Origin of the sequence: Bradyrhizobium sp. th-b2 (assembly GCF_000426785.1) — a bacterium.
GTDB lineage: Bacteria > Pseudomonadota > Alphaproteobacteria > Rhizobiales > Xanthobacteraceae > Bradyrhizobium > Bradyrhizobium septentrionale.
The window spans coordinates 1-53,905 of sequence record NZ_AUGA01000051.1 but is presented as its reverse complement, the minus strand read 5'-3'; the positions used below and the strand labels follow the sequence as shown (position 1 = coordinate 53,905).

Genomic DNA, 53,905 nt, shown 5'->3' with positions numbered 1-53,905 from the left:
CGGCTAAGCATTGGTTGCCGCTCGGTTAATTCAAAACAGGCCACTCCGAAAATCAAACTAGGCCACTAGGGGATAAAACAGGCCAGCACCCGACTCTCGAAAAGAACATATTGCGAACATAGAACAAACGTGGTACGAGGTTCCAACAACAACGCATTCCACCCGCTCTCCGCCGCCCGTTTTTCCCGCTAGCGAATCCCCGCCATAAGGAGCACATCCCAAATGTCCGCTACTGCACTGCGTATCGTCGAAGGATCCTCCATGGACAAGTCCAAGGCCCTCTCAGCCGCGCTCTCCCAGATCGAGCGTCAGTTCGGCAAGGGCTCGGTGATGAAGCTCGGCAAGAACGACCGCTCTATGGATGTTGAGACGGTGTCCTCGGGATCGCTCGGGCTCGATATCGCGCTCGGCGTCGGCGGTCTGCCGAAAGGGCGCGTGGTCGAGATCTACGGGCCGGAATCCTCGGGCAAGACCACGCTGGCGCTGCACACGGTGGCGGAAGGCCAGAAGAAGGGCGGCATCTGCGCCTTCATCGACGCCGAACACGCGCTCGACCCGGTCTATGCGCGCAAGCTCGGTGTCAACATCGACGAGCTGCTGATCTCGCAGCCCGACACCGGCGAGCAGGCGCTGGAGATCTGCGACACGCTGGTGCGCTCCGGCGCGGTCGACGTGCTGGTGATCGATTCGGTTGCGGCGCTGGTGCCGAAGGCGGAACTTGAGGGCGAGATGGGTGATGCGCTGCCGGGCCTGCAGGCACGCCTGATGAGCCAGGCGCTGCGCAAGCTCACCGCCTCGATCAACAAATCCCACACCATGGTGATCTTCATCAACCAGATCCGCATGAAGATCGGCGTGATGTACGGCTCACCGGAGACCACCACCGGCGGCAACGCGCTGAAGTTCTATGCCTCGGTCCGCCTCGACATCCGCCGCATCGGCGCGATCAAGGAGCGCGACGAGGTCGTCGGCAACACCACCCGCGTCAAGGTTGTGAAGAACAAGCTGGCGCCGCCCTTCAAGCAGGTCGAGTTCGACATCATGTATGGCGAGGGCGTCTCCAAGATGGGCGAAATTCTCGACCTCGGCGTCAAGGCCGGCATCGTCGAGAAGTCGGGCGCCTGGTTCTCCTATGACAGCCAGCGGCTCGGCCAGGGACGCGAGAATTCCAAGGCCTTCCTGAAGGCGAACCCCGACATCACCGCCAAGATCGAGGCCGCAATCCGGCAGAACTCCGGCCTGATCTCCGAGCAGATCCTCGCCGGCACGCCCGAGCGCGACGCCGAGGGCGAGGAGCCGACCGAGGAGTAAGCCGGCTCACTTCAAGACTTCGCTGCAAGCGGGCGCTGAGGACGTTGAGTTGCCGACGTCTTCGGCGCCTGTTTCGTTTTGTGCCGGCGTCGACAGAGTTGTGCCGATGAAGCGCCTGATCCTGACCAGTCCGTCCGGCCTCAGCCTTACACGTTCGGGGCTCGCCGAGATCGCTATTACATCCGGCTTTCGATTTGTTGGCGGACCGCTGCCGGCGCAAAGAGAGCTTGAGGCTTACTTCGGATTACGGTCGGACCAGGATCCGGTCGGACATTGGTCGCACTGGAGCACGCGGAGCCAGTGGCCTCAGGATGCCAAGGCGCGCAGGGCTCTCGCGCTGATCGAATTCTGCGAACCTTTCGAGATTATCGAGCTTTGGTTCGATCCGGACCCAAATGATCAATTGCAGCTGATTTGGTTGCTCGACCATTTCCGGGCCTATCCGGCGATGGCGGCCAAGTTAAAATTACGCCTGGTCGCTTTTGGTCTGTCGACGATGCACGAGACATGGAGCGGATGGAAAGAAGTGCCGCTTATCAACATACGGCCTGCCGACCTCGAGACCGCAAGCATCTGCTGGCAGGCCTATCGCGCGGCGACGCCCGAAGCCTGTTTCGATGCGCTGCATCGAGACCTCAGCGGCTTTCCCTTGCTGAGGCCGGCCCTGCTTGACCTGCTCCAGGAGCTTCCGTGGAGCAGATCGGGACTTGGCGCGACCGAACTGCGACTGCTCGAACTGATTGCGGCGGGCTTTATGGGTACGAACGGGTTGTTCTACCTTCGCGGCTTCGGTCAACGCGCCGTATTCACCGACATGGAAATCGGGACGCTGCTTCAAGGGCTCGCGCACGGGCCGCAGCCCGCGATCGCCGGACTCGATGACGAGTTACGCGTCATCGCCCCTGAGAATTTGCGAGCGCGCATGGAGGCCTATCGGCGAAGCCGGCTGTCGCTGACTGAATTTGGCGAAGCTGTCCTCGCCCATAAGGAGGACTTCAGTCGTCACAATCCGATCGATCGCTGGTGGGGCGGCACGCATCTCACCAACGACAATCTCTGGCGCTGGGCCCCAACCCTGGTGAAGCACTAGCGCCCAGTGGCCGTTGTGACTCAATCCGCGCAACACGGATTGGCAATCCGCTTAGCCCTGCGCCAGCGCCTTTTCCCGGCGCGCGATCAGCCCCCGCAAGTCTTCGGTCACGGCGACCGATTGGTGCGTCTTCTGATCGGTGGCGACCCAGATGATCTCGCCGGTGGCGCGAAGGTCGTCGGAGCCCTTGGCGAAGATCGCAAGCGCAAGCACGATCGAGGAGCGGCCGATCCGCGCGACCCGCACGCAGACCTCGATGTCCTCGTCGAACCGGATCGGCGCCTTGTATTCGACGACCGACTTCACGGTATGAAAGTCGACGCCGGTCCGCGCCACCTCGCCGAGATAGTCGTAGCCCATCGCGCGAAAATATTCGGTGATCGCCGTGTCGAAATAGGTCAGATAGTGGGCGTTGAACACCACGGCCTGCGCGTCGACCTCGGAATAGCGGACGCGAAACGGGAAATGAAACCAGAATTCCTGGCGCATGAATCCTCCTGCCGCGGCATTGCTCGCCGTCGTTCTTCGGACCTTATGATCACCGGACCGCAGGATGGGTAGAGCGAAGCGAAACCCATCACGGCTCATCACGCTCGACGAATGATGGGTTTCGCTTCGCTCTACCCATCCTAAAATAGCGCTACTCCGCCGCCTGCGCGTAATCCTCCACCGGCGGGCACGAGCACACCAGATTGCGATCGCCATAGACGTTGTCGACGCGCCCGACCGGGCTCCAGTATTTGTCGGACCGTGACACGCCCGCGGGGAAGCAGCCCTCGGCGCGGCTGTAGGCCCGGTTCCAGGCATCGTCGGCGATGTCGTGGACGGTGTGCGGCGCGTGGCGCAGCGGCGAGGCCTCGACCTTCCAGCGGCCCTTCTCGATCTCCGCGATCTCGTTGCGGATCGCGATCATGGCGTCGCAGAAGCGGTCGATCTCGAACTTCGATTCCGATTCCGTCGGCTCGATCATCAGCGTGCCCGCCACCGGGAAGCTCATGGTCGGCGCGTGGAAGCCGTAGTCGATCAGCCGCTTGGCGATGTCGTCCACGGTAACGCCGCTGGTCGTCTTCAGCGCCCGCGGATCGACGATGCACTCATGCGCGACGCGGCCGCGGACGTTGCGATACAGCACCGGGAAATGCGGCTGCAGCCGTGCCGCGATGTAATTCGCATTGAGGATCGCGATCTCGGTCGCGCGCGTCAGCCCTTCGCCGCCCATCATCAGGATGTAGATGTAGGAGATGGTCAGGATCGACGCCGAACCGAACGGCGCGGCCGACACCGGGCCGATGGCGTGCGCAACCGTGCCGTCGGTTGCGGGATGGCCGGGAAGATAGGGCGCAAGATGCGCCTTGACGCCGATCGGGCCCATGCCGGGGCCGCCGCCGCCATGCGGGATGCAGAAGGTCTTGTGCAGGTTGAGATGGCTGACATCGGCGCCGTAATCGCCGGGCCGGGACAGCCCGACCTGCGCATTCATGTTGGCGCCGTCGAGATAGACCTGTCCGCCATGCGCATGCACGACGTCGCAGATCTCGCTGATATGCTCCTCGAACACGCCGTGGGTCGACGGATAGGTGATCATCACAGCGGCGAGATTGGCCGAATGCTTCTGCGCCTTGGCGCGCAGGTCCTCGACATCGACGTCGCCGCGCGCGTCACAGGCCACCACCACGACGTCCATGCCGACCATCGCGGCCGAGGCCGGATTGGTGCCATGCGCGGAGGAGGGGATCAGGCACACCTTGCGATGCGGCTCGCCGCGCGCGAGATGATAGCCGCGGATCGCGAGAAGCCCGGCATATTCGCCCTGCGCGCCGGAGTTCGGCTGCAGCGAGACCGCGTCATAGCCGGTGATGTCGCACAGCCACGCCTCCAGCCGCTGGAACAGCGCGTGATAGCCCTTGGCCTGATCCGCCGGCGCGAACGGATGCAGATTGCCGAACGCCGGCCAGGTCAGCGGGATCATCTCGGTGGTGGCGTTCAGCTTCATGGTGCAGGAGCCGAGCGGGATCATCGCGCGGTCGAGCGCCAGGTCACGATCGCTGAGCTTGCGCATGTAGCGCAGCAGTTCGGTCTCCGAGCGGTGCGTGTTGAACACCGGATGGGTGAGGAAGGCGCTGGTGCGCCGCAGCTCCTTCGGCAGCGCCTCGCGTGCGGCCGCCTCAATCTCGGCATAGCTGAGCTTGCCGCCGAACACGCGCCACACCGCCTCGACGGTCTCCGGCGTCGTGGTCTCGTCGAGCGCGATGCCGAGCGTGGTTGCGCCGATGCGCAGATTGATGCGCTCCGCCAGCGCGCGGGAGACAATCTCGATCTGCTTTGCGCCAGCCTCGACGGTCACGGTGTCGAAGAACGCTTCGCTCACAGGCGCAAAGCCGAGCTTGCGCAGGCCTGCGGCAAGCACGGTGGCGCGGCGATGCACGCTGCGTGCGATATGGGTCAGGCCCTCGGGGCCGTGATAGACCGCATACATCGAGGCGATCACGGCGAGCAGCACCTGCGCGGTGCAGATGTTCGAGGTCGCCTTCTCGCGGCGGATGTGCTGTTCGCGGGTCTGCAGCGCCAGGCGATAGGCCGGCGCGCCGCGCGAATCCACGGAGAGGCCGACGATGCGGCCGGGCAGCGAGCGCTTCAGCGTGTCGCGCACCGCCATGTAGGCGGCGTGCGGTCCGCCATAACCCATCGGCACGCCGAACCGCTGCGCCGAGCCGATTGCGATGTCGGCACCGAGCTCGCCGGGCGAGGTGAGCAGCGTCAGCGACAGCAGGTCCGCCGCCACGATCGCAAGCGCGCCCTTGGCGCGCAGCGATGCGATCGCGGGCTTAAGGTCGCGCACCGCGCCCGAGGTGCCTGGATATTGCAGCAGCGCGCCGAGCACGTCGGCCTTGTCGAGCTCGGTCAGGGGATCGCCGACGACCAGCGCCCAGCCGAGCGGAGCGGCACGCGTGCGCATCACCGCCAGCGTCTGCGGATGCACCTCCTTGTCGACGAAGAAGACCTTCGCCTTGACCTGCGAGTGGCGCTCGGCGAGTGCCATCGCTTCCGCCGCCGCGGTCGCCTCGTCGAGTAGCGAGGCGTTGGCGACGTCGAGCCCGGTGAGGTCGCAGACCATGCTCTGGAAGTTGAACAGGGCTTCGAGCCGGCCCTGGCTGATCTCCGGCTGGTACGGCGTATAGGCGGTGTACCAGGCCGGGTTCTCCAGGATGTTGCGCTGGATCACCGCGGGCAGGATGGTGCCGGAGTAGCCCTGGCCGATCAGCGAGGTGAACACCTGGTTCTGTGCGGCGAGCTCGCTCATATGCGAAAGCGCCTCGGTCTCGCTCAGCGCGCGGCCGAGATCGAGCGGCGCCTTCTGGCGGATCGACGCCGGCAGCGTCTCGTTCATCAGTGCTTGCAGGCTCGCAGCGCCGACGGTCTCCAGCATCGCGTTGATGTCGCGCGGCGACGGTCCGATGTGGCGGCGGACGAAATCAGTGGCGGCTTCGTTGATCGGCTTGAAGGGCGCGTTCATGGCTTGATCCTTGGGCTGATCCTTAGGCGGTGTGCGCGGCGTAGGCGGCCTCATCCATCAGGCCGCCGAGCTCGCTCTTGTCTGATATCTTCAGCTTGAAGAACCAGGCTTTGCCGCCGGCATCCGAATTGACCAGCGCGGGCTCGGCCGCGAGTTCTTCGTTGACCTCGATCACCTCGCCGGTGATCGGCGCGTAGACATCGGAGGCGGCCTTGACGGATTCGACGACGGCGGCGGCCTCGGCCTTCTTCAGGCTGCGGCCGACCTTGGGCAATTCGACGAACACGACGTCGCCGAGCTGCGATTGCGCGTAGTCGGTGATCCCGATCGTGGCGACGTCGCCCTCGATGCGGAGCCATTCGTGGTCGGACGTGTACAGCGTCGTCATGGGGATCGATCCTTTGGCGTCTAGCGTTTGTAGGTATTGGGAACGAACGGCGTGGCGGCGACTTTCAGCGGCAGCCGCTGGCCGCGCACTTCGGCGAAAACGGTGGTGTCGAGCGCGGAAAGCGAGGTCGGCAGATAGCCCATCGCAACCGGCGCATTGAGGCTCGGGCCGAAGCCGCCCGACGTCACCTTGCCGATTGGCTCGGTCGAGGTCGGATCGGCAAACAGGGCTGCACCTTCGCGCACCGGTGCGCGGCCGTCAGGCTTCAAGCCGACACGGCGGCGGGAGGCACCTTGCGCGAATTGGGCGAGGATCTTGTCGGCGCCCGGAAAACCGCCGGCACGGGCGCCGCCGCTGCGGCGCACCTTCTGCACCGACCATTCCAGCGCGCCTTCGACTGGCGTCGTCGTGGTGTCGATATCGTGGCCATAGAGGCAGAGCCCGGCTTCGAGCCGCAGGCTGTCGCGCGCGCCGAGCCCGATCGGCAGCACGTCGGGATTGTCCAGCAACGCCGTGACCAGGGCTTCGGCCTTGTCCGCCGGCACCGAAATCTCAAAACCGTCCTCGCCGGTATAGCCGGAGCGCGAGACGAAGCAGTCGATGTCGGCGACGCGGCGCGGGCCGGCGTCCATGAATTTCATCGAACTGACATCTGCACAAAGTTTCGCCAGCGCCGATTCGGCTTTCGGTCCCTGCAGCGCAATCAGCGCGCGGTCGGCCAGCGACACGATTTCGCAGGCGTCGGAGAGATGCGCGCGCAGATGCGCCTCGTCCTCGGCCTTGCAGGCGGCGTTGACCACCAGGAACAAATGATCGCCGAAATTCGCGACCATCAAATCGTCGAGCAGCCCGCCGTCGTCGTTGGTGAATTGCGCGTAGCGCTGCCGTCCCGGCGCGATGCCAACAATGTCCTGCGGCACCAGCTTCTCCAGCGCGAGCGCCGCATCGGTGACCTTGCCGGATTTGGCCTTCAGGACAAGCTGGCCCATGTGCGACACGTCGAACAGGCCGGCTTCCTTGCGGGTGTGCAGGTGCTCCTTGAGCACGCCGGCGGTGTATTGCACCGGCATGTCATAGCCGGCGAACGGCACCATCTTGGCGCCGCGCGCCAGGTGCAACGCGTGCAGCGGGGTCTGTTTCAGCGGGGAAGTTTCGCGCGCAAGCATCACAGGGCCCTCGCGGTTCCCGCAGGGGACCTATTTCCCCTTGAGAAACCTGCAGAAAGCCCCATCTGTCGCTGTGCCTGAGAGTATTATCCCGTCGGCGGACGCATCGGGGATAACCCCAGCGCCTCTTTCCAGATGTCAGACGTCACGCGGTCCTTTTGCCTGAGAGTTTCCGGGGCGGTTGCTCCTTCGGCGCCGGCGCAAGGCCGGTCTCTCCCGACGTGACTTAAGTACAGGTAGGTAGAAAACACGGCGCCACCAAGACTGTCAACGCAGCTGCAGCAACTATCCAATGGGCTTTGTGCTGCCGCGGCAAGCCCATGATCCGCCTGCACAGTTTCTGGACACCGCAGCTGGCAATGTCTAAAAGCGTTCGGCCGGAAAATGACGCCTTTTTGCGGCTGGCCGGCCCCTTTTTCCGATTGGATGAACATGAGCAGCGTCAACGACATCAGGTCGACATTTCTGAACTTCTTCAAGGAGAACGGCCACGAGATCGTGGCGTCGTCGCCGCTGGTTCCGCGCAACGACCCGACCTTGATGTTCACCAATGCCGGCATGGTGCAGTTCAAGAACGTCTTCACCGGTGTCGAAAAGCGCGCCTATCAGCGCGCCACGACGTCGCAGAAGTGCGTGCGCGCCGGCGGCAAGCATAACGACCTCGACAATGTCGGCTACACCGCGCGCCATCTCACCTTCTTCGAGATGCTGGGCAATTTCTCGTTCGGCGACTACTTCAAAGAGCGCGCGATCGAGCTCGCCTGGAATCTGATCACCAAGGATTTCGGGCTGAAGAAGGACAAGCTGCTCGTCACCGTCTACCACACCGACGACGAGGCGGCCGGCTATTGGAAGAAGATCGCGGGCTTCTCGGAGGACCGCATCATCCGCATCCCGACCTCGGACAATTTCTGGGCGATGGGCGATACCGGCCCGTGCGGGCCGTGCTCCGAGATCTTCATCGACCGCGGCGAGCACATCTGGGGCGGACCTCCGGGCAGCCCGGAGGAGGATGGCGATCGCTTCCTCGAATTCTGGAACCTGGTGTTCATGCAGTACGAGCAGGTGACGAAGGAGGAGCGCGTGGCGCTGCCGCGTCCCTCGATCGACACCGGCATGGGGCTGGAACGCATGGCGGCCATCCTGCAGGGCGTCGAGAGCGTGTTCGAGACCGATCTGTTCCGCCATTTGATCGATGCGGCCGCGTCGGCGCTCGGCCATGGGCCGAACGCGCAGAACGTCGCGTCGTACCGGGTGATCGCGGACCATCTGCGCTCGTCGGCGTTCCTGATTGCCGATGGCGTGCTGCCGTCGAACGAGGGCCGCGGCTACGTGCTGCGCCGGATCATGCGCCGCGCGATGCGCCACGCGCAGCTTCTGGGTGCCAGCGAGCCGCTGATGCATCGCCTGGTCTGGGCGCTGGTCCGCGAGATGGGCCAGGCCTATCCGGACCTGGTGCGCGCCGAGAAGCTGATCGAGGAGACGCTGCGGCTGGAAGAGACGCGCTTCCGCAAGACGCTGGTGCGTGGCCTGTCGATCCTCGACGAGAAGAGCGCCGGCCTCAAGAAGGGCGACATGTTCGACGGCGACACTGCGTTCACGCTGTACGACACCTACGGCTTCCCGCTGGACCTGACGCAGGACGCGCTGAAGTCGCGCGGCATCAGCGTCGATCAGGCCTCATTCACCGACGCGATGAACCGTCAGCGCGAGAAGGCGCGTGCGTCCTGGGTCGGTTCGGGCGAGGCGGCGACCGAAAACATCTGGTTCCCGCTGCGCGAGAAACTCGGTGCGACCGAATTCCTCGGGTATGAGACCGAGAGCGCGGAAGGCGTAGTGACGGCGCTGGTCAAGGACGGTGCCGAGGTCGACGGCCTCAAGGCCGGCGAGAGCGCCGCGATCGTGCTGAACCAGACGCCGTTCTATGCCGAGTCAGGTGGTCAGGTCGGCGACGTCGGCATCCTCACCGGCGAAGGCGTCAAATTCCGCGTCACCGACATGCAGAAGAAGGCCGGCGATCTGTTCGTGCATGTCGGCACGGTGGAGCAGGGTACGCTCAACGTCGGCACCGCGCTGCAGCTCGAGGTCGACCACGCCAGGCGTTCGTCGATCCGAGCGAACCATTCGGCGACGCATCTGTTGCATGAGGCGCTGCGCCAGGTGCTCGGCGATCACATCGCCCAGCGCGGCTCGCTGGTCGCGCCCGATCGCCTGCGCTTCGATTTCGTGCATCCGAAGCCGATCACGCCGGAAGAACTCTCCCGGGTCGAGGACATCGCCAACGACGTGGTGCTGGAAAATGACGAGGTGACGACCCGCGTCATGGGTGTCGACGACGCCCGCGAGGCGGGTGCGCGCGCACTGTTCGGCGAGAAATACGGTGACGAGGTCCGTGTCGTCTCGATGGGCAAGAGTGCCCGCGAGCACGGCCAGAATGCGCTCGGCTGGTCGGTCGAGCTCTGCGGCGGCACCCATGTCCGCCGCACCGGCGACATCGGCCTGATTTCGGTGACCAGCGAGAGCGCGGTGGCCTCAGGCGTTCGCCGCATCGAGGCGCTGACTGGACACCACGCGCGCAAGCACGCCAACGACACCATGGCGCTGGCCAAGACCGCGGCGGCCGAGCTGCGCACCACGATCGAGGATGTGCCGGCGCGCATCGCAGCCCTGATGGAGGAGCGCAAGAAGCTCGAGCGCGACCTGTCGGATGCCCGCAAGAAGCTCGCGATGGGCGGCGGCGGCGCGTCGTCGAACGGCGCGGCCTCGGGCGTGCGCGAGGTCGGCAATGTCAAGCTGCTCGCCCGCGCGGTCGAGGGCGTCGAGACCAAGGACCTCAAGAGCCTGGTCGACGACGGCAAGAAGCAGATCGGCTCCGGCGTGGTCGCCATCGTCGGCGTCACCGAGGACGGCAAGGCCGGCATCGTGGTCGGCGTCACCGCCGACCTGACCTCGCGCTTCAACGCGGTTGAGCTGGTGCGCAAGGGCTCCGAGGTGCTCGGCGGCAAGGGCGGCGGCGGCCGGCCCGACATGGCGCAGGCGGGCGGTCCCGACGGCGCCAAGGCGGACGCCGCGCTGTCGGCGATCGAGCAGGCGATGGCGAGCGCCTGACGGAGAGGCTGATCGTGGCGACGGCTCCGGGCAAGCCCACGATCAGCGATCCCGGGCTGCGCGACCGTCTCTACGAGCTGCTCGAGCAGGACCACCTGCCGCATTCGGTCGGCTCGCGCTTTGTCCGGCTCGTCATCGCGATCATCACCGTCGATGTGCTGGCGGCGATCCTGGCATCGGTGCCCGAGTTCGACGCCCAGCTGTGGTGGCTGTTCACGGCGATCGAGATCGCCGCCGTCATTGCGTTTGCGCTGGAATATGCCGCGCGGCTCTGGAGCGTGGTCGGCCGCTCGCTGCGAGACATGACGCCGTTGCAGGCGCGGCTCGAATACGCCTTCTCGGCGCTCGGCGTGATCGATCTGCTCGCCTTCCTGCCGTCGGCCATCGCGCTGGTCATCAACGACAAGACCGCGTTGGTGCTGTTCGGCATGCTGCCGTTCCTGAAGCTGGTGCGCTATTCGACCGCGATGCGCTCGCTGCTGGCGGCGCTGCACGCCGAACGGCGCACGCTGTTCGGCTGCGTCGTGATCCTGACCGGCGCGGTGCTGCTGTTCGCCTCGCTGCTCTATGCCATCGAGCACAAAGTGCAGCCGGACAAGTTCGGCACCATGCCGCAGGCGATGTGGTGGGCGATCGTGACGCTCGGCACGGTCGGTTACGGCGACGTCGTCCCGGTGACGCCGCTCGGGCGGATCGTGACCGTGGTTGCGATCGTGGTCGGCTTCGCGATGATCGCCCTGCCGGTCGCGATCGTCTCGACCGCGTTCGCCGACGAGGTCCGGCGCCGCGATTTCGTCGTGACCTGGGGCATGCTGGCGCGGGTGCCGCTGTTCTCGCATCTCAACGCGGCCGATATCGCCGACATCATGCGCCTGCTGCGCTCGCAGACCATCGAGGCCGGCGAGGTGCTGGTGCGGCGCGGCGATGCGGCGTCGTCGATGTATTTCATCACCGCGGGCGAGGTCGAGATCGACCTGCCGAGCCAGCTTGTGAAGCTTGCCGACGGCGCGTTCTTCGGCGAGATCGCGCTGCTCCGGCGGACCAACCGCTCCGGCACCGTGACGGCGAGGCGCAAGACCAAGCTGTTGGTGCTCGACGCGCAGGACTTCCATGCCCTGATCGAGCGCATGCCGGCGCTCGCCGCCCATGTCCGGGAAACGGCGGAGGCGCGGCTCGCCGATCCGCTTACGGCCGGTGGCGACCTGGCCGTCAGCGAAATCGCGCAGGCGCCGGGCGAGACCGACGGCGGTATCCGCGACTAGAGCCTCATTCCGATTGAATCGGAACGAGGCTCTAGATTCTTCTTTTGACGCGTTTTCTTCACGCGAACCGGTGTCCACTTCGCTCGAAAACGCTCTAGTCGCGGCGCAGGAACACGTAATCTGCCGAATAGGGGACGCTCTGCAACGCGCCGACCTTGTCGCAGGCGCCGTCGAGCTGCCCGCCAGATGTGTTGATCCGCTGCACAGTGGCGACGCTGGTCAGCACGCCGTTGCCGCGGTGGGCGATCACCTCGAGTTTCAGCCAGGGAATGTCGGCGGCAGTTGCGCCCGGTGCGCTGCCGGCGGTGCGGGCGGTCACGGCGCTGCCGTCGACATGCTCCCAGTTCGGGCCGGCATAGTGCCGGCCGACCGTGCGGCCGCCGGCGATCAGGGTGGCGATGGGTTCGCGGAACGACCAGGCGAGCTTGCCGTCGGTGACCGGCTTGCACTCATAAACCTGGGCGCCCTCGGCATGGACGGCGAGGACCGCGGTCTCGTCCGGCGCCGCAACGGGGGCGGGCAGGGGATCGGCAGCGAGCGCCGCCGATCCGGTCAGCAACAAGGATGCGAGCGTCACCCGGCCGAGTAGGGTCATGGTCACGCTCACTGCAACGTTCGGCAACAGGCGGCCTTAGGCCGCCATCGCCTTGCCGAGGTTGTCGGCAACCTTGTCGAGGAAGCCGGTGGTCGAGAGCCAGCGCTGGTCGGCGCCGACCAGGAGCGCGAGGTCCTTGGTCATGTAGCCCTCTTCGACGGTCGCGACGCAGACCTTCTCCAGGGTCGTGGCGAACTTCGCCAGTTCCGGATTGTTGTCGAGCTTGGCGCGGTGGGCGAGGCCACGGGTCCAGGCGAAGATCGACGCGATCGAGTTGGTCGAGGTCTCCTTGCCCTTCTGGTGCTCGCGGTAGTGGCGGGTCACGGTGCCGTGGGCGGCTTCAGCCTCGACGGTCTTGCCGTCCGGAGTGAGCAGCACCGAGGTCATCAGGCCGAGCGAGCCGTAGCCCTGGGCCACGGTGTCGGACTGCACGTCGCCGTCATAGTTCTTGCAGGCCCAGACATAGCCGCCGGACCATTTCAGCGCCGAGGCCACCATGTCGTCGATCAGGCGGTGCTCGTAGGTCAGGCCCTTCGCCTCGAATTCCTTCTTGAACTCGCGGTCGTAGATGTCCTGGAAGATGTCCTTGAAGCGGCCGTCATAGACCTTGAGGATGGTGTTCTTGGTCGAGAGATAGACCGGGTAGTTGCGCAGCAGGCCGTAGTTGAGGGAGGCGCGGGCGAAATCGATGATGGAATCGTCGAGATTGTACATCTCCATCGCGACGCCGGCGCCGGGCGCCTTGAACACTTCGCGCTCGATCACGGTGCCGTCCTCGCCGACGAATTTCATCGACAGCGTGCCCTTGCCGGGGAACTTGATGTCGGTGGCGCGGTACTGGTCGCCATAGGCGTGGCGGCCGATGATGATCGGCTTGGTCCAGCCCGGAACCAGGCGCGGCACGTTCTTGCAGATGATCGGTTCGCGGAAGATCACGCCGCCGAGGATGTTGCGGATGGTGCCGTTCGGCGACTTCCACATCTGCTTCAGGCCGAACTCCTTCACCCGGGCCTCGTCGGGGGTGATGGTGGCGCATTTGACGCCGACGCCGACCTTCTTGATGGCTTCGGCGGCATCAATGGTCACCTGGTCGTTGGTCTCATCGCGGTATTCCATGCCGAGATCGAAATAGAGCAGTTCGACATCCAGGAACGGGTTGATCAGCTTGTCCTTGATGTACTGCCAGATGATCCGGGTCATCTCGTCGCCATCGAGCTCGACGACGGGATTGGATACCTTGATTTTTGCCATGACGGAGGGGCCCTCTTGGGAACAGCGCGCTTTTGACCGCGGGTTGGAATACGCCTGCGCTATAGCACCGCCCGGGGGCGGGCGGAAGCGGACCGGTTATGCACTTTAAGCCCATCTTTTCAGCTAAAATGGGACCTGCGTGGCGGTCCCGGCCACGATGTACCAGGTCACGAACAGGCCTGCGATCAGGGCCCCCGGCAGGCTCGATCCGGTCCGCCGCCAGGTGAAGGTCGCGATCACGGCGACGATCGCCAGGAGCGGCACGAACTGGATCGCGACGATGGTCGAGAGCGGAACGAAACTGGGGTCCGGGATCGGATTGAACAGTTTTCCGGTCAGCCACAGCGTGCCGTATTGCAGGACCAGCAACACGATGAAACCGAACGTCAGCGCCAGGATGTTGGTCAGATAGAGCGCCCCGCGCGGGGCATCCATGGTCGAGAAATTCCGGTGCAGCACGTGCAGCGCCACGACGAAAAACGTCGTGAACGGAATCAGATAGATCAGGAAGATGAGGAATTGCTTCGCGCTCATCAACTTAAGTGCGACGATCCAGAACCTGAAGTCGATCTTGAACGCGAGGTCGGCGAGCCAGAGCGCGGCATAGCCGACCGCAACCGAAATCACCGCGATCACGACGGATTGACCGACGAGGCCGGCCCGGCTGGCGCGCTTCGGCGCGAACCGCATCAGGGCGAGCGTGATGAGGCCGTTGATGATGACCCAGACCAGGATCTGGTTGGTGATGCCCTGCGGCAGGAACGTGCTCGGGGTCACGAAGGTGCCGCCCAGCGCAAAGGCCGGATAATAGGTCAGCGCCGGAATGAAGGCCGAGAGGATGAACGCTGTGGTCCAGCGCCGTCCGCTCGCGGCCTCATGCGGCGGCATGGTGCCGTCGGCGACCGCCGGCAGCCGCAGGCGGGAGAACATCGGTGCCTCCAGCAGCCCGTCGAACGTCCCGATCACCAGCGCGACGAAGCCGATCAGCGCGATCAGGGTGCCGATCTCCTTGCGGAACCAGATCTGGTCGTCTGCTGGCCGCGCCGTGCCGCCCCTCAGCGTTTTGGCGAACCAGTCGAGGCTGTAGCCGATCGCCTCATGCGAGATGTGCTCGGCCGGATGGGTCATCGCCGGCGTGTAGAGCATGCGGGCGGTGCCATTGGCCGGATCGCCATAGACCTTGCCGGGCTCGACCGCGCCCTGAGTGCCGAACAGCGCCCAGAGCTTTGGGCTCGTGGCGACGTCGCGGGCAAGGTCGACGCCCCACATCAGGGTGGAGAATTCCTCGTACTGGGCGAACACCAAAGCGGTGTTGCGCGGCCAGCTCGCGGCGCCCTCGGCGGCGAACGGCTTGCCGGTGGACGAGCCCTCCAGCACCATCGACTTGTAGTCGTTGGGCATCGCCGCGGCGGCGGCCAGCACGGTCCAGCCGCCCATCGAATGGCCCTCGAGGCCGATGTTCTCCTTGTCGAAGGCCCACAATCGCCAGCGTCCATCTGCCCCGCATCGTCGTGCCCCCAAGGTGCCCCGCCGTTCAACCGGCGTCTCAAACGTGCCTTTACAGCTTCGCTTTGGTTGTGGTTGATAGCCTATCCGAAGGCGAAGCGCGCGCAAGCGGGAGCCTTCGTTGCGCGCGACCTGGACTCCGATTGAGGATTCGCAATCGCCGCTAACCCTGTTATCTCCTTGGAGAAAATGGTCCCGCGCAAAACCGGTGCACAGCTGGTCGATGCTGCTCTTGGGCCGCCTGCATGAGACTTTGAATCTGGCTCTTCGGAAGCTGATTCAAAACCTTCAGACGTTGAATCAGAAAGTGAAGTGAGATGTCCGGCACCGACAAGACCAAGGCAGGGCACGACCTTGCCGGTCCCGTCGTCATCCTGGTCGAGCCGCAGCTTGGCGAGAACATCGGCATGGCCGCGCGCGCGATGGGCAACTTTGCGTTGACCCGGATGCGCATCGTCAATCCGCGTGACGGCTGGCCGAATGTCGCCGCGCAACGCGCCGCCGCCGGCGCCGACCACATCATCGGTTCGGTCGAGCTGTTCGACACCGTCGAGCAGGCGATCGCCGACCTGACGCTGGTGTTTGCGACCACCGCCCGTGCCCACGACCAGGCCAAGCCGGTGGTCGGGCCGGAAGGCGCGGCCGGCGAGATCGTCGGCCATGTCGCCTCCGGCGGCGGCGCCGGCATCCTGTTCGGGCGGGAGCGCTCCGGCCTGACCAACGAGGAGGTCGCGCTCGCCAACCGCATCATCACCTTCCCGGTCAACCCGGGCTTCGCCTCGCTCAATCTGGCGCAGGCGGTGCTGTTGATGGGCTATGAGTGGTTCAAGCTGTCGACCGCGGGCGCGCTGCCGTTCGCGATGCCTGAGCGGTCCGAGCCGGCCTCCCAGCACCAGATGCAGGCGTTCTTCGACAACCTCGTCGCCGAGCTCGACAAGGTCGAGTTCCTGCGCCCGGCGGAGAAGCGCGACACCATGCTGGTGAACCTGCGCAACATCTTCACCCGGATGGACCCGACCAAGCAGGACATGCACACGCTGCACGGGGTGGTGATGGCGATCGCCGAGGGACGCAAGGGCCCGGCCAAGGGCGGGGTGCTCGACGGCGCCCAGGCCACTCGGCTGCGGGCGCTGCTCGCCGAGCAGGGTGGGGGCGGCGCCGTCGCCGACAACTCCAGCACGGTGCGCGGCCTCGCCCGGCTGCTCCGCCGCAACCCGACCGATGCCGAACGGATCCTGTGGCAGGCGCTGACGCGGGACCGCCGCTTCGCCGGCCAGTTCAAGCGCCAGACCCCGGTCGGCCGCCACATCCCCGACTTCGTCTCCTTCGTGCACCGGATCGCGATCGAGCTAGTCAATCCGAACGAGAGCGAGGCCATCGGCGCCGACCGCGCCAAGCGCCGCGCCTGGCTCGAGGCGCGCGACTATCGGGTGGTCGACATGCACGTGGCCGACGTCGAGCGCGATCTCGACGGCGAGCTGGCGCGGCTGGAGGGGAGTTTGCGGGGGCGGTAGCTCACGCTGTCGTTCTGTCCGTGCGGCACGCGTGAATTTGGGCGAATAGCTCCTTCCACGCGTCGTCCCGGCGAAGGCCGGGAGCCATAACCACAGGATTGGGTTGGTAAGGAAGGCTGTGGCCCCAGCGTCGCGCAACAATCACCTTCGGTGGTTATGGGTCCCGGCCTGCGCCGGGACGACACTGAGTGTGTGGTGCCGCTTGTGAGTCACACATTCGCATTCTCGCGACGTGAATTGCCTGAGCCTTGCAGGACCTTCAAGGCGAGGGGGCAGGTGCCCTTCAGCGCGCAATAGGCAGGGCTCCCGCATCGTCACCCTTCGGCGCCTGCGCACGCGTTCGGTCTCGATCGAACATGGGCGGCGTACCGGGCTGGCTTTCGACGCGTCTGGGCAGGCGATCTTGAGCCGTTTCGGACGATCCAATCTTTCGCTATAATTCCACGCTGGCCGTGAAAACCTCGGGAAGCGTGGGGGGCGTTAATGCAGCCGGACACGCGGTACGCCAAGAGCGGCGACGTTCACATCGCCTATCAGACCTTCGGCGAAGGCCCCGTCAACGTCGTTTTCGTGCCCCCTGGCTTCACCAATGTCGAGCAGTGGTGGGAGGAGCCGGACGTTACACGTTGGCTGCTCCGCTTGGGCAGCTACGCCAGGGTCGCCATGTTCGACAAGCGTGGCACCGGCCTGTCGGATCGCGTGACCGACTTCCCCGGTCTCGACCAGCGCATGGACGATCTGCGGGCGGTGACGGATGCTGCGGGCATGGAGCAGGCGGCGCTCCTCGGCAACTCCGAGGGGGGCACGATGTCGGCGTTGTTCGCCGCGACCTATCCCGATCGCTGCCGCGCACTGGTGCTCTGCAACGCCTATCCCGCATCAACATTCGCGCAGGTGAGGTTGGAGCAAAGCCTCGAATATATCCGGCGCGCCTGGGGAAGCGGCCTCAGCCTGACGAGGTATGCGCCCTCCCGCGCGCATGATCCGGCAGTCAGTCGCTGGTGGGCCAGGAACGAACGAATGTCGAATAGCCCGGCCGGTGCCGCGTCGTTCGCCCGCATGAACCACCTGATCGACGTCAGCGACATCGTCTCCACAATTCGGGTTCCTACCCTTGTCATCCATCGGACCGACGACAGGGTCGTCAGCGTCGAGGGGGGCCGGTTTCTCGCGAAGCATATTCCAGGTGCGCGCTATCTGGAGTTCCCGGGGGAAGACCATCTCCCTTTCTTCGGTGAGAATGCCGGTGACATTTCCGATGCAATCGAGGAGTTTCTGACCGGCTCACGGCCACCCGTTGCGGTCGATCGCGTGCTTTCCACGGTGCTCTTTACCGACATCGTCGGTTCGACCGAGAAAGCCGCCACGCTCGGCGACCATCGATGGCGCGACCTGCTTGATCATCATCATGCCGTGATCCGGCGCAGCCTCTCCAGATTCCGCGGCCGCGAAGTCAAGATGACCGGCGACGGCGTGCTCGCCACCTTCGACGGACCGGCCCGCGGCGTGCGGTGCGCGTGCGCAATTGCCGACGAGGTCAGGGGCCTGGGCATCGACGTACAGGCGAATGCGAAGTGATGGGCGATGATGTCGGCGGAATTGCTGTTCACATCGGTGCTCGCGTCGCGGCCCTTGCCGGTGCAAGCGAAGTGCTGGTGTCGGGTACGGTCAAGGATCTGGTGGCGGGGTCCGGCCTGCGCTTTGGTGACCGAGGCAGTCATTCGCTCAAAGGTGTTCCAGGCGAATGGCGCATTTTCGCTGTCGAAAGGTGAATGCATGAACACGTAGCGCCGCGGGACGCCGGCGCCCCCCGCGCTCGAGTTTGCCGGGGCCGAATTGTCGCACCCCATGTGCGTCAAGTTGTCATTTCTACAGAAGGTTGGAAGTGCCATCATCGGGTAGCGCGAAGGTCCATTCGCGTTCGCGTTGTGATCGTTCGTGCTCATTTTCCTCGGGTGCGCCGCACAGTCGGCCTACCTGTGCATCGAGCCGTCGCCTTTGCGCGCATCGGCAGCAATCTCTCTACACTGACGACAATCGGTCTGGCGCAGCGGCAGAGCCGGTTCGCTAGACATCTCTCCATTCTAACGCAACCACGCCGCAACACAGCGTGGTCGGTCAGCTGGAGAGAACCATGAACCTACACAACACCTCACACCTCGGTCGGCCGGGGCCCGAAGAGCTGGTTCCGTCGCGTTACGCGCTGCGGATCGGAGAGATTGACGTGCTGGTGGTCAGCGATGGGGTGCTGCCGCTCCCAACCGCGATGTTGGGACACAACGCCGACAAGGCCGACCGGACGGCCTGGCTGAACGACATGTTCCTACCGCCCGACGCGTTCGATTGGGCGCTGAACGTCGTCGTGGTGCGGAGCGGCGGGCAGACCATCCTGATTGACGCCGGGCTGGGGCTCGACCCGGACCTGCACTTGCCGCGGGCCGGGCAGTTGATCAAGCGGCTGGAGGCCGCCGGCATCGATCTTGGGTCCGTGACCGACGTGGTGTTGACCCACATGCACATGGACCACGTTGGCGGGCTGCTCGTCGACGGGGTGAAGGAGCGGCTGCGTCCGGACCTGCGGATCCACGTGGCGGCCGCCGAGGTCAAGTTCTGGGAGGCGCCTGATTTTTCCCACGTCTCGATGCCGCCGGGATTCCCGGACGCGCTGCGGGCGACCGCCAAGCGGTTCAGGAAAGAGTACCAGAGCCAGCTTCGCACGTTCGAGGACAAGCATGAGATCGCGCCAGGGGTGGTCGTCCATCGCACCGGCGGCCACACCCCCGGACACAGCGTGGTTCGCCTCGCGTCCGGCGGCGACAGCCTGACCTTCGCAGGCGACGCCGTGTTCGCGGTCGGGTTCGAGCACCCAGACTGGTTCAACGGCTTCGAACACGACCCCGAGGAGGCCGCCCGCGTTCGTATCCGTCTCTTGCGCGAGCTGGCCGAGACCGGTGGGCTGCTGGTGGCCACGCACCTGCCGTTCCCGTCCGTCGGCCATGTCGCGGTCGATGGCGACGCCTTCCGCTGGGTGCCGGTGTTCTGGGACTACTGACCGCTTGTCAGGTTAGGCCGAACCAGGGCGCGTGCTCATCGCGTTGATGAGATCACGCCCTGGGCGTGCGCTGCGATCAGGCCTTCGAGATGCCGCCGTCGATCAACGGTCCCATCGGCTCGTAGCGTTCGCCGCTGAAGCGCACCAGTTGCAACTGCTCGAGCGGATAATAGTCGGATGGCGAGGTGTTGATCTTGATGCCGGGCAGTAGCATGTCGGATTCGAAATCCTTCAGGTTTGCCGCCTGCTTGATGATGCTGTCGGACGAGACGTCGTCGCCGCACTGCTTCAGCACCTGAACCAGGATCTGGCTGGTGAGATAGCCGGTGACGGCGTAGATGTCGTTCTTGGCGGCGGCCGGATCGTATTTGTCGAGAAAGGCCCGCCATTTCTGGATCGCGGGATCGCTGTCCCAGGCGGCGTCGACCGGATCCTTCAAATAGGCGCTGGAGATAATCCCCTTGGACACGTCGTACCCTGCGGCCTTCAGCGTCGAGCCCGCGGACGAGGCGTTGTTGCCGATGTAATGCGCCGGCTGCCAGCCGAGCTCGGCGATCTTCTTGATGCCTTGGGCTGCGAATTTCGGCGTGGTCATGCTCATGAACACGTTGGCGCCGGCGGATTTGCAGCGCACCACCTGGCTGTCGATGGTTGGATCAGCGGTTTCGTAGGACAGCTCCGCCACGATTGCGGATCCCTTGGCGCCGAGCCCGTCCTTAAAACCTTTCAACACGTCGCGGCCGAAATCGTCGTTCTGGTAGACGATGCCGATCTTGGCGTCGGCCTGGGTCGACAGCACATGCTGCGCGAACGCCCGGCCCTCGATCTGGTAGCAGGGCTGGAAGCCCATCGTGTAGGGGAAGTTCCTGTAGTCGCCGAACTTGGTGGCGCCCGAGGCGATGAAGAGGTGCGGGACCTTCTTCTGGTTCATGTACTTCATGATCGCCGCATTGGTCGGCGCACCGAGCGGGGCAAACAGCACGTCGATCTCGTCGCCTTCGACCAGCTTGCGCGCCTGTTCCACCGTCTTGGCCGGGCTGTAGGCGTCGTCATAGGTGATGTACCGGATCATGCGGCCGTTGATGCCGCCTTGCTCGTTGATCATCTTGAAATAGCCGCCCGGCGTGCGGCCGATCGACGAATAGACCGCAGCCGGTCCCGAATAGGCGTCGATGTTGCCGATCACGATCTCGGTCTTGCCTTTGGCGATCGCGGGCTTGCCGAGCAGCAGCGCGGCTGACGTCGCAGCTGCGCCCTTGATGAGATGACGGCGGGTTGGCTGGATTGAACGGGTTGTTGTCATTGGAGTCCTCCGCTTCTTGTTGTTGGCCGTTTTGGCATTGTTGGCCGTTTGGCAGCCTCTGACGGGCATGCCGGCTTCAAGCACTGTACAGCGCTCAAGCCGGATCGAACCAGTCTATGAGCGCTGCACGGCGGAACTTGTGCGCAGTCGCTACCATCAGGAATATTGCTGCGGTGTCAGGGTCCGGCGCGGCAGATCAAATGATCCACCGCGCCGAGCACTGGCGCCGGTCAGGCCGGCAGGGCCCGGCTTGCCGTGCGGGCATGCGCGCCGCGCCGGCGCAGCGGAAAGACGCGATCGTAAGCGATGTTGAATGCGAACGCGTAGACCAGATAGAACGCGACGATGGAGATATCCATCATCAGCGCGGCCCACAGCGAGATGCCGAGATACCACGCGACGAACGGGATCAGCAGCACGATCAGACCGGCCTCGAACAGCATCGCGTGCGCGAGGCGGATCGGCACCGTCTTGGCGACACGGCCGGTGAAGCGGACCAGTGCGTGGTCGAAGCCGAGATTGAACATGAAGTTCCAGGCCTCGCCACCGTCGCCGAGACGACGCCGATGACGCCCATATGGGCGATCGGCTGATTGAACAGCCAGGCGGCCGCCGGCGTGAAGATCGCGATACCGATCAGCTCGAACAGGACTGCGTGCCTGACCCGGTCGGAGAAGGAACGCATGGACATGGTGAAACCCTTTCTTGTCGTTGTGACCGGGTTTCTATCTGATATTGTGCGATTCTAAAGTTGGATAGTATCTGGAAAAGAGATAGATGGCCGTTTCCATGGACCAGCTCGAATCCTTCGTGGCGGCGGCCGAGCAGGGCTCGTTCTCCGGTGCGGCGCGGCTTCTGAAGAAAGCGCAATCGGCCGTCAGCACCCACGTCGCCAACCTGGAAGCAGACCTCGGCATTGCGCTGTTCGACCGGGCCGGTCGCATCCCGGTGCTGACCGAGGCGGGGGCGCGACTATTGCCGGAAGCAAAATTGATCCTCGATCGCCGCGAGCACCTGATCGGCGTTGCGAGCAGCTTCGAGGCGCATGTCGAGAAGCGGTTGGTGGTGGCGATCGACGAGCTCTATCCGGAGAGCGCGGTCGGGGAGCTGTTTGCGGAATTCGCTGGGCGTTTTCCCCATGTCGAACTGGAGCTGTTGTTTCCGATCATGGAGGACGTCAGCCGTCTCGTGCTCGACGGCAAGGCCGATGTCGGCGTGATGTGGCGGCAGGAGCATCTGCCGCCTGAACTCGGCTTCAAGACCATCGGCTGGGTGCCGCTGCAGCTGGTTTGCGGCGAGAACCATCCGCTGGCGCATGGGCGGGTGGACTGGGAGGAGCTGAAGCGGCATCGCCAGATCATGGTCACGGTGCGCAATGAAGGCACCGAGCGGCACAGGCTTCGTGTCGCAGCGGAGGTGTGGTGGGTCGAGAGCCATTGGGTCATCCTGCAAATCCTCAAGCAAGGCGTCGGCTGGGCGCTGATCCCGGCCCACATCATGGCGAGTTCGTCGGTTGCCGAAGAACTGGCAATTCCCGAACTGGAATTCGACGAGGGCGCGCATCCGGTCGCGCTCGAAGTGGTCTGACACAAGCAGCGGCCGGCGGGGCCGGCGGCAAAATGGCTGCGTCGCCGTTTCGCCACGCGACCGCCGATGCTCCGCATGTGACAGGACATGCGCGTCAGACAACGTGGGGGTGCTGACATCGCGACCGCGATGTGTTGCCATGCGCGCCGCACTGACCTGACAGGGTGGAGACGATGGCGAAGCAATTGGAAGGCAAGGTGGCGGCCGTGACCGGGGCGGCGTCGGGCATCGGGCTGGCGAGCAGCGAGGCGATGCTGGCCGCAGGCGTACGCGTGGTGATGGTCGACCGCGACGCCGCGGCGCTGCAGGCGCTCGCGACGAAGCACGGCGATGCCGTGATCCCGCTGGTGATCGACCTGCTCGATGCGAAGGATTGCGCGACGCTGCTACCGAAAGTGCTGGAGAAGGCCGGCCGGCTCGACATCCTGCACGCCAATGCCGGCAGCTATGTCGGCGGCGACCTCGTCGATGCCGACACATCAGCGATCGACCGCATGCTGAATCTCAACGTCAACGTCGTGATGAAGAACGTGCACGACGTGCTGCCGCACATGATCGCGCGCGGTAGCGGCGACATCATCGTCACCAGTTCGCTCGCAGCGCATTTCCCGACGCCGTGGGAGCCGGTCTATGCGTCGTCGAAATGGGCGGTCAACTGCTTCGTGCAGACGGTGCGGCGCCAGGTGTTCAAGCACGGCATCCGCGTCGGCTCGATCTCCCCCGGGCCCGTGATCAGCGCGCTGCTCGCCGACTGGCCGGCGGAGAAGCTGCAGGAGGCCAAGGCGGCGGGCAGCCTGCTCGAGGCGAGCGAAGTCGCCGAGGTCGTGATCTTCATGCTGACCCGGCCGCGCGGCATGACGATCCGCGACGTCGTGATGATGCCGACGAATTTCGATCTGTAGGATCGTGGCATCAAGCAATACCGTCGCAGGCTCGCCTATTGCGGCATCAAGCAACGAAAGGTTGTGTTGCGGGCGCAAGCTTTGCTAAGAATCCCCCGGTGGGCGCGGGGGACGACGTGACGAAAGCAGTGAAATGTGGATTCGCCGCCAAGGCGTTCACGATCTTGCTTGGTGTGTGGCTGGCGCCGATTCCGACGGTCCGTGCACAACCATCCTTGGCGGCCAAGTGCAACGCGACTGCCAATATCAGCGCGGATGATCGCATCGCGGGTTGCACGGCGGTGATCGAAGCGATGCCGGCCAATCTGCAAGGGACGATCTTTGCGTACTTTCGGCGGGCCACCTTCCTTCTTGAGAAGGGCGAGGTAGATCGAGCAATCGCGGACTACAATCATGTCATCGAACATGATCCGAACAATCAGATCGCCTTTCTCCGCAGAGCATGGGCCTACAAGCTGAAGGCGGCGGTCGACGAGGCACTTGCCGACTACGGTAGGGGCATAGAACTCAATCCAAAAGATGCTTACGCCTACCTCGGGCGGGCTGGCGCCTACATGATGAAGCAAGATGTCGATCGTGCGATCGCCGACTACGGTCAGGTGCTTCTCGTTCATCCGGACAATGTCGCCGCTTATCTCGGCCGCGCGGGCGCCTACGACTTCAAGGGTGAACCGGACCGTGCCATTGCGGACTGCAATCGCGCGATCGAGATCAGCCCGGAACGCGGCGCCGGTGCTGGCCGCACTTGCCGCGGCCGCGCTCATACCTCCAAGGGCGATCTTGAGCTTGCTTCGGCCGACTTCAATCAGGCCATCCAGTTCAATCCGAAAGATCCCCGACCGTATCAAGGCCGAGCCAGCATCCTTCTCGCTCGTGGCGATCTCGAACAAGCGCTATCCAGTATCAAGCAGGCAATCGAACTGGCCCCGAACGATCCCTATTTCCATCGGTGGGCCGGGATCGCCTATATCCAGGATAACCGCTTGTCGGAGGCGCGCGACGATCTCGTTCGCGCGGGCGAACTCGATCGGAAAAATCCATATACACAGCTATGGCTCGACCTCCTGCGTCGGAAGATGGGTCAACCGAGCGAGCTTGAGGAGGCCTCCAGGCAGCTTGACATGTCACAATGGCCGGGGCCGATCATTCGCTTGTTCCTCGGCGCAACAACTTTGGAGGCGGTCATGAAAGCCGCCGACGCCGCCGATCCGGTCGGATGAGAGGGCAGCTCTGCGAAGCCCATTTCTATGGCGGCGAGCTGGCGCTCGTAAAGGGGGCGACGGACGAGGGCGTGCGGCTGCTTCACCTCGCCGCGGACGCTTGCCCGAAGACCTTCATCGAATCGGCGCCGGCCAATGCGGAACTGCGCAGGCTCGACACAAAGCACTGACGCCGTTCGCTGTCGCTAGACGGCGACCAGTTGCTCCGCGGCGCGCTTCGGCCTCTTCACCTTGGCCGGGGCGAACAGATTGCCCGCGGCGAGGCCGGCGGTGTCGGCGACAGCAGGATCACACGACACCATGGCGGCGACGATGGCGCCGTCGATCAACAGCGCGAGCTGGTGCGCGAGCACGGCCGGCTCGGCCGCGCCCATCTCGGCGGCGAGTTTTTCGATATGCGCCAGCACCACCTTCTTGTGCTTCAGCGCGATGTTGCGGAACTGCTTGGCGTCCTTGTCGTGCTCGGCGACCGCGTTGATGAACGGGCAGCCGTAGAACCGCTCCTCGGCGAACCAGACCTTCAGCGCAGGGAAGATCCGCGACAGCTTGGTCTGCGGATCGCCGCCGCCGGCCTCGATCGCGCCGATGAACCATTCGCGCCACTGCTTGCCTTCGCTCTCCAGCACCGCGTGCACGAGGTTGGTCTTCGAGCCGAACAATTTGTAGAGCGTGGTCTTCGCGGTGCCGGCCTCGTCGATGATCGCATCGATGCCGGTGGCGTTGATGCCGTTCTTGCAGAACAGATGCGTCGCCGCGTTGAGCAGGCGTCCGCGCGCGGATTCGTCGTCGCCGGCGGCGAACGCCGCAGCAGGTTTTTTCTTCGTGAGCGATTTGGCCATGCGCGGCAGTAAATCGGAGCGCGGCAAAATCATCAAGCCGCATCTTCACGGGGGCGGTCATCTCCGGCGTCCTGCGCTGAAAATAATCGCGGCAGCGCGGCAGATGCACCGCGATTGAGCAGACCGGCGCTGGTCAATCCGCAGGCAGCCAGAGCTAAGCGCCTGCGCGATTTCAGCTTTTGATTTGGCGGTGGACTGGCACGCTTCGTGCAGGAAACAGACCGTTCGGTATCCTGAATTTCAATCGCTCCCAGGGAGAAAACTGATGACCGCTGTCGCTCAAAAAACCGCACTGACCGGCTGCCTCGCGCCGATCGACAGAGGCGGGCTCGAGCAGCTGATTGCCAACGGCAAGGCCAACCCGAAGGTGATCAAGACCTTGAAGTGCAAGACGGTGGCCGAGGGCAAGTTCCGCCACGCCAACTACATCCGCAACCTCGCGCCCTACATCGTCGACGAGCCGCCGGGGCTGCTCGGTGACGACACCGCGCCCAATCCCTCCGAGGCCTCGCTCGCCGCGCTCGGCTCCTGCCTTGCGGTCGGCCTGCACGCCAACGCCGTGCATCGCGGCTGGATCGTCAACAAGCTCGAGCTCGAGCTCGAGGGCGACCTCAACATCACCGCGGTGTGGGGCACCGGCGACGTCAGCGAGAAGCCGGTCGGCTTCACCGACGTCCGCGTCAAGGTCGACATGGAATGTGAGGGCGTCCCGCGGGTCGAGATCGACGCGCTGGTGGCGCATGTGAAGAAGTGGTCGCCGGTCGCCAACACCTTCACCCGTCCCGTCAATCTCGAGGTCAGTGCGTAGCGCTCGACCGGCAATTTTAAGGTGCGGAGACCATCCATGGGTTCACTGGCTTTATCGCGGGTCGCAGCTCAAGATCCCGCACCGACCATCACGGACGAGGTCGCGCGCCTCGCCCGTCAGGAGCTGGCACCGCTCGCGTCCGCGATCGATGCCGGCTCGGTCTATCCCGGCGAGTTCCTGCGCCGGCTCGGCAAGGTCGGCGCGTGGAGCAGCCACGTGCCGCAGGAGGGCCCCGCCGATTTGCGCTGGGCGATCCAGTCGATGGCCGCGCTCGGCGAGGTCTGCGGCGCCACCGCCTTCATGGCCTGGTGCCAGAACACGCTGGTCTGGTACGTCGCCAATTCCACCAACATGAAGCTCGCCGCGCGCTTCGGCAACTGCTTCTCCAGCGGGCGCGCGCTCGGCGGCACCGGGCTGTCCAACCCGATGAAGAGCTTCTTCGGCATCGAGCGGCTGAAGCTGAAGGGCCGCAAGGTCGAAGGCGGCTACATCGTGCGCGGCGCGCTGCCCTGGGTGTCCAATCTCGGCCCCGACCATTACTTCGGCACGATCTTCGAGCGCGAGGACGAGGAGGGCACCACGGTCATGTTCCTCGCCGACTGCTCCGATCCCGCGATCACGCTGACGCCGTGCAAGCCGTTCCTGGCGATGGACGGCACCGGCACCTATGGCGTCCAGTTTCGTGACGTGTTCGTGCCTGACGATCTGATCCTGGCCGAGCCGGCCGCGCCGTTCGTCAAGAAGATCCGCGCCGGATTCATCCTGCTGCAGGCCGGCATGGGCCTCGGCCTGATGAAGGACTGCATCAACATCATGGACGAGGTCCATGCGCCGCTCGGTCACGTCAACCGCTATCTGCCGCAGCAGCCGGTGCAATTCCGCGAGCTCTATGCCGAGTTCGAGAAGGAGGCGATGGCGCTGGCGCACGATCCCTACAATGCCGACGACAGCTACTGGCGCCGTGTCGTTGCGCTGCGCTTGCGGATCGGCGATGCCAGCGTCGCGGTCGCGCATGCCGCGATGCTCCATTGCGGCGCGCGCGGCTACCTGATGAGCCACCGCGCCCAGCGCAGGCTGCGCGAAGCCTATTTCGTCGCCATCGTCACGCCTGCCACCAAGCAGCTGCGCAAGATGCTGGCGGACGGGTGAAGGAGAGTTCGGGACCACCACAACTGCAACCACGCAACAGGAGAGGCTGCCATGACGGACGTTCTGATCACCGCCGGCGAACTTGCCGGGCTCATCACCAAAGAGCCGTGTGTCATCATCGACACGCGGAATCCGGATGCCTTTGCGGCGGGGCATCTGCCCAATGCCGTCAATGTGCATGACATCTTCACGTTCCTTGCGACCTCGACGCCGGAAGGCATCCACGAGCTGAAGACGAAGTTCGCCGACGCGTTCGGCGCCGCCGGCCTCTCCGGCAAGGAGACCGCGGTGATCTACGAGCAGTCGATGAACTCCGGTTTCGGGCAGTCCTGCCGCGGCTATTATCTGCTGACGATGCTCGGCTATCCCAAGATCAAGGTGCTGCATGGCGGCTTCGATGCCTGGAAGGCCGCCGACCTGTCGGTTACCACCGACGTGACGGTACCGGTGAAGGCTGCCTTCGCGATCGTGCCCGAGGCCGGCGACATCATGATCGATGCCAAGGCGATGCTGGCGGCGCTCGACAAGCCCGGGATCGCGATCCTCGACGTGCGCGATGTCGCGATCCTCGACGTGCGCGATGTCGACGAGTGGATCGGCGACAGCTCTTCGCCCTACGGCAAGGATTTCTGCCCGCGCAAGGGCCGCATCCCCGGCGCCGTCTGGCTGGAATGGTACCGCATGATGAAGCCGACCGGCGAGGGCCCGCGCTTCAAGTCGAAGGACGAGATCCTTGCGGAATGCGCCACCGTCGGCATCTCGCAGACCACGCCGGTCTATCTCTATTGCTTCAAGGGCGCGCGCGCCTCGAACACCTTCCTGGCGCTGAAGAACGCCGGCGTGAAGGACGTGCGGATGTACTTCGGCTCCTGGAACGAGTGGTCGCGCGACCCGTCGCTGCCGATCGACGAAGGCCTGCCGACCGCTGCCGTCGTAACAGGCAAGGCGGCATAGAACCTGCATGTTTGTTGGCGTCCGGCGGCGCAAAACGCGGCCGGACGCCAATCAATGAACCGGATCGCGGAGTTCTCCGTGGTTCGGTGCGACAATGGGGCGCAGCATGTCCACGTCAGATGATCCTTTCGACGCCGACCGCGCGCTCGCGCGATCGCCTTGCGCCTGCGGGCTGCATCGCACCGCGGCCGAGCACGCCGCGCGTACGCTGCGCTGCGAGCCGGTGGCGGACGTCAGCGAAGAGAAGCGTTACGAAGGCATCGTCGCGTCGGCAGTGATGCGGGCGGTGTTTCCGCAGGATATCGCGCGCCGCGCCTTCCTGAAATCGGTCGGCGCCGCGACTGCGCTTGCCGCGCTGTCGCAATTCTTCCCGCTGAAGACGGCGACGGACGCGTTCGCCGATGCCGGACCGCCGGAGAAGAAGGACCTCAAGGTCGGCTTCATCCCGATCACGTGCGCGACCCCGATCGTCATGGCGGCGCCGCTCGGCTTCTATGCCAAGCAAGGCCTCAACGTCGAGGTGGTGAAGACCGCCGGCTGGGCCGTGATCCGCGACAAGACCATCAACAAGGAATACGACGCCGCCCACATGCTGGCGCCGATGCCGATCGCGATTTCGCTCGGCCTGGGCGCCAATGCTATCCCCTTCACGGTGCCCGCGATCGAGAACATCAACGGGCAGGGCATCACGCTTGCGATGAAGCACAAGGACAAGCGCGACCCAAAGGACTGGAAGGGCATGAAGTTCGCCATTCCGTTCGACTATTCCATGCACAATTATCTGCTGCGCTATTATCTCGCCGAGCACGGGCTCGATCCGGATACCGACGTGCAGCTCCGCTCGGTGCCGCCGCCGGAGATGGTCGCCAATCTGCGCGCCGACAATATCGACGGCTTCCTCGCGCCCGACAATATCTGCCAGCGCGCGATCTATGACGGCGTCGGATTCCTGCACATTCTCTCCAAAGAAATCTGGGATGGCCATCCCTGCTGCAGCTTTGCCGCCAGCCGCGAGTTCATCACGACGGCGCCGAACTCCTTCGCGGCGCTGACCCGCGCGATCGTCGACGCCACCGGCTATGCGTCTAGGCCTGAGAACCGCAAGCAGATCGCGGAGGCGATCGCGCCGGCCAACTACATCAACGCGCCGGTGACGGTGCTGGAGCAGGTCCTGACCGGCACCTATGCCGACGGCCTCGGCGGCGTGAAGACCGATCCGAAGCGCGTCGATTTCGATCCGTTCCCCTGGCAGTCCTTTGCGGTGTGGATGCTGACGCAGATGAAGCGCTGGGGCCAGATCAAGGGCGACGTCGACTATCACGCGGTCGCCGAGCAGGTCTATCTCGCGACCGACACCAAAAAGGTGATGGTCGAGATGGGGCTCGCGCCGCCCGCCACCTCGTACAAGTCGTTCTCGGTGATGGGCAAGACCTTCGATCCGGCCAAACCGGACGATTATCTGGCGAGCTTCAAGATCAGGAAGTCGTCGTGAGGGAGCCTGCCTTCCCCACAGCGTCGTCCCGGCGAAGGCCGGGACCCATAACCACCGTCCTGGGTCATTCTGCACCGCGTCTCCCCGCGTGCCTCACCGCGACGGCACGGCCTATGGGTCCCGGCCTGCGCCGGGACGACGGGTTGAGGGAGCCTGCCACATGACGCTGAGCCTCCGCCTTCGCGCCGCCATCGTCTCCATCGCATTGCTCGCCGCCTTTCTCGGCGCCTGGCATCTCGCGACCCGCAGCACGGGGGCGACGGCCAATATGAGTCCCGAGTATGCAAAACTGATGGGACTGACGGCGACGCAAGGGAAGTCGGCGATGCCAGGGCCGCTGGATGTCGGGGCCAAGCTGTGGGAGCATCTGAAGCGGCCGTTCTACGACAACGGGCCGAACGACAAGGGGCTCGGCATCCAGCTCGCCTATTCGATCGGGCGGGTCGGGCTCGGCTATCTCATCGCGGTGATCGTCGCGATCCCGCTTGGCTTCATGATCGGGATGTCGCCTTTGATCAGCAAGGCGATCGATCCTTTCATCCAGATATTGAAGCCAATCTCGCCGCTGGCCTGGATGCCGCTCGCGCTCTACACCATCAAGGACTCCTCGATCTCGGCGATCTTCGTCATTTTCATCTGCTCGGTGTGGCCGATGCTGTTGAACACCGCGTTCGGAGTGGCGAGCGTGCGCAAGGAGTGGATCAACGTGGCGCGGACGCTCGAGGTCGGCACCGTCAGGCGCGCCTTCACCGTGATCCTGCCGGCGGCGGCGCCGACGATCCTGACCGGCATGCGGATCTCGATCGGGATCGCCTGGCTCGTGATCGTCGCCGCCGAGATGCTGGTCGGCGGCACCGGCATCGGCTATTTCGTCTGGAACGAGTGGAATAATCTGTCGATCACCAATGTGATCATCGCGATCCTCCTGATCGGCCTCGTCGGCATGCTGCTCGACCAGGTGCTGGCGCGCTTCACGCGCATGGTGACGTTTCCGGAGTAGCGATGACCGACAAGTTCATCTCCATCGAAGGCATTGCGCGGCGCTATCCCGGCGCGGGCGGCGGCACCACCACGGTGTTCGAGAATTTTTGGCTGTCGATGACGCGCGGCGAGTTCGGCTGCGTGATCGGCCATTCCGGCTGCGGCAAGACCACGGTGCTGAATATCCTGGCCGGGCTCGACGAGCCGAGCGAGGGGACGGTGATTGTCGACGGGCAGGGGATCGAAGGCACCAGCCTCGACCGCGCCGTGATCTTCCAGAGCCATGCGCTGCTGCCGTGGCGCACGGTGCTGGGTAACGTCGCCTACGCCGTGAGCTCGAAATGGCGCAAATGGGATCGTGCCCGGGTCAGGGCCCACGCGCAAAAATTCATCGATCTGGTCGGGCTGACTGGCGCCGAGCACAAGCACCCCTCGGAACTGTCCGGTGGCATGAAGCAGCGCGTCGGCATCGCGCGGGCGCTGTCGATCACGCCGAAGATCATGCTGATGGACGAGCCGTTCTCGGCGCTGGACGCGCTGACCCGCGGCACGCTGCAGGACGAGGTGCGGCGCATCTGCCTGGAGACCGGGCAGACCACCTTCATGATCACCCACGATGTGGATGAGGCGATCTTCCTCGCCGACAAGATCTTCCTGATGACCAACGGGCCCGGCGCGGTGCTGGCGGAGATCGTCGAGAATCCGCTGCCGAAGGAGCGCGGCCGCATCGATCTGCACCGTCACCCCTATTATTATGCGCTGCGCAACCATATCGTCGATTTCCTGGTCAGCCGCAGCAAGAGCTTTGCGGCTGAGGTGACCGGTCACGATCCGCGCCACGTGCCGACGGTGCGGCCGGGCTTGCCGGAATTGGCGCTTGCGGCCGGAGCCGAACCAAATCCACAGGCGTCACGGCTGGGCTTGTCCCGCCCATCCACGTCTGCCTGAGCCAACCAAAGACGTGGATGCCCGGGACAAGCCCGGGCACGACGAAAATGAGGAGCCCCTGACATGAAACGCGAAGACCTCACCGAAAAGCTGCTCGACATCAAGCGCGAGAAGGGCTGGAGCTGGAAGCACATCTGCGAGAAAATCGGCGGCTATTCCGAAGTCCTGATCGTCGGCGCGATCCTTGGCCAGATGAAATTGACAAAACCGCAGGCGGCCAATGCCGGCGAATTGTTCGGCCTGTCGAAGGCCGAGACCGCGATGCTCAACGAGGTGCCGATGCGCGGCACCGGCACGCCGATGCCGCCGACCGATCCACTGATCTACCGTTTCTACGAGATGGTGATGGTCAACGGCCCGGCCTGGAAGGCGCTGATCGAGGAGGAGTTCGGCGACGGCATCATGTCGGCGATCGACTTCGACATGGCGATGGAGCGCGTCGCCAATCCGAAGGGCGACCGCATCAAGATCACGATGTCGGGCAAGTTCCTGCCGTACAAATATTACGGGGCGAGCGGCAACGTGCCGGAATACGGCTTCAAGGAGGAGTGAAGTTTCTCGACCGTCATTGCGAGGAGCGAAGCGACGAAGCAATCCATCTCTCTCCGCCTGGAGAGCTGGACTCGCAATGACGGCACAGGCGCAGATGGAGAACGCTCTTACAAAGACAGGTAGCTGCTGGCTCTTCGTGCAACCTTGTGTTATCCCCGTAACGATAGTTGCGGCGGGAGTTCACGTGAATCGAAGTGCATGCTGCGCAGTTGCGGGCGCAATAGCGGCGTTGGCTACGAGCCTATCGTTCTCAAGCGTTCGAGCAGATTCCAGAGAGGATTGGGCAAAGTGCTTGAATGAGGCGACAATTGCGTCCGCCGAGCGGATATCGACCTGCACTGCCGCATTGGCGTCGGGAGCCGACAGCTGGGCAGCGAGCAGGGCTTATTTTCTTCGCGGCCAGGCGCATTTTGATGAGCGGGACTTCGAGGCTGCTGTCGCCGATTTCTCGCGGTTTATTCATTCCTACCCGAGCAACGTACAGGGATACCAAGTGCGGGCAGCGGCATATCTCAGGCAAGGCAACTTCGACCTTGCGATCGCGGACCGTTCCCGTGTGATTGAGATCGGGCCAAAAGACCCATTGGCCTATGCTTATCGCGGTGAGGCATATGGGGCCAAAGGTGACTTCGACCACAGCCTCGCCGACTTGAACAAGGCGATTGAGATCAATCCCAACGTCAAAGTTGCGTATTGCCTACGCGGCCATGATACATCGCCAAGGGCGACGTCGAACTTGCCATTGCCAGTTACAACCAGGCGATCCACCTTGATCCCGACTTCAAGGCTGCGTATGGCGGGCGCGCCGCTGCCTACAGGCTCAGGGGCGACCTTGATCTTGCGATAACCGACCATGATCAGGTCATCCGTCTCGATCCGCAGAGTGCGCCCGCTTATTTTGGTCGTGCCATGGTCCATTGGCAGAGCGGTTCACTTTCCCAATCTTTGGCCGATTTCGATGAGGCAGGGCGGCTCAATCCAAAGAGCGCCTATGCCGTCTTGTGGCACGAAATTGTTGCCAAGCGTAGTGGCCAGCCGAGCCGGTTGGCGGAGGCTGCAACGCATCTCGACATGACGAAGTGGCCTGCGCCGATCGTCAGCCTTTTTCTTGGTGCGTTGACGCCTGAGCGGGTGCTCAGCGCCGCCGACGATGCTGATCCCAAAAGACGGAAAGCTCAGGTCTGCGAGGCAAATTTCTATACCGCCGAGCTCGCCTTGCAGCGCGGCTCCGCGGAAGACGCGCGGCAGTCGCTTGATCTGGCTGCGGCCGATTGTCCGAAGGCTTTCGTCGAGAGTTGGGCCGCCACCGTCGAACTGAAGGGCTTGGGCGCGAGACGGTAATGGTCAACGGTGCGGTGCGGAAGGCGCTAATCGAGGAAGAGTTCGGCGACGGTTTCAGGAAGGGTGAGAGAGCGAATGGCGAATGGTGAGTAGCGAATGGAAGCTTCCCGCTCACTACTCACTATTCCCTATTCGCCTTTCGCAGCCCCAAACATCTCGCGCACCTCCTTCACCGGCGCCATGTCGCGCACGAAGGTGAACGCGCCCTGATCCTTCATCTCGCGGGCGCAGCGCAGGAACGCGGCGAGTGCGTGGCGCTGCATCGCGCCGCCGACGCTGATGCGCTTGACGCCGGCGGCGGAGAGCTGCGCGATCGTCAGGGTCGGGTCGGCAAAGCCCATCACCAGGTTGAACGGCCGGTTCACTGCCGACACCACGGTCTTGATGGTGGCGAGGTCGTAAAGCCCCGGCGAATACAAAACATCGGCGCCGGCGGCATCGAAGGCCTGCAGCCGCTTGATCGTGTCGTCGAGGTCCTTGCGTCCCCAGAGAAAATTCTCCGCCCGCGCCGTCAGCGTGAACGGGAAGGGCAGGGCGCGCGCGGCCTCGACCGCGGCCTGCACCCGCTCGACCGCGAGCGAGAAATCGTAGATCGGGTGCTCGGGATTGCCGGTCGAGTCCTCGATCGAGCCGCCCACTGCGCCGGCTTCCGCGGCGAACCGGATTGCCTCGGCCGCGAGCTTCGGCATGTCAGCGCCGCAATTCTCGAGGTCGGCGTTGACCGGCAGGTCGGTGGCCTCGGCGATCACCCGGCAATTCTCGATGATCTCGTCGAGGCTGACCGTGGCGCGGCCGAGCGTGTTGGCAAGGCCGAGGCTGGTGGTCGCGAGCGCCTCGAAACCCATCGCAGCGAGCAGCTTTGCCGATCCGGCGTCCCATGGATTGGGAATGATGAAGGCGCCGGGCCGCTGATGCAGCTCGCGAAACCGTGCTGCCTTGTCTGCCTGGGTGCGCATGTGAGCTCCTGTCCTTGCAAATGCCGCTGGCAGTAGCGATAGGGCGGTTTCGCCCATCAGACAAATTTGTTATTTCTTTCGATATCATCAGCTTTTTGCATGAGGTCGGCGATGGACAGCGACGCGCTCAACACGTTCCTGGTGGTGCATCGGCGCGGCGGGATCTCCAATGCCGCGAAGGCGCTGCATCGCTCGCAGCCGGCAATCTCAAGGCGCATCGCGCTGCTCGAGCAGGAGCTCGGCGTGCCGCTGTTCGAACGGATTGCCGGCAAGACCCGGCTCAGCGATGCCGGGCGGGTGATGGTGCCCTATGCCGAGCGCGCGGTGGCCGCGGCGCAGGATGCCGAGAACGCAGTGCGCGCGTTGTTGCGCGACAATTCGGGACCGGTCGCGCTGGCGGTGACCGGCACGCTGGCCGGCGAGCGGCTGTCGAAAGTGCTGAAGCGCTTTGCCCGCCGGCATCCGGATGTCGCGCTGACGCTGCGCACCGCAACCAGCGCCGAGGTCAGCGATCTGATCCGGCGCGGCGAGGCGACGATCGGGCTGCGCTACGACCGCGACCGTTCGCGCGATCTCGATTGCGAGGTGCTGTTCGCCGAGCCGCTCCAGGTGGTCTGCGCGCCGGATCATCCGCTGGCCGGACGCAGGATCGGCAAGCTCGCGGACCTCAGGGATGAGCGCTGGATCGCGTTTCCGGAGGTGCCGGGACGCCGCGAGATCACCGCCTCGCACGTGTTCGCCCTGTTCCTGACCAGCGGGCTCGGTGAGGTCGACTGGACGCCGGTCGACAGCCTGACGGCGCAGAAGCGGCTGGTCGAGGCCGGGCTCGGGATCGCGCTGCTGTCGCAAAGCAATGCGGCGGAGGAATTGCGCGCTTCGACGATCGCGACGATCCGCGTTGGCAATCTCACCGCCAGTCACGAAGTTGTCGCGGTGACGCGGCATGGCGGCTTCATCAGCGCCGCGTCACAATTGTTGCTGAAAATTATTCGTGCCGAATATCGCGGTCCGAAACCATCTGCGCGTTGACGGCCGAACAGCCGGCGCCGGCCGTGCTATTTGGTAACGAGCTGCACAACGTAGGTGTAAGGTCCGTTCGGACTGCGCTGCGCATTCCACGCGCAATACCAGCCGCTTCCCCAGGGCAGACCGGTATCCCATCCGTTCGAGCTGATGTTATCCCACTGCCATGTCTTGACGTTATCCTGGGGATTGGACGGGAAAAACTGGCTCGAATAGACCATGATTTGTCCCTGCTGGGCGCGGAACGGCGCGGTGGTCTGCCACGACAGCCAGAGGTTGCCGTGCAGCTGATATGCATTGAGATACCAGGTGTGGGTCGCTGACTGGGTTTGGACCGCCTGGGCCTGGTCCGTGATATTTCGCGTCGAAACCATCTCGTTCATTTTGTTATCTCCCTTGGGTTGTATAATTAGAGAGATGTAGCTTTAGATTTATGAAGTTGGTTGTGCAATCGAAAGTTGCTCACAAAGTGGTGTTGTGAAAGTACGGCGCGGCCTGTCAGGCTGGCGAAAAATGTTCGATGGCAGCGCTCGCGGCGTCGCTGGCGCTGGACGAGGCGACACCGGCGCCCAACACGCCCTGGACAGCGAACCTCTCGCGTTGGCCTGTCCCCATTTGTGTCACCGTTAACATCAGATGAAACGGCAGAGCGGTTTTCCGTGATCGCGATTTGGCATGTTGCAACTGAAGGTGGTTATGAACCGGGCCACATTCGCGGTCAGTGCAAGGAATTCGTCATGACGTCGCCTGCGCGCCTTCTCCCCGTCACCGTCGGCCTGCTGCTGCTCGCGGCTCCTGCCTTCGCCCAGGCTCCGGGGCAATTGAGATTTGTCGAGCAGCCGACTGGTCTCGCCGGTCAGGCCGGATCGGTGCGGGTTCAGAGCTCGTCAATCTGTTCATGCCGGGCCCGAGCGGCGACGGCGAGGAGGCGCAAAAGCTGCGCGACCGTGCGCGCTGCGTCGTCTACGAAATGGCGACGCGCGAATGTGACCTGATGCGCGATGCGATCGCCAGGGACTGCCGGCTCGAATCGATCAACGTCAATCTTGGCCGGCAGTACGGTGGTCAGCAGCAGGAAGGCTTCAACGTCAACGGGTCGATGAGCCTTCAGATCACGCTGAAATAGGCGTTGCGGGAACTCGGGTTCCCGCGTTCAGGTTCCTGCCTTTACGTTCCCGCCTTTACCTGGGCCGCCGCCACGGCCAATAGCTCGTCCATCTTGGCACGGACGTCGCGCTCGGTGACCGCCTGACCCTTGGCGGTCAGGTCCTTCAGAACCTTGTGCAGCACGTCATTGTCGCCGGCTTCCTCGAAGTCGGCGGCCACCACTTCCTTGGCATAGGCACTGGCGGCGTCACCGGAGATGCCGAGCTTCTCGGCGGCCCACAGGCCGAGCAGCTTGTTCCGGCGGGCTTCGGCCTTGAACTTCTGTTCCTCGTCGAGGGCGAACTTCTTCTCGAAACCTTCCTCGCGCTTGTTGAATTCGTTCATGGCTGAAGTTCCAGTTCCCTTTGCTGAATGAAGGGCCGCCGCGCGTTGCGGCAGCCCCAATGCCTGCCTAGATAGGGGGGAGGAATCGGCAAGACAACGAGCCGTTAAGCCGCAGGCAAAACAGGCGGAATCGGCCCTTTATGATAGGGCGGTATAAGTGCCCCCAAGGGGGCGGTATCGATTGTGCTGGATGGCTCAATCAGATAGGTTGCGAACAGGCATGGTTCTTGTTCTGTTTCCAGTTGGATTGCCCAGGTTCCAGGCCTCCGCGGCAGCTCCGTCGTGGGTCGAACCCCTGATCATCCGGAGCACCCAAATCCATGGATTTCAACAAAACACGGTACATCCCAATGAGCCGTCGACGCCGCATTTATGAAGGCAAGGCCAAGGTCCTGTATGAAGGCCCGGAGCCGGGAACCCTGATCCAGCACTTCAAGGATGACGCGACCGCGTTCAACGCCAAGAAACACCAGGTGATCGAGGGCAAGGGCGTCCTCAACAACCGGATTTCGGAGTACCTGTTTCAGCACCTCAACGACATCGGGGTGCCGACCCACTTCATCCGCCGGCTCAACATGCGCGAGCAGCTGATTCGCGAGGTCGAGATCGTGCCGCTCGAGGTGGTGGTGCGGAACGTCGCCGCCGGCTCGCTGTCGCAGCGGCTCGGGATCGAGGAGGGCACCCAGCTGCCGCGCTCGATCATCGAGTTTTATTACAAGAACGACCAGCTCAACGACCCCATGGTGTCGGAAGAGCACATCACTGCCTTCGGCTGGGCCACGCCGCAGGAGATCGACGACATCATGGCGCTTGCCATCCGCGTCAACGACTTCCTGACCGGCCTCTTCCTCGGCATCGGCATCCGCCTCGTCGACTTCAAGATGGAGTGCGGGCGGCTGTTCGAGAACGAGATGATGCGGATCATCGTCGCCGACGAGATCTCGCCGGACTCCTGCCGTCTCTGGGACATCAAGTCGAACGAGAAGCTCGACAAGGACCGCTTCCGCAGGGATCTCGGCGGCCTGCTCGAGGCCTATACCGAGGTGGCAAAACGCCTCGGCATCCTGATCGAGAACGAGCGGCCGGCTGGCAGCGGCCCGGTGCTGGTGAAGAGCTAAGTTGAAGGGGCGACCGTGAAGGCACGTGTGACTGTGACATTGAAGTCGGGCATCCTCGATCCGCAGGGCAAGGCGATCGAGGGCGCGCTGAAATCGCTCGGCGTCGACGGCGTCGCCAGCGTCCGCCAGGGCAAGGTGTTCGACATCGAGCTCGCCGCGACCGACAAGGCCAAGGCGGAGGCGGCGCTGAAAGCCGCCGCCGACAAGCTCTTGGCGAACACCGTGATCGAGAACTACCGGGTCGAGGTTCTCAGCTAACCGAGCGAGCCAAATGATAACAGCCGCTCCCGCCCTTTCCGGCAGCAATCGCGCGTTGGTCCGATCGTTCCTGCTTGTCCTGCTGACAGCAGCCGGAATCGGCGCTGCGTCGGCCCAACCGAAGCCGGCCCCTGCCGCCACCGCGACACAACCGCCGCCGGTTGCTGTGAGCGGATGGCGTTACGAGCGCAGCGGTCCTGACAGGCACATCTTCCACTGCGAGCAAGCGAGCTGTGGTGCGGGGTCGAAGGTCAGCTATCGGCTTTATGCTGCCGACAATCCGATGACCCTGGAGCAGTTCCGTGACAGCCAGGACCAGATCATCAAGGCGCTACAGCAACGAACGCCGGGACAGCGCATCACGATTATCGGTGTCGATGGCGACAAGGGCACTGCGGTGCCGCGGATGTTTCGGGCACGGCGCCTGACGGTGACGCCCAACGGTGCCAGCGAGTACCAAGTCAATGGTTTGCTGTTTGGTGCGCGAGCCTCTGCCAGCCTGATCAGTTCGGCGCGCGACGAGAAGGCCAGCAATGACAACTACGCAAAATTCATGGTTGCACTAGCGTCGAAAATCCGGTGATCCGATGAAATCAGCCGTCCTCGTCTTCCCTGGCATCAACCGCGAGCGCGACATGGCGCGCGCGCTGAAGCTCGCCTCCGGCAATGAGACCGCGATGGTCTGGCACGCCGAGACCGCGCTGCCCAAAGGCACCGACCTCGTGGTGGTGCCCGGCGGCTTCTCCTATGGCGACTATCTGCGCTGCGGCGCGATCGCGGCGCGCGCGCCCGTGATGGACGCGGTGCGCGACTTCGCCGCCAAGGGCGGGCTCGTGCTCGGCGTCTGCAACGGTTTCCAGATCCTCTGCGAGTCCGGGCTGCTGCCGGGCGTGCTGATGCGCAATGCCGGGCTGAAATTCGTCTGCCGCGACGTGCATTTGAAGGTCGAACGCTCCGACACGCCGTTCACCCGCGGCTACAATGCCGGCCAGGTGATCCGGGTGCCGGTGGCGCATGGCGAGGGCAATTACGAGGCGGACGAGGAGACGCTGAAGCGTCTCGAAGGCGACGGGCGGGTGCTCTATCGCTACTGCTCTGCCGATGGCGTGGTCGACGAGGCCTCGAACTTCAACGGCGCCGCGCATTCGATCGCGGGCATCGTCAACGAGCGCGGCAACGTGCTCGGCATGATGCCGCATCCGGAAAACCACGTCGAAGAGATCATGGGCTGCACCGACGGCCGCGGCCTGTTCGCGGGCCTGGTCCAGCAGTTCGAAAAGGCGGCGTGATAGCCATAGCGTTTTCGAGCGAAGTGGGGACCGGTTCGCGTGAAGAAAACGCGTCAAAATAAAATGCTCGGACGGTGGTTCGCGGCGGCCGCCGCGCTGTTGCTTGTGACGGCGGCACACGGCCAGGACTTTCCGAAGCGTCCGATCACGATGATCGTGCCGTTCGCGGCAGGCGGCACCTCCGACGTGATCGCCCGCGCGGTGGCCGACCAGATGGGCGCAGCGCTCGGCCAGACCATCATCATCGAGAATGTCGGCGGTGCCGGCGGTTCGACCGCGCTGACCCGCGCCGCGCGCGCCGAGCCGGACGGCTACACGATCGCGATCGGCAATGCCGGCACCAATGCTGCGACCTACACGATCTATCCGAAGCTGCCGTTCACGCCCGACTCGTTCGCGCCGATCGCGGTGGTCGCCAAGACCTTCGGCATCGTCGCGCTGCGCAAGGATTTTCCGGCCAAGGACCTCAAGGAATTCATCGACTACGCGAAGAAGAATCCGGGCAAGATCAATCTCGGCCATGCCGGCGTCGGCTCCTCGAACTACCTGATCTGCAAGAGCTTCGTGCATGCCGCCGGCGTCGACGTGCAACTGGTCGGCTATCGCGGCGCGGCGCCGGCGCTGACCGATGCGATCGGCGGCCAGATCGACGGCGTCTGCGATGCCGCGGCCTCGGTGTCGCAAGCGATCGACGACAAGCTCGTGAAAGCGGTCGTGGTCGGCTCGACGGTGCGGCTCGCCTCGCTGCCGGAACTGCCGACCTCGACCGAAGCCGGTCTGCCCGAGTTCGAGGCGCAGGGCTGGAACGGACTGTTCGCGCCGAAGGGGACCCCGCCAGAGATCATCGCCAAATTGAACGCTGCCGCGCGTACCGCGGTCGCGAGCGAGGCGGTGAAGAAGCGGTTCGTCGATTTGTCGACCGTCGCGCCCGACGCCAACGAACTCGCGCCCGAGGTGCTGCAGCAACTGGTGACGCGCGACGTCGCGAAGTACCGGGCACTGCTGGCGGACGACCAGAAATAGCCGCTTCGCGCCGTGCCTTCGGTGCGCGGCGCCGTGAACCTGCCCGGTTCCGTCAGAGACCAATCCAGCATAGCGGCTTCCGCTTCACGATCTCTTCACGCTAAGGCGGCCGGCGCAACAACCGAGGATTGTCGCAGCGTAAAGGGCACGTTATGACGGAGGCGATTTGGATGAACTGTGCGCTTCGCGGGGATCCGCAATGCCTGTTGCATTGGTCATTTTGCTGCTCGACATCTCGCTGATCTATCACGCCGCGCGCACCGGGCGCCTGCAGCCCTGGGCCTTCATCATCCTGATGGTGCCGCTGATCGGCGCGCTCGCCTATATCGTCGTCGAGTTGATCCCGGAATGGTGGGGCGGACCGGGCGCCGCGCAGGCGCGCAAGCGCGTCGCCAACCGGCTCGATCCGGAGAAGCGCTATCGCGAACTGTCGGACCGGCTTGCGACATCCGATACCATCGCCAACCGAGCGGCGCTGGCCGCGGAGTGCCAGAATGTCGGGCGCTTCGAGGAGGCCGAGAGCCACTACGACCACGTCTTGGGCTTGCCGCAGGGCGACGATCCGGCCTACGCGCTGGCCAAGGCGGAGGCGCAGTTCGCCCGCAAGCAGCCGGCTGAAGCACTGGCGACGCTCGACGCCCTGCGCGAGCGCTGGCCGGATTTCGAGTCCGCCGAAGGGCATCTGCTCTATGCCCGTTCGCTCGCCGAGATCGGCCGGCTCGACGAGGCGCTGGAGGAATATCAGGCGGTCACGCAGTTCCCGGCGCCGAGGCGCGGGTCCGCTATGGCCTGTTGTTGCAGCTGGTCGGCCGCACCGCCGAGGCGCGCATGGTGTTCAACGAGCTGTTGATCCAGATGCGGCGCGCGCCGAAATATCTGCGCGACGCGCAGGCCGAGTGGCTCTCGATCGCCGGGAAGCAGCTGTCTGCATGAGCGGCCGTTGAATGGATGCGACTCGTCATTGCGAGCGAAGCGAAGCAATCCACCGCACCGCATACGCGGAAAGATGGATTGCTTCGTCGCTTCAGCGCAAAATTGCTTTGCAGTTTTGTCGCGAGCTCCTCGCAATGACGACGATAGAGCTGTGTGTACAAATGCCCGCGGCTACAGCTTGCGCAGCCAGCGCTTGATGGCCTCAGCCGGCACCGTCATCGCGGCGACGCCGGCCATGACCAGCACGAGGCCGAGCGCCAGGTTCGACGGCACGGATTCGCCGAGCAGCAGCACGGACAGCGCAACGCCGATCGGAATGCGCAGATAACCCTGCGCATTGGTGGTGAGCGTGCCGAGCCGGGTGAGGCACATGTAGAACAGCATCAACCCGAACGCGCTCGAGAAGATGCCCATGACGACGGTTGCGACCAGCGCCTGCGGCGTCGGGTGCAGCGTCCAGGGATGGTCGATGATCAGGGCGACCGGCAGCAGCACGGTTCCGCCGAACAACAGCGAGCCGGCCGCGACCACCATCGGATCGTAATCCGACAGCCGCAGTCCGAAGATCGTGGCGCAGGCGAACGACACGGTCGCGAGCAGGATCGCGATCTCGGCAAAGATCTCCTTGCCGAAGCCTGAGAGCGCGTCGAGGCCGATGATCGCGACCGTGCCGGCGAGGCCGAGGATCGCGCCGGCCAGCTTGAGCAGCGAGGCGGGCTCGTGCCGCGTGATCGCCCAGGTGATCAGGAAGGCGAAGATCGGCGTCGTCGAGGCCAGCACCACGGTGTTGGAGGCCGGCACATAGAGCTGCGCCCAGGTGATCACCAGGAACGGGATCGTCGAGTTGATGGTCTGCTGGAAGGCGAACAGCTTCCAGGCCTTGAGGTCGGTCGGGATGCGGATACCGCGGATCCGCAGCACCACGAGCAGGAAGGCTGCGGCGACCAGCGAGCGCGCCGAGATGAAGGTGACCGGCGGGATCGAGCCGAGCCCGATCTTGGTCAGCGGATAGGTCGAGCTCCAGCAGCAGGCCAGCGCCACGAGCAGCGCATAGTCGCGCCAGCCGCGTGCGCCCGGCGCAGACGTCGACGGAGTGGGTGTGATCGCGGAAGCCGTCACGCTGCCCGTCTTCGCTGTGCTCTTCGGCACCTTGATTGGCTCCCTTCGCGCATTGGGCGCGCGACGGAGCGAATGTAGCTTGGCGGTGGGGCGAAAGGCTAGGGCTTTGAATTTGCGTCGATATTCCGCTCGGCGGTTTGCAGCTGCGCCCGGGCGCGGCGCGGGACCGGCGGCGCCAACCACCATTTGGGGCTCCGGCCCTTGTTACAGTTTTGTGACCTGGCCCACACGGAATTACCGCTCGTCCTGCTAGGCTCGAGCGCATGACGAAGCATTTCAGATTACCGATCATTTTCACTGCTCTGGTCGTCGCAACGCAATGCTTGGCTGCGGAGACGAAGGGTGCGGGCTCAACCTTCGTGTCGCCCGTGATGGCGAAATGGATCGCCGGCTACAAGGCAAAGACCGGCAACGACGTCAGCTATCAGTCGGTGGGCTCGAGCATCGGCGTCGGCCTGATCAAGAAGGCGGCCGTCGATTTCGGGACAAGCGATATGCCGCTTGATCCGAAAGAGCTCGATAAGCTCGGCATGGTGCAATTCCCGATTGTGATCGGAGGCGTCGTGCCTGTGGTCAACATCGAGGGCGTCAAGCCGGGCCAGATGCAATTCACCGGACAACTGCTTGCTGACATCTATCTCGGCAAGGTCAGATCCTGGAACGACCCGGCCATTCAAGCCGTCAATCCCGATCTGAAGCTGCCGCGCACGGCGATCACCGTCGTGCATCGGATCGACGGCTCAGGGACGACGTTCAATTGGTCGAACTATCTCTCGAAGGTCAGCGCGCAGTGGAAGGCCAGCGTCGGAGAGGGCACGTCGGTCGAATGGCCCGTCGGGCTCGGCGGCAAGGGCAATGACGGCGTCGCCTCGCTTGTCGGCCTGATTCCCGGAGCGATTGGCTATCTTGAATACTCTTATGCGTTGCAACGGCTCGACCGGATTTCCTTCGGTCTGGTGCAGAACAGCGCCGGGAATTTCGTTACCCCGGACGCTGCATCGTTCCAGGCTGCGGCTTCAAGTGCGGACTGGACAACGACGCAGGATTTCTACCTGGTCCTGACCAACGCCCCGGGGGAGGACGCGTATCCGATCACGGCAACGACCTTCGTGCTGATGCACAAGCAGCCGAAATCGCCCGACAGGTCGGCGACCGCGATCGACTTCCTGCGCTGGTCACTGGAAAGCGGCAAGCCTCAGGCGCAATTGCTCAACTACGTTCCCTTGCCAGTCACGCTGGTCGAGCAGATCGAGCTGTATTGGCAGCACAATTTCGAGGCGCTGACGGCGTCGGCGGCGGTGCCCGGAAAGCGCTGATGGCCCAAGCTTTCGGTTCTGATTGAATCAGAACCGAAGCTTTGGCTTCTTTTGACGCGTTTTCTTCACGCGAACCGGTCCCACTTCGCTCGAAAACGCTTTAGAACGATCGATGGACGCCGGAGCTCGCGTCCATCGCTTGACGTCTGCATGCAATCCTAGCGCAGGACCTCGCGCAGCACCTCGCCATCGACCTGGTGCGGCGTCGTGCCCAGGATCTGCATGATGGTCGGCGCCACGTCGATATTGCGCATGTGCCGCACCACACTGTCGTGGCGGATCTGCGGACCCGCGGCGATGAAGGTTGCGCTCATCACCGGAAGCTCGGGGTCGTGACCATGGGCGCCATAGAAGTTCGGCATCGACAGCGCGGTGGTGGCCGCGCTGAACGGCGCGTCGCCCTGGCGCGCGACGCCGGGATTCTGGATGCCGTCGAAATTGTAGCCGGGCGCCATCAGCGCGAACACGTCACCGTAATCCTGGCCGACGGTCTTGCTGAGGCACTGTCCGGTTCCGGCGTCGCATTGCAGCGGCCGGGTCTCGACGACGGTGAAGATGCGCTGGTCCTTGAGCGAGTAGTTGAAGCGCGCATTGGGGTCGACCGCGTTCTTCACCGCATCCGTGATCTGCGCCACCAGGGTCCGGTAGGTCGCCAGATCGACAGTGCCGCCGAGCTCACGGTTCTGCAGGTTGACGTAGATGTCGGCGGCCGGACCGGAGGTGCGGATCCCGACCTTGCTGGTGTCGATACCGGCATTGCGCAGGATGTTGGTGAGATTGACCGAGGTGTGGAATGGCGCGAAGCCGTGGTCCGACACCACGATCACGTTGCTGTCACGGCCCGCCGCATCGGCAATCTGCTTCACCGCCCTGTCAGCCGTCTGGTAGGCGAAACGGATGTAGGACGCGTATCGCTTGACCTTGGCGGGGTCCTGGTTGGCGCCGATCGAATTCGGGTCCTTTGGATTAGTGCCCTGGCGCGGATCGGTGAGCAGGAACTGGTGCTCGGAGCCGTCGGGCTGCTCGATATAGACCATCACCAGGTCGGCGTCCGGATGGGTCTTGATCGCGCGTTCGCCGATATTGGCCTGGTAGCGCACGAAGGTCTTCACCATGTCCTCGAACATCGTCTCGATCTCGACGTCGGGGAAGTTGGTGAAGCCGGGGCTCAGCCGCTCCGGAATGCGGAAGTCGGCCTGCGGACGCCAGAATCCGATGTTGTTGTTGATGTCGTCGACATCGGCGAGGACCGGCGTGTTGCGCGGGATGAAGTTGGCGCCGTAGCGGGCAAAGCGCACCACCGAGAGGTCGGGGGACAGCGCCGAGACGAAGTACGCAGCACCGACCTTCGCCCCGCTGCCCTCGAAGAAGAACGGTGCGTTCTCGCCGCCGAACTTGACGTAGGCCGGTCCGGTCGACGGCGCGTGGAACGGTCCCGCGGTGATGCCGCGGTTGGCATCGAAGAACACCAGCGTGTCGTAGTTCACCTTGCGATCGTTGGTGGTGTCGATGGCAGCGACGCGGATCGAATATTTGACGTCGAGCGTCGACGCGCCGGTGCAGGTCGCACTCGCCGCCGAGGAGCACGAGAACGTCTCGATCGGTGCCAAGGTCACCAGCACCGGGCTGAACGAGAAATGGCCCGCGGCCTGTAGCGCCGCCACGATGGACGGATCGGCCGTGAAGTCGCTGCGCGACAGCGAGAAGCCCTGGGCCCCGATGCCGCCGAACGCGCCGAACGGGACCGTGAAGTCGGTGATGCGGGTGGGCTGCGCCGGCTGCACCACGGTGTTGTTGATGGAGATGTCGGCGCCGTCGCCGCCGGGCCAGGTCGCCGTGATGACCTTCTTGCCCTGCTGGCGCAGTTGCACCCACAGGGGCTGTGCCGTCGGGTGCGGCGACGGCCCGAGCGGGCTCTCGCTGTAGCCGCCGATCGGCGCCGCAAAGCCGCTGATGCTGCCCGTGATAGGGCCGACGATCGGCTCGAATGTGTTCGAGGGGATGTCGTTATGGACCGCCGTCGAGCCGGTCGCGATCGCAATATGTGACACTGCGGTGAGCGACGGTGACGCCGTCACGTTCTGCAGCGCCACTGCGCCGCGCCGTGAGAGCCGGGCGAGGCCGCCGTCGCGCGGCAGCACGCCTTTCTCGATGAATTTCTGGATGAAATCGGGCTTGGCGCCGTCGAGCGAGATCATCACCACGCGCGGCTTGCGGCCATGATGGTCGCCGTCATGATCATGATCATGATCGCGCGAATCGCCGAAGCCGCGATCGCCATTGTCGCCGTCCTGACCGGCGCACGCCGGAGTTGCAACGCACGCTAACGATGCGACAAGCGACATCGCCGACGTGACGGAAACAAACGTCTTCAATTTCATGAGAATGCCCCAACCTCGCTGCGCGATTGCACATACGGAAACCGTTCAGCAATCTTCAGGGGCTTGGCTGACGCGCATGTGACGCGTGCGCGACGACGCAACGACAGTGCGTCGTCGTGTCACAACTGCAGTTTGATTGCTTCACGCAAAGAACGCGCGAGAACACAACGAGCTAGAGCTGCGCTTTCGATTCAATCGTGCCGATGTAACGGCCGGATGACGGCGGGCGTCCACAGATCGAAAGCGTTTCCGAGCGAAGTGGGCACCGGTTCGCGTGAAGAAAACGCGTCAAAATAAAAATCTGGAGCCCCGTTCCGATTCAATCGGAACGGAAAAGGCTCTGGCGAGCCTCACACGGGTGTCTGTGCCGGCGCCTTGCGCTTCACCCGCTTGATGGTGCCGGAGAAGGTGAACAGCGGCCGCTTGGCCGAGGTCAGCATGCCCCGCACGAAGATCAGCGACATGCCGGCGCGGGTGACCTCGCCGGTGCATTCGATCAGGTCGCCCTCGCGGGCCGCGTCGAGGAATTCCGAGGCGAATGACACCGTGACGCCGGGGCCCTGGAGAACCGAGCCGGCCAGCGCGAACAGGCAGTAATCGGCAAAGGTCATGAAGCAGCCGCCATGGACATTGCCGGAGCCGTTGAGGTGCCTCTTGGCGACCCGGAACGCGCAGCTGATGCGGCCGTTCTCGTCCATGCGGTGGTAAAAAGGGCCGGTATGGGTCTCGAAATTGTCCCGGGTCCAGGTCCGCCAGCCGGCGAATTCGCCCTCGGTTTCGACATGGAGGTCGGGGCGGCGGTTGAATGCGGTCTTGGCGAGCTCGTTCACGAAATATGGCCTTCAATTATCGGGTTCGGGTCCTTAAATCCGATCCATCCCCATTGTGCAAATCCCGGTGCGAACCCCGGGCCGCCGTAAAGCTCTGGACAGGCCGAAAATGCCCCGTAAAAGGCCTTTTCGCCCCCGTTCGATCTACCTATTAAGGGACCCATGAACGCCCCCAAGAACGAGCCCCAGATCACCCCCGAACTCGTCGCCGCCCACGGGCTGAAGCCGGACGAGTACGAGCGTATCCTCAAGCTGATCGGGCGGGTTCCGACCTTCACCGAGCTCGGCATCTTCTCGGCAATGTGGAACGAGCATTGCTCGTACAAGTCGTCCCGGATCCATCTGCGCGGTCTGCCCACCCAGGCGCCTTGGGTGATCCAGGGCCCCGGCGAGAATGCCGGGGTGATCGATATCGGCGACGGCCAGGCGGTGGTCTTCAAGATGGAGAGCCACAACCACCCGAGCTACATCGAGCCCTATCAGGGCGCGACCACCGGCGTCGGCGGCATCCTGCGCGACGTCTTCACCATGGGCGCGCGGCCGATCGCCTGCCTTAACGCGCTGAGCTTTGGCGCGCCCGAGCATCCCAAGACCCGGAACCTGGTGTCGGGCGTGGTGGCGGGCGTCGGCGGCTACGGCAATTCGTTCGGCGTGCCGACGGTCGGCGGCCAGGTGCGCTTCCACACCCGCTATGACGGCAACATCCTGGTCAACGCGATGGCGGTCGGCCTCGCCGATGCCGACAAGATCTTCTATGCAGCGGCCTCCGGCGTGAACATGCCGATCGTCTATCTCGGCTCCAAGACCGGCCGCGACGGCATTCACGGCGCCTCGATGGCCTCGGCCGAGTTCGACGACGCCTCCGAGGAGAAGCGCCCGACCGTGCAGGTCGGCGATCCCTTCGCCGAAAAGCTGCTGCTCGAAGCCTGCCTCGAGATCATGGAAAAAGGTTGCGTGATCGCGATCCAGGACATGGGCGCGGCGGGCCTGACCTGCTCGGCGGTCGAGATGGGCGCCAAGGGTGACCTCGGCGTCGACCTCGACCTCGACGCGGTGCCGACCCGCGAGACCAGCATGAGCGCCTACGAAATGATGCTCTCGGAGAGCCAGGAGCGCATGCTCATGGTGCTCAAGCCCGAGAAGGAGCAGGAGGCCGAGGCGATCTTCCGCAAATGGGGGCTCGATTTCGCCATCGTCGGCTACACCACGCCGAGCAAGCGCTTCGTCGTCAAGCATGGCGGCGACGTGATGGCCGATCTGCCGATCAAGGAACTCGGCGACGAGGCGCCGGTCTATGACCGTCCGCACGTCGCCTCGAACGCGCTGCCGGTGATCCGCGGCCAGGACGTCAAGCCGCCGCTCGGCATCGCCGAGGCGCTGGAAAAGCTGATCGGCACGCCCGAACTGTGCTCGAAGCGCTGGGTGTGGGAGCAGTATGACCACGTCATCCTCGGCAACACCATGCAGCGTCCCGGCGGCGATGCCGCCGTGGTCCGCGTCGAGGACGGGCCGAAGGGGCTCGCGCTCACCGTCGACGTCACGCCGCGCTATTGCGAGGCCGATCCGTTCGAGGGCGGCAAGCAGGCGGTCGCCGAAGCTTGGCGCAACATCACTGCGGTCGGCGGCCGGCCGCTCGCGATCACCGACAATCTCAATTTCGGCAATCCTGAGCGGCCCGAGATCATGGGCCAGTTCGTCGGCTGCCTGAAGGGCATTGCGGAAGCCTGCCGCGCGCTGGACTTCCCGGTCGTCTCCGGCAACGTCTCGCTCTACAACGAGACCAACGGTCGCGGCATCCTGCCGACGCCCTCGATCGGCGGCGTCGGTCTGCTCGACGACTTCACCAAGTCGGCGACCCTGGCGTTCAAGGCGGCCGGCGAGGCGATCCTCCTGGTCGGCGACACCCAAGGCTGGCTCGGCCAGTCGGTCTATCTGCGCGACGTCTGCGGCCGCGAGGAGGGCGCTCCGCCGCCGGTCGATCTCGCCACCGAGAAGCGCAATGGCGATGTGGTGCGCGGCATGATCCGCGCCGGTACCGCGACCGCGGTGCATGACGTCTCCGACGGCGGGCTCTTGATCGCGCTCGGCGAAATGGCGATCGCAAGCGGCATCGGCGCGCAGCTCCTCGCGGCGCCGACATCGATCGTCCCGCATGCCTACTGGTTCGGCGAGGATCAGGCCCGCTACATCGTCACGGTGCCTGCGGCCGACGCGGGCCTCGTGCTGGCGAAGATGAAGGGCGCCGGCGTGCCCTGCGCGCGCATCGGCACCACGGGCGGCGATGCCATTGCCGTCGCCGGCGAGCCGCAGGTCTCGGTCGAGAACCTGTCGCGCGCGTTCGAGCACTGGCTGCCGAACTACATGCACAGCACGGCCGCCTGATCCGGGCGGACCAGGCGCTGCAACGTCAAGCGAACAAGACCTCAATAGCGCGATGAAGCCATCATCGCGCTATTTCTCGTTCAAGCGCGATCGCTTCGGATCACGCTTCAGCTCGTTGTTCAAGCATGATCTTTCCGGAAAACCGCTTCGCACTTTTCCGGATCATGCTTTAGGTCGCACCGCGGATCGCGCGCCAGGCAAAGATGATCACGCAGGCGCCGATGAAGCCGGCGATGAGATAGCTGAGCCATCCTCCGCCGAGCGACACGCCGAGCAGACCCAACAGCCAGTTCGCCAGCGCGGCGCCGACGATGCCGAGGATGATGTTCATGACGATGCCGGTTCCGGTCTTCATGAACATCTCGGCGAGCCAGCCGGCCAATCCGCCGACGATGATGGCGGCGATCCATCCAACTTGAGGGTCGTTCATCCCTGGGACTCCCTGAGGTCAATCAGCCCGGCGAGCATAAACGAGAATCGCCCGGCGGCATGTGACCAAAGGCAGGTTGCGCGCAAATTCCGGTTCACAACCGGCCTGCTGCAACGCACTGGGTCCGCGGCGAGTGCGCGCCGGCCGCGCACCAACGAGCGAGGTCATGACGCGATCACGCAATAACCGTCGCTACAGCACGTAATTCGCGCTCGGCAGCTTGCGCAGCGCGGCCGTGGCGGCCCAGCTTAGCGCCACGGTAGCGAAGAACACGATCGCGGCCTTGGCGATCGCCGGCAGATCCATATCGAACAGCCAGTAGTTCAGCCAGAGCACGATCGGATAGTGCACCAGGAACATGCCGTAGGCATCGCCCTGCATGCGGTCGAGCAGCGTCGGCCCGCCGTCTTTCGATTGCAGGAAGTAGGCCAGGATCGCGAACAGGATCGAGGCTGAGAACAGCACGAAGAATGTGCCGTAGATCGCGAGATACCAGCCCGGCAGCGGATCGGGGTTACCGATGATCTCGCGCTTGATGTAGATCATGACCCACATCATGCAGTAGGGAATCACCGTGATGCCCGTCCAGAACCAGCGCCGCTCGGTCAGCCGTCCGTGCGCGCCGAGCACGCCGTTCTCGAAGTTGGCCGCCCCGATCCCCGCTCCAATGAAGAAATAGGACGCATAGAGCAGCAGGCGGCTCGCCTGCACCGAGAACGGTCCGAGCTCGAACCAGTAGTTCTGGCCGTAATGGACCAGCATGGGCAGGTAGGCGGCGGCACTGACGACGACGAGGAACAGCCAGAACTTCGACGGACGTTCGAATCCCATGATCGAGAGACGGTTGATGGGATCGAGCAGATGCGGCGACACCCGGTACAGCAGGCTCGCCGTCAGGTCGAAGGTCATCAAGACGTAGACGAACCAGATCGGGCCGCTCGGCCACGGCCCGAACGTCATGGTCTTCCGCCAGAATTCGGAGAAGGTCACCTCCGGCGTCGCGCGTAGCGCGATCGCGTAGTAGGCGATCGGAATCACGGTGACCGCGCAGATCACGAACGGCAGGCCGAGCCGCAGCAGCCGGTCGCGCAGGAAGATCAGCCACGGCTTGCGGCCGAGCCCCGGCCAGACGAACAGCCCCGACAGGAAGAAGAACATCGCCATGAAGAAGCTGTCGGTGGCGAGCACCACGCAGTCGAAGCCGATCCAGGATGTCGGGTCGGTGTGCCCGAAATGGGTGTAGGGGATCACCGCGTGATGCAGCAGCACGACCAGGGTCAGGAAGGTGCGCGCGCGGTCCAACGCGACGTTACGCTTGTGGAGCTTCGGTGCTGCCTGGATGTCGACGGCCGGAGCCGCGTGAGCAATCGATTTCATGGTGCCCCCAGCCGGGTCCGCCCCCTGATGTTGCAATCGGAAACTCGATTCAGCAAGGCCCAATCGTCGCGATTGGGGGACGTCGAGGTCGGTCATTTCAGCGAATCTGCTTCGTTTTTGGAACTGTGGTCGGTAGCGGGCGTTGCCGGGAGGACCGGCGGACGCGCGGGCCCGCGGCTTTAAGGAGCAAGCAATGACACTTCTGAAATGGGCGCTGATCTTCCTTGTTGTATCGATCATCGCGGGCTTGCTGGGCTTCACCGGCATTTCCGCCGCGTCCGCCGACATCGCCCGCTTCCTGTTCTACGTATTCGTCGTGATCTTCCTGGTGCTCCTGATCCTCGGGCTCACGATCTTCAGAGCCTAGCGGCGATCCGGCTGAACACTCTCGTCGTCATGCCCGGGCCTGGCCCGGGCATTTACGTTTTTCAGGCCGGGGTGGCGCGAGGCGCTTGCGGCAGCCGAGACGGCCTTAAGCCACTTCCTCGATCTTCACCTTGTCCGGATAGAACGCCAGATGGCCTGTTATCTCGGTCATGGCCGGGAACGGCTCCTCATAGGTCCAGATCGCGTTGTCCAGCGTCTTGCCATTGGCCTTGATGCTGAAATAGCTCGCATCGCCCTTATAGGGGCAATGCGTGGTCCGCTCGGTGCGGGTCAACAGCTCCATGTTGGCGTCCTGCCGGGGGACATATTGCACGGCAGGATAGCTTGCTTCCTTCAGGGTCAGCGCATGGGTCGTCTCGGCGATCACGACGCCGTCGGCGGTGACGCGGACGCGCTTGGCATTGGGCGTGATCGTGATCGGATGGTCGGGGCCGGGGAGCTTCATGATTCTGCGCCTCTTCTGGTCATTTCGGCGTGATGGCTTGTGACCGATTGATGCAGGTTTAAATCGCTGGGAATGGGAATATAGTGTGCCCGGGATGACCTAGAAGACCCCAAGCGCTAGGTTTTATCTTGGGTTTTGTCTTAGGTTTATCTTGGGTTTTATCCTGGCCGAGTCGGCCTGATTCGAACGACCTGACGGAGGTGGACTGGGATGCCGATGGACGCCCGTGATATCGAATCGATGATCAAGGCAGCGATCCCCGATGCCGAGGTGACGATCCGCGATCTGGCCGGCGACGGCGACCACTATGCGGCCACTGTCATATCCGAGTCATTCCGCGGCAAGTCCCGTGTCCAGCAGCACCAGATCGTCTACCAGTCGCTGAAGGGCCAGATGGGCGGCGTGCTGCACGCGTTGGCCCTGCAGACCGGCGTGCCGGAAGGCTAGTCCCCGGCAACCGGGCGGGGGCCCCAAGCGATGGCAGATAATCCGCGCGGCGCGATGTTTCGCGTCATCGTGCCGAACCAGCCCAGCCGCGTCACCAATGCCGAGCTGTTCTTCGACCTCGTCTTCGTCTTCGCCGTCACGCAGCTGTCGCATACGCTGCTGCACCACTTCACCCCTTTGGGCGCGGTGCGGGTCACGCTGCTGTTTCTCGCGGTGTGGTGGGTGTGGGTCTACACCACCTGGGTCACCAACTGGCTCAATCCCGACCTGACGCCGGTCCGCCTGCTGCTGTTCGTGCTGATGCTCGGCGGGCTGTTGCTGTCGACCTCGATACCGACCGCCTTCGAGGGGCGCGGGCTGTGGTTTGCAGGCACCTATGCGGCAATGCAGGTCGGCCGCACCGCGTTCTGGCTGCTGGTGACGCCGCGGCAGCGGACGGCGGTGCGCCATAACGCGATCCGCATCCTGACCTGGCTGTCCTGCTCGGCCGTGCTCTGGGTTCTCGGCGGCTTCGCCGAGCACGAGACGCGGATGTGGCTGTGGATCGCGGCGCTGACAATCGAATATGTCGCGCCGGCCGCCCGCTTCTGGACCCCGGGGCTCGGCTTCTCCTCGATGGAGGCCTGGTCGGTCGAGGGCGGCCACATGGCCGAGCGCTGCGCCGGCTTCATCATCATCGCACTCGGCGAGGCCATCGTGGTCGATGGCGCGACCTTCGCCGAATTGACCTGGACGCCGGAGAACGTCGCCGCGTTCATCTCGGCGCTGGTCGGCAGCATCGCGATGTGGTGGATCTATTTCCACAAGGGCGCCGAGGCCGGCTCGGAGATGATCTCGAAATCCGAGCAGTCCGGCCGCGTGGCGCGG

Annotated in this window: 51 protein-coding genes, 2 pseudogenes and 1 riboswitch; of the genes and pseudogenes, 34 read left to right on the top strand and 19 right to left on the bottom strand. The window is 64.2% G+C overall.

Annotated features, from left to right (window positions below):
- Positions 1–222 precede the first annotated feature (222 nt).
- Entirely contained in the window at positions 223–1,311 is a 1,089-nt protein-coding gene (gene recA, locus K359_RS0137755; RefSeq protein WP_029083875.1) for a recombinase RecA, read from the top strand.
- A gap of 106 nt (positions 1,312–1,417) precedes the next feature.
- The gene (locus K359_RS0137750) at positions 1,418–2,401 is read left to right on the top strand and encodes a hypothetical protein (RefSeq protein ID WP_245284841.1); all 984 of its coding nucleotides are present in this window, start codon (positions 1,418–1,420) and stop codon (positions 2,399–2,401) included.
- A gap of 51 nt (positions 2,402–2,452) precedes the next feature.
- Here the strand turns inward: K359_RS0137750 and K359_RS0137745 are convergent, their stop codons facing one another.
- The 4 genes from K359_RS0137745 to gcvT form a co-directional block, all read right to left on the bottom strand.
- Entirely contained in the window at positions 2,453–2,890 is a 438-nt protein-coding gene (locus K359_RS0137745; protein ID WP_029083873.1) for a thioesterase family protein, read from the bottom strand.
- A gap of 151 nt (positions 2,891–3,041) precedes the next feature.
- Entirely contained in the window at positions 3,042–5,915 is a 2,874-nt protein-coding gene (gene gcvP / locus K359_RS0137740; RefSeq protein ID WP_029083872.1) for an aminomethyl-transferring glycine dehydrogenase, read from the bottom strand.
- A gap of 22 nt (positions 5,916–5,937) precedes the next feature.
- Positions 5,938–6,303, bottom strand: coding sequence for a glycine cleavage system protein GcvH (gene gcvH / locus K359_RS0137735; RefSeq protein ID WP_029083871.1), 366 nt, complete (start codon positions 6,301–6,303; stop codon positions 5,938–5,940).
- 20 nt (positions 6,304–6,323) lie between these two features.
- Positions 6,324–7,469 carry a glycine cleavage system aminomethyltransferase GcvT gene (gene gcvT, locus K359_RS0137730; RefSeq protein ID WP_029083870.1) on the bottom strand — a complete coding sequence of 382 codons (1,146 nt, stop codon included), beginning with the start codon at positions 7,467–7,469 and terminating at the stop codon, positions 6,324–6,326.
- A 140-nt stretch (positions 7,470–7,609) separates the two neighbouring features.
- Positions 7,610–7,699, bottom strand: a riboswitch (glycine riboswitch).
- Between the two features lie 202 nt (positions 7,700–7,901).
- Between gcvT and alaS the strand changes: the two genes are divergently transcribed.
- Both alaS and K359_RS0137720 read left to right on the top strand, forming a co-directional pair.
- Positions 7,902–10,577 carry an alanine--tRNA ligase gene (alaS, locus tag K359_RS0137725; protein ID WP_029083869.1) on the top strand — a complete coding sequence of 892 codons (2,676 nt, stop codon included), beginning with the start codon at positions 7,902–7,904 and terminating at the stop codon, positions 10,575–10,577.
- Positions 10,578–10,588: 11 nt separating this feature from the next.
- Positions 10,589–11,839 (top strand): cyclic nucleotide-gated ion channel, encoded by a 1,251-nt coding sequence (locus K359_RS0137720; RefSeq protein ID WP_029083868.1) that lies wholly within the window; start codon positions 10,589–10,591, stop codon positions 11,837–11,839.
- A gap of 94 nt (positions 11,840–11,933) precedes the next feature.
- Here the strand turns inward: K359_RS0137720 and K359_RS0137715 are convergent, their stop codons facing one another.
- The 3 genes from K359_RS0137715 to K359_RS54285 form a co-directional block, all read right to left on the bottom strand.
- Positions 11,934–12,434 (bottom strand): DUF3455 domain-containing protein, encoded by a 501-nt coding sequence (locus tag K359_RS0137715; protein WP_029083867.1) that lies wholly within the window; start codon positions 12,432–12,434, stop codon positions 11,934–11,936.
- Positions 12,435–12,470: 36 nt separating this feature from the next.
- A complete protein-coding gene (locus K359_RS0137710) occupies positions 12,471–13,685 on the bottom strand; it encodes an NADP-dependent isocitrate dehydrogenase (protein ID WP_029083866.1) in 1,215 nt (404 codons plus the stop codon).
- 123 nt (positions 13,686–13,808) lie between these two features.
- Entirely contained in the window at positions 13,809–15,167 is a 1,359-nt protein-coding gene (locus K359_RS54285; protein WP_198031236.1) for a S9 family peptidase, read from the bottom strand.
- 341 nt (positions 15,168–15,508) lie between these two features.
- On the opposite strand from K359_RS54285, the gene K359_RS0137700 reads away from it, so the two are divergent.
- From K359_RS0137700 to K359_RS0137690, 4 genes are all read left to right on the top strand, one after another.
- Positions 15,509–16,705 (top strand): TrmJ/YjtD family RNA methyltransferase, encoded by a 1,197-nt coding sequence (locus tag K359_RS0137700; protein WP_029083865.1) that lies wholly within the window; start codon positions 15,509–15,511, stop codon positions 16,703–16,705.
- A gap of 483 nt (positions 16,706–17,188) precedes the next feature.
- Positions 17,189–18,283 (top strand): adenylate/guanylate cyclase domain-containing protein, encoded by a 1,095-nt coding sequence (locus tag K359_RS54280; protein WP_245284840.1) that lies wholly within the window; start codon positions 17,189–17,191, stop codon positions 18,281–18,283.
- On the top strand, positions 18,283–18,477 hold the full coding sequence (locus K359_RS64855) for a hypothetical protein (protein WP_245284839.1): 195 nt from the start codon (positions 18,283–18,285) through the stop codon (positions 18,475–18,477). The genes K359_RS54280 and K359_RS64855 overlap by 1 nt, the downstream gene beginning before the upstream one ends.
- A 362-nt stretch (positions 18,478–18,839) precedes the next feature.
- Complete coding sequence (locus tag K359_RS0137690) at positions 18,840–19,757, top strand: MBL fold metallo-hydrolase (protein WP_051346632.1); 918 nt, start codon at positions 18,840–18,842, stop codon at positions 19,755–19,757.
- A 76-nt stretch (positions 19,758–19,833) separates the two neighbouring features.
- On the opposite strand, the gene K359_RS0137685 is transcribed toward K359_RS0137690, so the two are convergent.
- The gene (locus K359_RS0137685) at positions 19,834–21,060 is read right to left on the bottom strand and encodes an ABC transporter substrate-binding protein (RefSeq protein WP_029083863.1); all 1,227 of its coding nucleotides are present in this window, start codon (positions 21,058–21,060) and stop codon (positions 19,834–19,836) included.
- Positions 21,061–21,290: 230 nt separating this feature from the next.
- Positions 21,291–21,745, bottom strand: a pseudogene (locus tag K359_RS54275) (PACE efflux transporter).
- 92 nt (positions 21,746–21,837) lie between these two features.
- Here K359_RS54275 and K359_RS54270 point away from each other — a divergent pair.
- From K359_RS54270 to K359_RS61960, 4 genes and pseudogenes are all read left to right on the top strand, one after another.
- Positions 21,838–22,644 (top strand): annotated as a pseudogene (locus tag K359_RS54270) (LysR family transcriptional regulator); the annotation flags it as partial.
- Positions 22,645–22,820: 176 nt separating this feature from the next.
- Positions 22,821–23,549, top strand: coding sequence for an SDR family oxidoreductase (locus tag K359_RS0137670; protein ID WP_029083862.1), 729 nt, complete (start codon positions 22,821–22,823; stop codon positions 23,547–23,549).
- A 116-nt stretch (positions 23,550–23,665) separates the two neighbouring features.
- Positions 23,666–24,769, top strand: a complete 1,104-nt coding sequence (locus K359_RS0137665) for a lipopolysaccharide assembly protein LapB (protein ID WP_156928865.1) — start codon at positions 23,666–23,668, stop codon at positions 24,767–24,769.
- Complete coding sequence (locus K359_RS61960; RefSeq protein WP_156928864.1) at positions 24,766–24,939, top strand: hypothetical protein; 174 nt, start codon at positions 24,766–24,768, stop codon at positions 24,937–24,939. Before K359_RS0137665 ends, K359_RS61960 begins: the two co-directional genes overlap by 4 nt.
- A gap of 15 nt (positions 24,940–24,954) precedes the next feature.
- On the opposite strand, the gene K359_RS0137655 is transcribed toward K359_RS61960, so the two are convergent.
- On the bottom strand, positions 24,955–25,608 hold the full coding sequence (locus tag K359_RS0137655; RefSeq protein WP_029083860.1) for a TetR/AcrR family transcriptional regulator: 654 nt from the start codon (positions 25,606–25,608) through the stop codon (positions 24,955–24,957).
- Between the two features lie 265 nt (positions 25,609–25,873).
- Here K359_RS0137655 and K359_RS0137645 point away from each other — a divergent pair, with 265 nt between their 5' ends.
- The 9 genes from K359_RS0137645 (at position 25,874) to K359_RS59435 (ending at position 33,833) form a co-directional block, all read left to right on the top strand.
- Positions 25,874–26,416, top strand: a complete 543-nt coding sequence (locus tag K359_RS0137645; RefSeq protein ID WP_029083859.1) for an OsmC family protein — start codon at positions 25,874–25,876, stop codon at positions 26,414–26,416.
- Between the two features lie 36 nt (positions 26,417–26,452).
- Entirely contained in the window at positions 26,453–27,565 is a 1,113-nt protein-coding gene (locus K359_RS0137640; protein ID WP_029083858.1) for an acyl-CoA dehydrogenase family protein, read from the top strand.
- 51 nt (positions 27,566–27,616) lie between these two features.
- Positions 27,617–28,519, top strand: coding sequence for a sulfurtransferase (locus tag K359_RS0137635; RefSeq protein WP_029083857.1), 903 nt, complete (start codon positions 27,617–27,619; stop codon positions 28,517–28,519).
- A gap of 106 nt (positions 28,520–28,625) precedes the next feature.
- The gene (locus K359_RS0137630) at positions 28,626–30,011 is read left to right on the top strand and encodes a CmpA/NrtA family ABC transporter substrate-binding protein (RefSeq protein WP_029083856.1); all 1,386 of its coding nucleotides are present in this window, start codon (positions 28,626–28,628) and stop codon (positions 30,009–30,011) included.
- Between the two features lie 160 nt (positions 30,012–30,171).
- Positions 30,172–31,011, top strand: coding sequence for a nitrate ABC transporter permease (ntrB, locus tag K359_RS0137625; protein ID WP_029083855.1), 840 nt, complete (start codon positions 30,172–30,174; stop codon positions 31,009–31,011).
- Positions 31,012–31,013: 2 nt separating this feature from the next.
- On the top strand, positions 31,014–31,940 hold the full coding sequence (locus K359_RS0137620) for an ABC transporter ATP-binding protein (RefSeq protein ID WP_029083854.1): 927 nt from the start codon (positions 31,014–31,016) through the stop codon (positions 31,938–31,940).
- Between the two features lie 63 nt (positions 31,941–32,003).
- Positions 32,004–32,492: a cyanase gene (gene cynS / locus K359_RS54265; RefSeq protein WP_051346630.1), complete on the top strand. Its 489-nt coding sequence runs from the start codon at positions 32,004–32,006 to the stop codon at positions 32,490–32,492.
- Between the two features lie 292 nt (positions 32,493–32,784).
- Positions 32,785–33,339, top strand: coding sequence for a tetratricopeptide repeat protein (locus K359_RS59440; protein ID WP_029083853.1), 555 nt, complete (start codon positions 32,785–32,787; stop codon positions 33,337–33,339).
- Positions 33,234–33,833, top strand: a complete 600-nt coding sequence (locus K359_RS59435; RefSeq protein WP_371261237.1) for a tetratricopeptide repeat protein — start codon at positions 33,234–33,236, stop codon at positions 33,831–33,833. The genes K359_RS59440 and K359_RS59435 overlap by 106 nt, the downstream gene beginning before the upstream one ends.
- Before the next feature lie 128 nt (positions 33,834–33,961).
- On the opposite strand, the gene K359_RS0137595 is transcribed toward K359_RS59435, so the two are convergent.
- Positions 33,962–34,789 carry an oxaloacetate decarboxylase gene (locus K359_RS0137595; protein ID WP_029083852.1) on the bottom strand — a complete coding sequence of 276 codons (828 nt, stop codon included), beginning with the start codon at positions 34,787–34,789 and terminating at the stop codon, positions 33,962–33,964.
- Positions 34,790–34,900: 111 nt separating this feature from the next.
- Between K359_RS0137595 and K359_RS0137590 the strand changes: the two genes are divergently transcribed.
- Entirely contained in the window at positions 34,901–35,818 is a 918-nt protein-coding gene (locus K359_RS0137590; protein ID WP_029083851.1) for a LysR family transcriptional regulator, read from the top strand.
- Between the two features lie 26 nt (positions 35,819–35,844).
- On the opposite strand, the gene K359_RS0137585 is transcribed toward K359_RS0137590, so the two are convergent.
- Positions 35,845–36,195, bottom strand: a complete 351-nt coding sequence (locus K359_RS0137585; protein ID WP_029083850.1) for a hypothetical protein — start codon at positions 36,193–36,195, stop codon at positions 35,845–35,847.
- Positions 36,196–36,710: 515 nt separating this feature from the next.
- On the opposite strand from K359_RS0137585, the gene K359_RS63600 reads away from it, so the two are divergent.
- Positions 36,711–36,938 carry a hypothetical protein gene (locus tag K359_RS63600; RefSeq protein ID WP_198031234.1) on the top strand — a complete coding sequence of 76 codons (228 nt, stop codon included), beginning with the start codon at positions 36,711–36,713 and terminating at the stop codon, positions 36,936–36,938.
- Positions 36,939–36,979: 41 nt separating this feature from the next.
- On the opposite strand, the gene K359_RS0137570 is transcribed toward K359_RS63600, so the two are convergent.
- On the bottom strand, positions 36,980–37,303 hold the full coding sequence (locus K359_RS0137570) for a DUF1476 domain-containing protein (RefSeq protein ID WP_029083849.1): 324 nt from the start codon (positions 37,301–37,303) through the stop codon (positions 36,980–36,982).
- 350 nt (positions 37,304–37,653) lie between these two features.
- Between K359_RS0137570 and purC the strand changes: the two genes are divergently transcribed.
- The 6 genes from purC to K359_RS54250 all read left to right on the top strand — a co-directional run bounded on the left by purC (position 37,654) and on the right by K359_RS54250 (position 41,841).
- Positions 37,654–38,421, top strand: coding sequence for a phosphoribosylaminoimidazolesuccinocarboxamide synthase (gene purC / locus K359_RS0137565; protein WP_016843454.1), 768 nt, complete (start codon positions 37,654–37,656; stop codon positions 38,419–38,421).
- A 15-nt stretch (positions 38,422–38,436) separates the two neighbouring features.
- On the top strand, positions 38,437–38,679 hold the full coding sequence (purS, locus tag K359_RS0137560; RefSeq protein ID WP_029083848.1) for a phosphoribosylformylglycinamidine synthase subunit PurS: 243 nt from the start codon (positions 38,437–38,439) through the stop codon (positions 38,677–38,679).
- 13 nt (positions 38,680–38,692) lie between these two features.
- Positions 38,693–39,262, top strand: a complete 570-nt coding sequence (locus tag K359_RS0137555; protein WP_245284838.1) for a hypothetical protein — start codon at positions 38,693–38,695, stop codon at positions 39,260–39,262.
- A 4-nt stretch (positions 39,263–39,266) separates the two neighbouring features.
- Positions 39,267–39,968, top strand: a complete 702-nt coding sequence (gene purQ, locus K359_RS0137550; protein ID WP_029083846.1) for a phosphoribosylformylglycinamidine synthase subunit PurQ — start codon at positions 39,267–39,269, stop codon at positions 39,966–39,968.
- Positions 39,969–40,031: 63 nt separating this feature from the next.
- Entirely contained in the window at positions 40,032–40,991 is a 960-nt protein-coding gene (locus K359_RS0137545; RefSeq protein WP_029083845.1) for a tripartite tricarboxylate transporter substrate binding protein BugD, read from the top strand.
- Between the two features lie 199 nt (positions 40,992–41,190).
- A complete protein-coding gene (locus tag K359_RS54250) occupies positions 41,191–41,841 on the top strand; it encodes a tetratricopeptide repeat protein (RefSeq protein WP_245284837.1) in 651 nt (216 codons plus the stop codon).
- Positions 41,842–42,095: 254 nt separating this feature from the next.
- Here K359_RS54250 and K359_RS0137535 read toward each other — a convergent pair whose 3' ends face one another.
- Entirely contained in the window at positions 42,096–43,073 is a 978-nt protein-coding gene (locus K359_RS0137535; RefSeq protein ID WP_029083844.1) for a DMT family transporter, read from the bottom strand.
- A 233-nt stretch (positions 43,074–43,306) separates the two neighbouring features.
- Between K359_RS0137535 and pstS the strand changes: the two genes are divergently transcribed.
- Positions 43,307–44,359, top strand: a complete 1,053-nt coding sequence (gene pstS, locus K359_RS0137530; RefSeq protein ID WP_029083843.1) for a phosphate ABC transporter substrate-binding protein PstS — start codon at positions 43,307–43,309, stop codon at positions 44,357–44,359.
- Positions 44,360–44,517: 158 nt separating this feature from the next.
- On the opposite strand, the gene K359_RS0137525 is transcribed toward pstS, so the two are convergent.
- Positions 44,518–46,740, bottom strand: coding sequence for an alkaline phosphatase family protein (locus K359_RS0137525; RefSeq protein ID WP_029083842.1), 2,223 nt, complete (start codon positions 46,738–46,740; stop codon positions 44,518–44,520).
- 350 nt (positions 46,741–47,090) lie between these two features.
- Entirely contained in the window at positions 47,091–47,570 is a 480-nt protein-coding gene (locus K359_RS0137520) for a PaaI family thioesterase (protein ID WP_029083841.1), read from the bottom strand.
- 162 nt (positions 47,571–47,732) lie between these two features.
- On the opposite strand from K359_RS0137520, the gene purL reads away from it, so the two are divergent.
- On the top strand, positions 47,733–49,952 hold the full coding sequence (gene purL / locus K359_RS0137515) for a phosphoribosylformylglycinamidine synthase subunit PurL (RefSeq protein ID WP_029083840.1): 2,220 nt from the start codon (positions 47,733–47,735) through the stop codon (positions 49,950–49,952).
- A gap of 169 nt (positions 49,953–50,121) precedes the next feature.
- Here the strand turns inward: purL and K359_RS0137510 are convergent, their stop codons facing one another.
- Together K359_RS0137510 and K359_RS0137505 are read right to left on the bottom strand one after the other, a co-directional pair.
- Positions 50,122–50,382 (bottom strand): GlsB/YeaQ/YmgE family stress response membrane protein, encoded by a 261-nt coding sequence (locus K359_RS0137510; protein ID WP_029083839.1) that lies wholly within the window; start codon positions 50,380–50,382, stop codon positions 50,122–50,124.
- A gap of 192 nt (positions 50,383–50,574) precedes the next feature.
- The gene (locus K359_RS0137505) at positions 50,575–51,759 is read right to left on the bottom strand and encodes an acyltransferase (RefSeq protein ID WP_029083838.1); all 1,185 of its coding nucleotides are present in this window, start codon (positions 51,757–51,759) and stop codon (positions 50,575–50,577) included.
- Positions 51,760–51,952: 193 nt separating this feature from the next.
- Between K359_RS0137505 and K359_RS59430 the strand changes: the two genes are divergently transcribed.
- Positions 51,953–52,126 carry a DUF1328 domain-containing protein gene (locus K359_RS59430; RefSeq protein ID WP_029083837.1) on the top strand — a complete coding sequence of 58 codons (174 nt, stop codon included), beginning with the start codon at positions 51,953–51,955 and terminating at the stop codon, positions 52,124–52,126.
- A 105-nt stretch (positions 52,127–52,231) separates the two neighbouring features.
- On the opposite strand, the gene K359_RS0137495 is transcribed toward K359_RS59430, so the two are convergent.
- Complete coding sequence (locus tag K359_RS0137495) at positions 52,232–52,591, bottom strand: DUF427 domain-containing protein (RefSeq protein WP_029083836.1); 360 nt, start codon at positions 52,589–52,591, stop codon at positions 52,232–52,234.
- Positions 52,592–52,801: 210 nt separating this feature from the next.
- On the opposite strand from K359_RS0137495, the gene K359_RS0137490 reads away from it, so the two are divergent.
- Together K359_RS0137490 and K359_RS0137485 are read left to right on the top strand one after the other, a co-directional pair.
- Positions 52,802–53,038 carry a BolA family protein gene (locus tag K359_RS0137490; RefSeq protein WP_016843470.1) on the top strand — a complete coding sequence of 79 codons (237 nt, stop codon included), beginning with the start codon at positions 52,802–52,804 and terminating at the stop codon, positions 53,036–53,038.
- 30 nt (positions 53,039–53,068) lie between these two features.
- A partial coding sequence (locus K359_RS0137485; protein WP_035977811.1) for a low temperature requirement protein A occupies positions 53,069–53,905 on the top strand: 837 nt, incomplete at its 3' end.

Bases quoted from the DNA above. Each gene is read 5' to 3' on its own strand.
- K359_RS61960 (WP_156928864.1), top strand. From the start codon at position 24,766: ATGAGAGGGCAGCTCTGCGAAGCCCATTTCTATGGCGGCGAGCTGGCG.
- K359_RS0137635 (WP_029083857.1), top strand. From the start codon at position 27,617: ATGACGGACGTTCTGATCACCGCCGGCGAACTTGCCGGGCTCATCACC.
- K359_RS0137570 (WP_029083849.1), bottom strand. From the start codon at position 37,303: ATGAACGAATTCAACAAGCGCGAGGAAGGTTTCGAGAAGAAGTTCGCC.
- gcvP (WP_029083872.1), bottom strand. From the start codon at position 5,915: ATGAACGCGCCCTTCAAGCCGATCAACGAAGCCGCCACTGATTTCGTC.
- recA (WP_029083875.1), top strand. From the start codon at position 223: ATGTCCGCTACTGCACTGCGTATCGTCGAAGGATCCTCCATGGACAAG.
- K359_RS0137620 (WP_029083854.1), top strand. From the start codon at position 31,014: ATGACCGACAAGTTCATCTCCATCGAAGGCATTGCGCGGCGCTATCCC.
- K359_RS0137595 (WP_029083852.1), bottom strand. From the start codon at position 34,789: ATGCGCACCCAGGCAGACAAGGCAGCACGGTTTCGCGAGCTGCATCAG.
- K359_RS0137645 (WP_029083859.1), top strand. From the start codon at position 25,874: ATGACCGCTGTCGCTCAAAAAACCGCACTGACCGGCTGCCTCGCGCCG.
- K359_RS0137525 (WP_029083842.1), bottom strand. From the start codon at position 46,740: ATGAAATTGAAGACGTTTGTTTCCGTCACGTCGGCGATGTCGCTTGTC.
- K359_RS64855 (WP_245284839.1), top strand. From the start codon at position 18,283: ATGGGCGATGATGTCGGCGGAATTGCTGTTCACATCGGTGCTCGCGTC.
- K359_RS0137715 (WP_029083867.1), bottom strand. From the start codon at position 12,434: ATGACCCTACTCGGCCGGGTGACGCTCGCATCCTTGTTGCTGACCGGA.
- K359_RS0137505 (WP_029083838.1), bottom strand. From the start codon at position 51,759: ATGAAATCGATTGCTCACGCGGCTCCGGCCGTCGACATCCAGGCAGCA.
- K359_RS0137585 (WP_029083850.1), bottom strand. From the start codon at position 36,195: ATGAACGAGATGGTTTCGACGCGAAATATCACGGACCAGGCCCAGGCG.
- purQ (WP_029083846.1), top strand. From the start codon at position 39,267: ATGAAATCAGCCGTCCTCGTCTTCCCTGGCATCAACCGCGAGCGCGAC.
- gcvH (WP_029083871.1), bottom strand. From the start codon at position 6,303: ATGACGACGCTGTACACGTCCGACCACGAATGGCTCCGCATCGAGGGC.
- purC (WP_016843454.1), top strand. From the start codon at position 37,654: ATGAGCCGTCGACGCCGCATTTATGAAGGCAAGGCCAAGGTCCTGTAT.
- K359_RS0137685 (WP_029083863.1), bottom strand. From the start codon at position 21,060: ATGACAACAACCCGTTCAATCCAGCCAACCCGCCGTCATCTCATCAAG.
- K359_RS0137640 (WP_029083858.1), top strand. From the start codon at position 26,453: ATGGGTTCACTGGCTTTATCGCGGGTCGCAGCTCAAGATCCCGCACCG.
- K359_RS0137495 (WP_029083836.1), bottom strand. From the start codon at position 52,591: ATGAAGCTCCCCGGCCCCGACCATCCGATCACGATCACGCCCAATGCC.
- pstS (WP_029083843.1), top strand. From the start codon at position 43,307: ATGACGAAGCATTTCAGATTACCGATCATTTTCACTGCTCTGGTCGTC.
- gcvT (WP_029083870.1), bottom strand. From the start codon at position 7,469: ATGCTTGCGCGCGAAACTTCCCCGCTGAAACAGACCCCGCTGCACGCG.
- K359_RS0137710 (WP_029083866.1), bottom strand. From the start codon at position 13,685: ATGGCAAAAATCAAGGTATCCAATCCCGTCGTCGAGCTCGATGGCGAC.
- K359_RS0137545 (WP_029083845.1), top strand. From the start codon at position 40,032: ATGCTCGGACGGTGGTTCGCGGCGGCCGCCGCGCTGTTGCTTGTGACG.
- K359_RS0137490 (WP_016843470.1), top strand. From the start codon at position 52,802: ATGCCGATGGACGCCCGTGATATCGAATCGATGATCAAGGCAGCGATC.
- K359_RS0137690 (WP_051346632.1), top strand. From the start codon at position 18,840: ATGAACCTACACAACACCTCACACCTCGGTCGGCCGGGGCCCGAAGAG.
- K359_RS0137510 (WP_029083839.1), bottom strand. From the start codon at position 50,382: ATGAACGACCCTCAAGTTGGATGGATCGCCGCCATCATCGTCGGCGGA.
- K359_RS0137555 (WP_245284838.1), top strand. From the start codon at position 38,693: ATGATAACAGCCGCTCCCGCCCTTTCCGGCAGCAATCGCGCGTTGGTC.
- K359_RS0137670 (WP_029083862.1), top strand. From the start codon at position 22,821: ATGGCGAAGCAATTGGAAGGCAAGGTGGCGGCCGTGACCGGGGCGGCG.
- K359_RS0137655 (WP_029083860.1), bottom strand. From the start codon at position 25,608: ATGGCCAAATCGCTCACGAAGAAAAAACCTGCTGCGGCGTTCGCCGCC.
- K359_RS54280 (WP_245284840.1), top strand. From the start codon at position 17,189: ATGCAGCCGGACACGCGGTACGCCAAGAGCGGCGACGTTCACATCGCC.
- K359_RS59430 (WP_029083837.1), top strand. From the start codon at position 51,953: ATGACACTTCTGAAATGGGCGCTGATCTTCCTTGTTGTATCGATCATC.
- K359_RS63600 (WP_198031234.1), top strand. From the start codon at position 36,711: ATGCCGGGCCCGAGCGGCGACGGCGAGGAGGCGCAAAAGCTGCGCGAC.
- K359_RS0137700 (WP_029083865.1), top strand. From the start codon at position 15,509: ATGTCCGGCACCGACAAGACCAAGGCAGGGCACGACCTTGCCGGTCCC.
- K359_RS0137745 (WP_029083873.1), bottom strand. From the start codon at position 2,890: ATGCGCCAGGAATTCTGGTTTCATTTCCCGTTTCGCGTCCGCTATTCC.
- purL (WP_029083840.1), top strand. From the start codon at position 47,733: ATGAACGCCCCCAAGAACGAGCCCCAGATCACCCCCGAACTCGTCGCC.
- cynS (WP_051346630.1), top strand. From the start codon at position 32,004: ATGAAACGCGAAGACCTCACCGAAAAGCTGCTCGACATCAAGCGCGAG.
- K359_RS0137590 (WP_029083851.1), top strand. From the start codon at position 34,901: ATGGACAGCGACGCGCTCAACACGTTCCTGGTGGTGCATCGGCGCGGC.
- ntrB (WP_029083855.1), top strand. From the start codon at position 30,172: ATGACGCTGAGCCTCCGCCTTCGCGCCGCCATCGTCTCCATCGCATTG.
- K359_RS0137750 (WP_245284841.1), top strand. From the start codon at position 1,418: ATGAAGCGCCTGATCCTGACCAGTCCGTCCGGCCTCAGCCTTACACGT.
- alaS (WP_029083869.1), top strand. From the start codon at position 7,902: ATGAGCAGCGTCAACGACATCAGGTCGACATTTCTGAACTTCTTCAAG.
- K359_RS0137630 (WP_029083856.1), top strand. From the start codon at position 28,626: ATGTCCACGTCAGATGATCCTTTCGACGCCGACCGCGCGCTCGCGCGA.
- K359_RS54250 (WP_245284837.1), top strand. From the start codon at position 41,191: ATGCCTGTTGCATTGGTCATTTTGCTGCTCGACATCTCGCTGATCTAT.